This is a genomic window from Micromonospora sp. NPDC049529, assembly GCF_055586685.1.
Genome location: NZ_JBVJHT010000003.1, coordinates 326,654 through 382,327, shown reverse-complemented (window position 1 = coordinate 382,327; position 55,674 = coordinate 326,654). Strand labels below are relative to the sequence as shown.

At 72.5% G+C, this 55,674-nt stretch carries 50 protein-coding genes and 1 pseudogene (2 of these 51 only partly in view); 20 read left to right on the top strand and 31 right to left on the bottom strand.

Translation table 11 applies throughout. The features are described from left to right. Window positions 1-577 carry the 3' portion of an anti-sigma factor family protein gene (locus tag ACZ6QQ_RS07040; RefSeq protein ID WP_465874915.1) on the top strand. It extends 200 nt beyond the left edge of the window, so only the last 577 of its 777 coding nucleotides appear in the window; its start codon lies off the left edge, out of view; its stop codon occupies window positions 575-577. A 469-nt stretch (window positions 578-1,046) separates the two neighbouring features. Here the strand turns inward: ACZ6QQ_RS07040 and ACZ6QQ_RS07035 are convergent, their stop codons facing one another. Further along, window positions 1,047-1,907, bottom strand: coding sequence for a helix-turn-helix transcriptional regulator (locus tag ACZ6QQ_RS07035; RefSeq protein ID WP_465874914.1), 861 nt, complete (start codon window positions 1,905-1,907; stop codon window positions 1,047-1,049). Between the two features lie 102 nt (window positions 1,908-2,009). On the opposite strand from ACZ6QQ_RS07035, the gene ACZ6QQ_RS07030 reads away from it, so the two are divergent. Continuing rightward, window positions 2,010-2,765, top strand: coding sequence for an SDR family oxidoreductase (locus ACZ6QQ_RS07030; protein ID WP_465874913.1), 756 nt, complete (start codon window positions 2,010-2,012; stop codon window positions 2,763-2,765). Window positions 2,766-2,771: 6 nt separating this feature from the next. On the opposite strand, the gene ACZ6QQ_RS07025 is transcribed toward ACZ6QQ_RS07030, so the two are convergent. Continuing rightward, window positions 2,772-3,179: a GIY-YIG nuclease family protein gene (locus ACZ6QQ_RS07025; RefSeq protein ID WP_465874912.1), complete on the bottom strand. Its 408-nt coding sequence runs from the start codon at window positions 3,177-3,179 to the stop codon at window positions 2,772-2,774. 187 nt (window positions 3,180-3,366) lie between these two features. Here ACZ6QQ_RS07025 and ACZ6QQ_RS07020 point away from each other — a divergent pair, with 187 nt between their 5' ends. Then, entirely contained in the window at window positions 3,367-4,029 is a 663-nt protein-coding gene (locus tag ACZ6QQ_RS07020; protein WP_465874911.1) for a hypothetical protein, read from the top strand. 92 nt (window positions 4,030-4,121) lie between these two features. Here ACZ6QQ_RS07020 and ACZ6QQ_RS07015 read toward each other — a convergent pair whose 3' ends face one another. Then, entirely contained in the window at window positions 4,122-5,447 is a 1,326-nt protein-coding gene (locus tag ACZ6QQ_RS07015; RefSeq protein WP_465874910.1) for an NAD(P)/FAD-dependent oxidoreductase, read from the bottom strand. Continuing rightward, entirely contained in the window at window positions 5,444-6,421 is a 978-nt protein-coding gene (locus ACZ6QQ_RS07010) for a ferric reductase-like transmembrane domain-containing protein (RefSeq protein ID WP_465874909.1), read from the bottom strand. The genes ACZ6QQ_RS07015 and ACZ6QQ_RS07010 overlap by 4 nt, the downstream gene beginning before the upstream one ends. Before the next feature lie 311 nt (window positions 6,422-6,732). Between ACZ6QQ_RS07010 and ACZ6QQ_RS07005 the strand changes: the two genes are divergently transcribed. The 3 genes from ACZ6QQ_RS07005 to ACZ6QQ_RS06995 all read left to right on the top strand — a co-directional run bounded on the left by ACZ6QQ_RS07005 (window position 6,733) and on the right by ACZ6QQ_RS06995 (window position 9,896). Further along, a complete protein-coding gene (locus ACZ6QQ_RS07005) occupies window positions 6,733-7,629 on the top strand; it encodes a DUF4142 domain-containing protein (protein ID WP_465874908.1) in 897 nt (298 codons plus the stop codon). 29 nt (window positions 7,630-7,658) lie between these two features. After that, on the top strand, window positions 7,659-8,672 hold the full coding sequence (locus tag ACZ6QQ_RS07000; RefSeq protein ID WP_465874907.1) for a Pecanex-like protein 1: 1,014 nt from the start codon (window positions 7,659-7,661) through the stop codon (window positions 8,670-8,672). Window positions 8,673-8,975: 303 nt separating this feature from the next. Further along, a complete protein-coding gene (locus tag ACZ6QQ_RS06995; protein ID WP_465874906.1) occupies window positions 8,976-9,896 on the top strand; it encodes a DNA-3-methyladenine glycosylase family protein in 921 nt (306 codons plus the stop codon). A 7-nt stretch (window positions 9,897-9,903) separates the two neighbouring features. Here ACZ6QQ_RS06995 and ACZ6QQ_RS06990 read toward each other — a convergent pair whose 3' ends face one another. The 3 genes from ACZ6QQ_RS06990 to ACZ6QQ_RS06980 form a co-directional block, all read right to left on the bottom strand. Continuing rightward, a complete protein-coding gene (locus ACZ6QQ_RS06990) occupies window positions 9,904-10,410 on the bottom strand; it encodes a DUF1990 family protein (RefSeq protein WP_465874905.1) in 507 nt (168 codons plus the stop codon). A gap of 73 nt (window positions 10,411-10,483) precedes the next feature. Beyond that, window positions 10,484-10,696 carry a hypothetical protein gene (locus ACZ6QQ_RS06985; protein ID WP_465874904.1) on the bottom strand — a complete coding sequence of 71 codons (213 nt, stop codon included), beginning with the start codon at window positions 10,694-10,696 and terminating at the stop codon, window positions 10,484-10,486. A gap of 94 nt (window positions 10,697-10,790) precedes the next feature. Further along, the gene (locus ACZ6QQ_RS06980) at window positions 10,791-11,858 is read right to left on the bottom strand and encodes an ATP-dependent DNA ligase (RefSeq protein ID WP_465874903.1); all 1,068 of its coding nucleotides are present in this window, start codon (window positions 11,856-11,858) and stop codon (window positions 10,791-10,793) included. Between the two features lie 339 nt (window positions 11,859-12,197). Here ACZ6QQ_RS06980 and ACZ6QQ_RS06975 point away from each other — a divergent pair, with 339 nt between their 5' ends. Continuing rightward, window positions 12,198-13,775 (top strand): alpha/beta hydrolase, encoded by a 1,578-nt coding sequence (locus ACZ6QQ_RS06975; protein WP_465875040.1) that lies wholly within the window; start codon window positions 12,198-12,200, stop codon window positions 13,773-13,775. A 57-nt stretch (window positions 13,776-13,832) separates the two neighbouring features. On the opposite strand, the gene ACZ6QQ_RS06970 is transcribed toward ACZ6QQ_RS06975, so the two are convergent. The 3 genes from ACZ6QQ_RS06970 to ligD form a co-directional block, all read right to left on the bottom strand. After that, complete coding sequence (locus ACZ6QQ_RS06970; RefSeq protein ID WP_465874902.1) at window positions 13,833-14,243, bottom strand: hypothetical protein; 411 nt, start codon at window positions 14,241-14,243, stop codon at window positions 13,833-13,835. Continuing rightward, window positions 14,240-14,701: a hypothetical protein gene (locus ACZ6QQ_RS06965; RefSeq protein WP_465874901.1), complete on the bottom strand. Its 462-nt coding sequence runs from the start codon at window positions 14,699-14,701 to the stop codon at window positions 14,240-14,242. The genes ACZ6QQ_RS06970 and ACZ6QQ_RS06965 overlap by 4 nt, the downstream gene beginning before the upstream one ends. 677 nt (window positions 14,702-15,378) lie before the next feature. Beyond that, window positions 15,379-16,416, bottom strand: a complete 1,038-nt coding sequence (gene ligD / locus ACZ6QQ_RS06960) for a non-homologous end-joining DNA ligase (protein WP_465874900.1) — start codon at window positions 16,414-16,416, stop codon at window positions 15,379-15,381. A 339-nt stretch (window positions 16,417-16,755) separates the two neighbouring features. On the opposite strand from ligD, the gene msrB reads away from it, so the two are divergent. After that, window positions 16,756-17,169, top strand: coding sequence for a peptide-methionine (R)-S-oxide reductase MsrB (gene msrB, locus ACZ6QQ_RS06955; protein ID WP_465874899.1), 414 nt, complete (start codon window positions 16,756-16,758; stop codon window positions 17,167-17,169). 88 nt (window positions 17,170-17,257) lie between these two features. Here the strand turns inward: msrB and ACZ6QQ_RS06950 are convergent, their stop codons facing one another. Beyond that, window positions 17,258-17,533, bottom strand: a complete 276-nt coding sequence (locus tag ACZ6QQ_RS06950; protein ID WP_465874898.1) for an isoamylase early set domain-containing protein — start codon at window positions 17,531-17,533, stop codon at window positions 17,258-17,260. Window positions 17,534-17,736: 203 nt separating this feature from the next. On the opposite strand from ACZ6QQ_RS06950, the gene ACZ6QQ_RS06945 reads away from it, so the two are divergent. Both ACZ6QQ_RS06945 and ACZ6QQ_RS06940 read left to right on the top strand, forming a co-directional pair. After that, window positions 17,737-17,997: a Prokaryotic metallothionein gene (locus ACZ6QQ_RS06945; protein WP_465874897.1), complete on the top strand. Its 261-nt coding sequence runs from the start codon at window positions 17,737-17,739 to the stop codon at window positions 17,995-17,997. Window positions 17,998-18,085: 88 nt separating this feature from the next. Beyond that, the gene (locus tag ACZ6QQ_RS06940; RefSeq protein ID WP_465874896.1) at window positions 18,086-18,568 is read left to right on the top strand and encodes a GNAT family N-acetyltransferase; all 483 of its coding nucleotides are present in this window, start codon (window positions 18,086-18,088) and stop codon (window positions 18,566-18,568) included. A 70-nt stretch (window positions 18,569-18,638) separates the two neighbouring features. Here the strand turns inward: ACZ6QQ_RS06940 and ACZ6QQ_RS06935 are convergent, their stop codons facing one another. Continuing rightward, the gene (locus ACZ6QQ_RS06935; protein WP_465874895.1) at window positions 18,639-19,829 is read right to left on the bottom strand and encodes a GNAT family N-acetyltransferase; all 1,191 of its coding nucleotides are present in this window, start codon (window positions 19,827-19,829) and stop codon (window positions 18,639-18,641) included. A 111-nt stretch (window positions 19,830-19,940) separates the two neighbouring features. Then, a complete protein-coding gene (locus tag ACZ6QQ_RS06930) occupies window positions 19,941-20,684 on the bottom strand; it encodes an acetate uptake transporter family protein (RefSeq protein WP_465874894.1) in 744 nt (247 codons plus the stop codon). 266 nt (window positions 20,685-20,950) lie between these two features. Here ACZ6QQ_RS06930 and ACZ6QQ_RS06925 point away from each other — a divergent pair, with 266 nt between their 5' ends. Continuing rightward, window positions 20,951-22,582: a coagulation factor 5/8 type domain-containing protein gene (locus tag ACZ6QQ_RS06925; RefSeq protein ID WP_465874893.1), complete on the top strand. Its 1,632-nt coding sequence runs from the start codon at window positions 20,951-20,953 to the stop codon at window positions 22,580-22,582. Between the two features lie 49 nt (window positions 22,583-22,631). On the opposite strand, the gene hemQ is transcribed toward ACZ6QQ_RS06925, so the two are convergent. Genes hemQ through hemE form a run of 3 tightly spaced genes read right to left on the bottom strand, consistent with a single transcriptional unit; the run spans window position 22,632 to window position 25,946 of the window. Beyond that, entirely contained in the window at window positions 22,632-23,369 is a 738-nt protein-coding gene (gene hemQ / locus ACZ6QQ_RS06920) for a hydrogen peroxide-dependent heme synthase (protein WP_465874892.1), read from the bottom strand. Further along, complete coding sequence (gene hemG, locus ACZ6QQ_RS06915) at window positions 23,366-24,844, bottom strand: protoporphyrinogen oxidase (protein WP_465875038.1); 1,479 nt, start codon at window positions 24,842-24,844, stop codon at window positions 23,366-23,368. Before hemG ends, hemQ begins: the two co-directional genes overlap by 4 nt. Before the next feature lie 19 nt (window positions 24,845-24,863). Further along, window positions 24,864-25,946 carry a uroporphyrinogen decarboxylase gene (gene hemE / locus ACZ6QQ_RS06910; RefSeq protein WP_465874891.1) on the bottom strand — a complete coding sequence of 361 codons (1,083 nt, stop codon included), beginning with the start codon at window positions 25,944-25,946 and terminating at the stop codon, window positions 24,864-24,866. A 117-nt stretch (window positions 25,947-26,063) separates the two neighbouring features. Between hemE and ACZ6QQ_RS06905 the strand changes: the two genes are divergently transcribed. Then, window positions 26,064-26,636 (top strand): DUF3000 domain-containing protein, encoded by a 573-nt coding sequence (locus ACZ6QQ_RS06905; RefSeq protein ID WP_465874890.1) that lies wholly within the window; start codon window positions 26,064-26,066, stop codon window positions 26,634-26,636. A gap of 127 nt (window positions 26,637-26,763) precedes the next feature. Here ACZ6QQ_RS06905 and ACZ6QQ_RS06900 read toward each other — a convergent pair whose 3' ends face one another. Together ACZ6QQ_RS06900 and ACZ6QQ_RS06895 are read right to left on the bottom strand one after the other, a co-directional pair. Continuing rightward, a complete protein-coding gene (locus ACZ6QQ_RS06900) occupies window positions 26,764-27,567 on the bottom strand; it encodes a hypothetical protein (RefSeq protein WP_465874889.1) in 804 nt (267 codons plus the stop codon). Between the two features lie 49 nt (window positions 27,568-27,616). Further along, window positions 27,617-28,903 carry a S1C family serine protease gene (locus ACZ6QQ_RS06895; protein ID WP_465874888.1) on the bottom strand — a complete coding sequence of 429 codons (1,287 nt, stop codon included), beginning with the start codon at window positions 28,901-28,903 and terminating at the stop codon, window positions 27,617-27,619. A gap of 220 nt (window positions 28,904-29,123) precedes the next feature. Between ACZ6QQ_RS06895 and ACZ6QQ_RS06890 the strand changes: the two genes are divergently transcribed. Beyond that, window positions 29,124-30,443, top strand: coding sequence for a ribonuclease D (locus ACZ6QQ_RS06890; RefSeq protein WP_465874887.1), 1,320 nt, complete (start codon window positions 29,124-29,126; stop codon window positions 30,441-30,443). Window positions 30,444-30,501: 58 nt separating this feature from the next. On the opposite strand, the gene galE is transcribed toward ACZ6QQ_RS06890, so the two are convergent. Continuing rightward, window positions 30,502-31,503, bottom strand: a complete 1,002-nt coding sequence (galE, locus tag ACZ6QQ_RS06885) for a UDP-glucose 4-epimerase GalE (RefSeq protein ID WP_465874886.1) — start codon at window positions 31,501-31,503, stop codon at window positions 30,502-30,504. Window positions 31,504-31,664: 161 nt separating this feature from the next. Between galE and ACZ6QQ_RS06880 the strand changes: the two genes are divergently transcribed. Further along, a complete protein-coding gene (locus ACZ6QQ_RS06880) occupies window positions 31,665-32,861 on the top strand; it encodes a thiolase family protein (protein WP_465874885.1) in 1,197 nt (398 codons plus the stop codon). After that, a complete protein-coding gene (locus tag ACZ6QQ_RS06875; protein ID WP_465874884.1) occupies window positions 32,858-34,927 on the top strand; it encodes a 3-hydroxyacyl-CoA dehydrogenase NAD-binding domain-containing protein in 2,070 nt (689 codons plus the stop codon). The genes ACZ6QQ_RS06880 and ACZ6QQ_RS06875 overlap by 4 nt, the downstream gene beginning before the upstream one ends. A 241-nt stretch (window positions 34,928-35,168) precedes the next feature. Here ACZ6QQ_RS06875 and ACZ6QQ_RS06870 read toward each other — a convergent pair whose 3' ends face one another. From ACZ6QQ_RS06870 to ACZ6QQ_RS06855, 4 genes are all read right to left on the bottom strand, one after another. Then, complete coding sequence (locus ACZ6QQ_RS06870; protein ID WP_465874883.1) at window positions 35,169-35,555, bottom strand: VOC family protein; 387 nt, start codon at window positions 35,553-35,555, stop codon at window positions 35,169-35,171. A gap of 171 nt (window positions 35,556-35,726) precedes the next feature. Further along, window positions 35,727-37,031 (bottom strand): sensor histidine kinase, encoded by a 1,305-nt coding sequence (locus tag ACZ6QQ_RS06865; RefSeq protein WP_465874882.1) that lies wholly within the window; start codon window positions 37,029-37,031, stop codon window positions 35,727-35,729. Then, window positions 37,028-37,714, bottom strand: coding sequence for a response regulator transcription factor (locus ACZ6QQ_RS06860; RefSeq protein WP_465874881.1), 687 nt, complete (start codon window positions 37,712-37,714; stop codon window positions 37,028-37,030). Before ACZ6QQ_RS06860 ends, ACZ6QQ_RS06865 begins: the two co-directional genes overlap by 4 nt. Window positions 37,715-37,854: 140 nt before the next feature. Then, window positions 37,855-39,258: an outer membrane protein assembly factor BamB family protein gene (locus ACZ6QQ_RS06855; RefSeq protein WP_465874880.1), complete on the bottom strand. Its 1,404-nt coding sequence runs from the start codon at window positions 39,256-39,258 to the stop codon at window positions 37,855-37,857. Window positions 39,259-39,390: 132 nt separating this feature from the next. Here ACZ6QQ_RS06855 and ACZ6QQ_RS06850 point away from each other — a divergent pair, with 132 nt between their 5' ends. Continuing rightward, complete coding sequence (locus ACZ6QQ_RS06850) at window positions 39,391-41,244, top strand: hypothetical protein (protein ID WP_465874879.1); 1,854 nt, start codon at window positions 39,391-39,393, stop codon at window positions 41,242-41,244. A gap of 70 nt (window positions 41,245-41,314) precedes the next feature. On the opposite strand, the gene ACZ6QQ_RS06845 is transcribed toward ACZ6QQ_RS06850, so the two are convergent. Together ACZ6QQ_RS06845 and ACZ6QQ_RS06840 are read right to left on the bottom strand one after the other, a co-directional pair. Beyond that, on the bottom strand, window positions 41,315-43,198 hold the full coding sequence (locus tag ACZ6QQ_RS06845) for a DUF6311 domain-containing protein (RefSeq protein WP_465874878.1): 1,884 nt from the start codon (window positions 43,196-43,198) through the stop codon (window positions 41,315-41,317). Window positions 43,199-43,250: 52 nt separating this feature from the next. Continuing rightward, a complete protein-coding gene (locus ACZ6QQ_RS06840) occupies window positions 43,251-45,146 on the bottom strand; it encodes a DUF6311 domain-containing protein (protein WP_465875037.1) in 1,896 nt (631 codons plus the stop codon). Window positions 45,147-45,406: 260 nt separating this feature from the next. On the opposite strand from ACZ6QQ_RS06840, the gene ACZ6QQ_RS06835 reads away from it, so the two are divergent. After that, window positions 45,407-46,597: a hypothetical protein gene (locus ACZ6QQ_RS06835; RefSeq protein ID WP_465874877.1), complete on the top strand. Its 1,191-nt coding sequence runs from the start codon at window positions 45,407-45,409 to the stop codon at window positions 46,595-46,597. Window positions 46,598-46,693: 96 nt separating this feature from the next. Here the strand turns inward: ACZ6QQ_RS06835 and dxs are convergent, their stop codons facing one another. Next, the gene (dxs, locus tag ACZ6QQ_RS06830) at window positions 46,694-48,682 is read right to left on the bottom strand and encodes a 1-deoxy-D-xylulose-5-phosphate synthase (RefSeq protein ID WP_465874876.1); all 1,989 of its coding nucleotides are present in this window, start codon (window positions 48,680-48,682) and stop codon (window positions 46,694-46,696) included. 224 nt (window positions 48,683-48,906) lie between these two features. On the opposite strand from dxs, the gene ACZ6QQ_RS06825 reads away from it, so the two are divergent. Next, window positions 48,907-49,161, top strand: coding sequence for a hypothetical protein (locus ACZ6QQ_RS06825; RefSeq protein WP_465874875.1), 255 nt, complete (start codon window positions 48,907-48,909; stop codon window positions 49,159-49,161). 39 nt (window positions 49,162-49,200) lie between these two features. Here the strand turns inward: ACZ6QQ_RS06825 and ACZ6QQ_RS06820 are convergent, their stop codons facing one another. Together ACZ6QQ_RS06820 and ACZ6QQ_RS06815 are read right to left on the bottom strand one after the other, a co-directional pair. Beyond that, on the bottom strand, window positions 49,201-50,535 hold the full coding sequence (locus ACZ6QQ_RS06820; RefSeq protein ID WP_465874874.1) for a class I SAM-dependent RNA methyltransferase: 1,335 nt from the start codon (window positions 50,533-50,535) through the stop codon (window positions 49,201-49,203). Further along, entirely contained in the window at window positions 50,532-52,613 is a 2,082-nt protein-coding gene (locus ACZ6QQ_RS06815) for an APC family permease (protein WP_465874873.1), read from the bottom strand. Before ACZ6QQ_RS06815 ends, ACZ6QQ_RS06820 begins: the two co-directional genes overlap by 4 nt. A gap of 170 nt (window positions 52,614-52,783) precedes the next feature. Here ACZ6QQ_RS06815 and ACZ6QQ_RS06810 point away from each other — a divergent pair, with 170 nt between their 5' ends. After that, window positions 52,784-53,449, top strand: coding sequence for a potassium channel family protein (locus ACZ6QQ_RS06810; RefSeq protein WP_465874872.1), 666 nt, complete (start codon window positions 52,784-52,786; stop codon window positions 53,447-53,449). Window position 53,450: 1 nt separating this feature from the next. Next, window positions 53,451-54,140 carry a potassium channel family protein gene (locus tag ACZ6QQ_RS06805; protein WP_465874871.1) on the top strand — a complete coding sequence of 230 codons (690 nt, stop codon included), beginning with the start codon at window positions 53,451-53,453 and terminating at the stop codon, window positions 54,138-54,140. 33 nt (window positions 54,141-54,173) lie between these two features. On the opposite strand, the gene ACZ6QQ_RS06800 is transcribed toward ACZ6QQ_RS06805, so the two are convergent. From ACZ6QQ_RS06800 to ACZ6QQ_RS06790, 3 genes and pseudogenes are all read right to left on the bottom strand, one after another. Further along, the gene (locus tag ACZ6QQ_RS06800; RefSeq protein ID WP_465874870.1) at window positions 54,174-54,869 is read right to left on the bottom strand and encodes a DUF3159 domain-containing protein; all 696 of its coding nucleotides are present in this window, start codon (window positions 54,867-54,869) and stop codon (window positions 54,174-54,176) included. 43 nt (window positions 54,870-54,912) lie between these two features. Next, window positions 54,913-55,293, bottom strand: a complete 381-nt coding sequence (locus ACZ6QQ_RS06795; RefSeq protein ID WP_465874869.1) for an OB-fold nucleic acid binding domain-containing protein — start codon at window positions 55,291-55,293, stop codon at window positions 54,913-54,915. A gap of 260 nt (window positions 55,294-55,553) precedes the next feature. After that, window positions 55,554-55,674, bottom strand: a pseudogene (locus tag ACZ6QQ_RS06790) (DUF3710 domain-containing protein); its annotated part runs 548 nt beyond the window's last position; the annotation flags it as partial.

The following is a 55,674-nucleotide window of genomic DNA, read 5'->3' as shown; positions in this document are numbered from 1 at the left end:
CACCATGGTCACCCGCGCGTTGAACGTGGTCAGCCTGGACCGGCGCCGGGCCCGCAGCCGGCGGATCCTCAGCCTGGCGGCGGGTGTGGTCGTGGTGGCGCTGCTGAGCGGGCTGGCCCTGGTGGCCGGGGCGAGCTGGGTCGGCGGCGGGTCGAACCCGACCGCCCTGCCCACCCCACGGCCGCCGGCCTCGACGGGCAACCCGCCGAATCCGGGCGGCGGCTTCGGCGGCCCCGAACTGGGTGCGGGCGAGAAGCTGACCGTCACCGACCAGAGCACCGGGGTCAAGGCCGACCTGCTCCTGGACGACCGGCCGTTCGGCACCCAGATCTCGTTCGCGCTGAGCAACCTCACCGGTCCTCGGGTCTGCCGACTGGTGGTGTTGCGCAAGAACGGTGAGCCGGAGGTGCTGTCGAGCTGGAAGGTGCCGCCGGAGGGTTACGGCACGCCGGCCCGCCCGGAACCGCTGCTGCTGCAGAGCACCACCTCGGCGCAGCGGGCCGACATCGACCGGATGCAGATCCAGGCGATCGACGCCAAGGGAGCCGCGACGGCACTGGTCACCATTCCCCTCTGAGCGTGGCGCCTGGGCGGAGAACCATCACCCTCGACGTCGCCGGTGTACGAGAGTTCGGCGACACGTACTCGTAGTGCCCGGGCCGACCGCCCCTGCGGGCGGGCCGGCCCGGGCGAGGGCCGGTGGCGGTTGCCGATCCGGGTTACGGGCGGACGGACAGGGCGTGGTGGAAGACGTCGCGGGTGCCGCCGTCAGTCCCTGATGGACGGCCACGCCGGCCGCTGCGGCGATGGCTGTGCTGCGTAACAGGCTCCGCCTGGTGTGTTCCCCCATGGACGTGTCTCCTCTGTGCTCGGTGGCGACCTTGCCGGACCGACGCTACGCAGCGTGGTGTGCCCGGAAAATCCCGCTGACCGGAGGCTTGCACCGGGGGCTGGCCCCACCACTCACGGGGGACGTGGTGGTGCCGCGACCACTCTGCCGCCGGTCGGCGGCCACGACGGGGATTCCCGATTCGCGGACGGGAACCCTAGGCGGTGGGCAGGTCGGCCCGGCCGCCGAGGCGACGGAAGACGTCGTGGGTGACGGAACCGGGCTCGGCCACGTAGACGATCATCCGCTGGTCGGAGTCGGCCAGGTGCAGCACCTGGCACTCGAACTCCAGCGGACCGACCTCGGGGTGCGTCACCCGCTTCATGATCCGCCGCCGGACCTCGACCTCGTGGTCCGCCCACAGGTCCGCGAACCGGGTCGAGGTGGCCAGCAGTTCGGCGACCAGTTCCTCGATCCCCGGATCTCCCGGATAACGCCCGTACGCGGCCCGCAGGTCGGCGACCGAACTGCGGGCGAACCGGAGGGTGTCGGCTTCGTTCCAGTGCGGGTCGGTGGCGGGCCGACGGAACATCCAGCGGATCATGTTCCGGTCCGACTCCGGCACCGCCGCCAGGTCCCCGACGAAGTACGTCGCCAACCGGTTCCAGGCCAGCACGCCGTACGTGGCGTCGACGACGTACGCGGGGGTCTCGACCATCGCGTCGATCAGGTGCCGTACGCCGGCCGTCACCTCCCGGCTCGGTCCGACGGTGGCGGGCGGGTTCTCCCCGGCGACCCGGAACAGGTACTCCCGCTCGTCCCGGGTGAGCATCAGCGCCCGGGAGAGCGCCAGCAGCACCTGCCGGGACGGGTGCGGGCCCCGCCGCTGCTCCAGCCGGATGTAGTAGTCGATCGACATCCCGGCGAGCTGGGCCACCTCCTGCCGGCGCAACCCCGGCGTACGGCGCCCGATGCCCTCGGGCAGGCCGGCGTCGGCCGGACGCAGCCTCGCCCGCCGGCTGCGCAGGAACGCGGCCAGCTCGTCGCGCCGCAGCCCGGAGGGGTTCGCCGTCGTCATGGGTTCCATGGTGCTCCGCCCCGACCGGTTGTGGGTGGTACCGGTGGTACCAGCCTCGACCGGTCTCTCCCGACCGGTCCCGTCCGGCGGCACGCTCGGCCCATGACAACCAACCTGACCGCTTTGATCACCGGGGCGAACAAGGGAATCGGGTTCGCCACCGCCCGGCAGCTCGCCGAACGCGGTTACACCGTGCTGCTCGGCTCCCGCGACCCGCAGCGCGGCCGGGAGGCCGAACGGGCACTGCGCGCCGACGGCGCCGACGCGCACGCCGTCGCACTCGACGTCACCGACGAGGCGTCGGTCGCGGCGGCCGCGAAGTGGGTCTCCGACCGGTACGCCCACCTGGACGTACTGGTCAACAACGCCGGCATCGCCCGGGGCGACGGAACCGGGCGGCCGAGCGAGACCCGACTGGCGACCCTGCGCGAGGTGTACGAGACGAACGTCTTCGGCGTCGTCGCGGTCACCAACGCGCTGCTGCCGCTGCTGCTGGCCGCCCCGGCGGCGCGGATCGTCAACGTCGGCAGCGAGGTCGGCTCGATCGGCCTGCTGAGCGATCCGGCGCACCCGCTGTTCCCGATCGCCTCGGTGCCGTACCCGTCGTCGAAGTCGGCACTGAACATGGTCACCGCCATGTACGCCAAGGAACTGCGGGACGGCCCGATCAAGGTGAACGCGGCGAATCCCGGCTACTGCGCCACCGACCTGAACAACCACGGCGGATTCCGTACGCCGGACCAGGGCGCGCAGGTGAGCGTGCACCTGGCGACCCTGGGCGCGGACGGGCCGAGCGGCATGCTCTGGGGCTTCCTGATGGACGGCGGCAACGACGTGTACGGGGTGCTGCCCTGGTGACCGCCGCTACCCGACACCGGCGGCGGGGCGGCGCTGCTTCGGCACCTGCCGGTTGAAGCACGGGTGCAGCGCCACGACCAGTGCTTCCTTCGTACCCTGCGGGTTGTCCATCTGCTGCCAGCGGACCGTGCGGCGGCCCAGCCAGTCGGCGATGTCGGCGGCCGACGCCGCGCTGTCCGGGGTGTCGAGGAGCTGGCCGACCTGGTCGTGCAGCACCGACGACCCCCGGCTGCCGGTCAGGTGCTGCCGGAGCCGCCGCCGCAGGTTCCCCGTCCACCCGACGTAGACCACCGCACCCTGGTCGAGGACCACGTGCACGCCGGGTGAGCTGGGAGCGCCGGCGGCGGCTTCGACGGTGTACGGCTGGGCGACCGAAAAACCCGCCAGCAGATCGGCGTACGTGATGTTGACCATGCCCGGACGTTACTGATCCGGGCCACCGCTGTCACCTCACCCGGACCTCCGCCGCCGATCAGATGGGTACGGGAATCCGTCCGCGACAGTTCAACGGTTTGCTGTGAAATTGTCCACCGTCTATCACCTCATCCGCTCGGCGGGGATCCGCGTACTTCCCCGTGACCTGCCAAGCTGAGGAGGACACGTGGCACTGATCAAGCGAACCGCGACCATTGCGAGCACGCTGGCCGCAATGACCGTGGTGGCCGCACTGACGGCCTGCGCCCCGGCCGGGTACGACGCGACCCAGGCCGCCGCCGACACCGAACCGGTGGCGAACGCGGCGGCCGAGGCGGCGGCAGCGCCGAGCGCCACTCCGGAACCGTCGGAGTCCGCCGCTCCGAAGCCGAACGCCCCTCTCACCACCGAACTGAACGGCAAGAAGGTCGCCAAGATGGGTGAGGTGGTCACCGACCAGAAGGGGTGGATCCTCTACCGCTTCGACAAGGACTCGGCCAACCCGCCGACCAGCAACTGCAACGGTGACTGCGCCATCCTCTGGCCGCCGGCCCTCACCGACGGCAACACCGAACTGACCGGTGTCGCCGAGGACAAGGTCGGCGAGGTGACCCGCGACGACGGCACCCGTCAGCTCACCATCGGCGGTTGGCCGGTCTACCGCTACATCGGTGACCTGAAGCCGGGCCAGTGGAAGGGCCAGAAGGTCGGCGGCACCTGGTTCGTGGTCGCGCCGGACGGCAAGAAGAACCTGAGCTGCCTGCCCGAGGGCACCCCGAAGCCGGTTCCGCTGCCAGCCGACGGCGAGGGCGGTGCCGCCGAGACCGGCGGCGACTCGTACTCGTACTGATCGGTGGCCACCGACGCGGCGGCCGGCCGTTGCCGTCAGGGCGCGGCCGGCCGTCGCCGGTGGTGGTTGGTACCGGTTGGATCGGTACGGGTTCAGCTCGCGGCGGCGAGCCGCCGCCGTGGGGCGGCCGGTTCGGCGACGGGTCCGACGGCCGGTTCCGGCATCGGGACCGGCGCGGGAGCCGGGACGGAGACCGGCGCGGGCACGGTGACCGTGCTGGCGAGCATGGAGCGGCTGACGGAGGTGAAGGCGTGCGGAGCGTTGACCGCGACCAGTCCGACGAGGCGACCCTCGTCGTGGTAGCCGACCAGCACCCCCGCGCGGGCCACGTCACGGCGACCGGGACGCAGCTCGGTGACGGTCACCTCGGCGTGCTGCGGCAACTGGCCGCAGACCTGGATGCGCAGCCCGTACTGGTCGGACCAGAAGCGGGGCACCAGGGTGACCGGGGGCACCTCCCGGTCCCCGGCGAGCAGGGTGTGCGCGGCGGCCCGTCCCTGGTGCAGCGCGGCGATCCACTGTCCACAGCGGACCGGCCGGGCGGAGTAACGCAGGTTCGGCCAGCGGGCCACGGTGCCGGCGGCGACGATTCCCTCGGCGCCGAGCACCCGCAGGCTCTCGTCGCACAACACCCCGTCGGTGAGGTCGAGTCCGCTGCCGTCGAGCCAGTCGACGTCGGGTCGCTCGCCGGTGGTCGTCACGACCAGGTCGGCGTGGATCTCGTCGCCGTCGTCCAGTTCGACCAGCCAGCCCCGCCGACGCCGGTTCAGTCCGGTGACCCGGCGGCCGAGCCGCAACTGCACCCCGTCGCGGGCCACCTCCTTCGTCACCAGCCGACCGGCGGTCTCGCCGACCGCGCGGCCCAGGACGTACGGCGACGAGTCGACCAGTACGGCGTCGCGGGCCAGGGTGCGTACCGCGGACGCGACCTCGCAGCCGGTCAGACCGGCCCCGATCACCACCACCCGGTCGGCGTCGCGCAGGGCACCGCGCAGCGCCCAGGCGTCGGCGAGCGTACGCAGGGTGTGCAGGCCAGGTTCGCCGACCGGCCAGTCCCGGGGCAGCGCGGCACGGGCACCGGTGGCGATCACCAGGCCGTCGTAGCGGAACCGCTCGTCGGTGTCGGTGGTGACGATCCGGCGGTCCGGGTCCAGGTGCACCGCGCGCCGGCCGAGATGCCAGGTGATGTCGGCACCGTCGAGCACCGGCATGCGTACGTCGCTCGGTCGCCGGTGTCCGGTGAGCAGCCCCTTCGAGCAGGCCGGTCGGTCGTACGGGGCGTCCGGTTCGCCGCCGAGCACGCGTACGTCACCCCGGAAACCGGCCCGGCGCAGTTCCTCGGCGGCGGCCACCCCGGCCCGTCCGGCACCGACCACCACTATCCGGTCGTACGCCGAGTGCGGTCCACGCCGCCTCACGGCGCACCGTCCCGGCGGTGCACCCCCGTGCCGCCGCCCGAGGTTCCCGTGCCGCTGCGTGAGGGTACGGAACGCGGGCCCGGACGGGGTCGGAGGCGTCGGGCGGCGCGGGTGGGCCGGTCGGGATCGGTGTTCGGTTCGGGTTCCGCCGCCGGTCCGAGGTCCGGGTCGGTGACCGGGAGCGGGGTGAGCACAGTGGTCGGCACCCGGTTGAGGGTAATGGCCCGGGCCGGGCAGACCTCGACGGCTCGGATCACCGCGTTGGTCTGGTCGGCCGCAACCATGGACCGGTACGCCAGCCGCCCGTCCCCGCGCAGGGTGAACACGTCCGGTGCCTCGTGTTCGCAGAAGCCGAACCGGGCGCACCGGTTGGCGTCCACGTCGATGGTGATCTCCTGCCCGCGTCGTCGGGCGGCGAACCGGTCGCCGAGGTCGCGCCGCAGGTCGCCGGCCCAGGGTGTGGTGGTGAACCAGAGCGCGACAGTGGACAGCCAGGCCACCAGTACGCTGCCCCAGACGGCGGGCGGGCCGACATCCGAGCCGGAGATCAGCACGTGCGCGACGAGCAGCATGAACGCCACGTACGTCAGCGCGTGCAGCGCCCGCCACCGGGAGTACCCGAGCCGACGCTGGATCAGTACGGACAGCGTGGTGGCGAGGAGCAGTTCGAGCGCGATCACCCCGACCCCGATCCCGATCGGGTCGTCCGGGTTGAGGAAGGGAATGAACTGGTCGACCAGCCGGACCGGGCCACCGGGTGAGGCGAGCTGGGTGAGGGCGTGCACCAGGCCGAGGCAGAGCCCGAGCAGGGCGATCGTGGAATGGGTGGCGTGGGCGGTCGAATGGCGGATCCGGGTCAACGCCCAGCCGTTGCGCAGGACCAGGCCGGACAGCACCGCGAGCCAGAGCAGGAAGAATGAAATAAATCCCACGGTCGCGGCGATGAGATGCACACTTTCCTGCGCACTGCGCACGCCAGCGGTCCTCCTATTCCAGATGGCACCGACCTAACGCCGGGTGTCTATATCATTCAGGGCTACCAGCCAGTATGGTGCCCTGGGCGCAAAAGTCAAGGCGACCCTGACCAACCTTGTGGCCTGGGCATTGAACCGTACCCATCGGCCGAACGGACGATGTCCGGGGTTGATCGCCGCCGACATAAGTTCCACTTAAGTAAGACCTAAGAATTCCGTATCTTCGTGGCCCCGGATTGACGTACGGACAATATGATCCGTACGGTTTCCGGGCAGTCGAAGATTTGTTGATTGTCAGGGGAGGTGAGCCGATGTTGACCGCACTGCCTCGTTCGCGGCACCGGTCGGTGACGATGATCACCGCAATTGCCGGCGCCCTGCTCGGTGGCGTGCTCGGCGCGCCGGTGGCGGCGGTCGCCGCCCCACTGTCCGGCCAACCTGCACCGGCCCTGGCCGCACCGGCGCAACCGGCACGGCAGGCGGTGGCACCGGCCGCGCACCCGTCGGGCGGCCCGGTCAGTGGGGAGGTGCCGAACCCGCTCGCCGAACTGCCGGCCAAGCCCTCCGCCGCCGGGCCGGTCGGTCCGGCCGACCGCGACCTGCTGGTCAAGGTCAAGCTGGCCGGGCTCTGGGAGATGCCGGCCAGCGACATGGCGGTTGCCAAGGGCGCCTCGGCGAAGGTCAAGGAGGTCGGCGGGAAGATCGGCCCCCAGCACATGGTGCTGGACGACCTGGTGAACAAGGCCGCGGCGAAACTGGGCGTGCCGTTGCCGACCGAGCCGACCCCCGAACAGAAGGGCTGGCTCGCCGAAATGCAGCGCGCCTCCGGCGCCCAGTTCGACCTGGTCTTCGTGGAGCGGCTGCGGGCCGCCCACGGCAAGATCTTCCCGGCCATCGGCGCCGTCCGCTCCGGCACCCGCAACGAGGTGGTCCGGGAACTCGCCGCACAGGCCAACGCGTTCGTCCTGACCCACATCACCCTGCTGGAGAGCACCGGCCTGGTCGACTACGAACGCCTTCCGCTACCCCCGGCTCCCGCCCCCGCGGCCGCCGCGGCGGCCGTCGTCGGCGGCACCGGCTCGATTCTCAGTGGTGTCGACACCCGCGCCGCCACCGGCGGCGTCAACCCGACCGTCGTCTGGCTCGTGCTGCTGGCCGCGCTGATCGCCGGCGCCTACAGCATGGTCCGCCTGATTCGCCCCCGCTGATCAACCCTCGAAGGAAGAGGTGGCTCCACGTGTACGACAGCCCCGCCCGCAGTACCCGGCAAAGCCGGTCACCCCGCCCGCAACGCCGTACCCGGCTGATCGCCGTACTGGCCACCGTGGTCGTCTTCGGCGGCATCGTCGCGGTCACCCAGGTCTCCTCGGCGGGAACCAACTGGCGCGGTAGAGGCGCACCATGCCCAGCGGCGACCACCCCGGCGAAGTCCACGGCGAGCGCGTCGCCCGGGGCGAGCGCACCGGCGGCGACGCTGAGCCCCGGTGCCCCGGCCCCGACCGGCAGCGCGCCGAACCCGGCGAACCCGGCCGCCGCGTACCACGACCACGGTTCCATCCAGCACCCCGGCGACGGGCAGGAGGCCCCGATCGCCGGTACGCAGAACCGCCAGCAGGACCGCAACAAGGGCCGCAACTGCACCCCGCGCCCCGGTACGTCGTCCAGCGCTCCCCCGGTCGGCAACCCGGCCAACCCCGGCGCCCCGCTGGAGATCCTCGGCAACAGCTGCGAGCAGAGCCAGAAGACGGCGCACGACGGCTTCCAGAACGGTGACCGCTGCGTCAGCACCGAGTTCGGTGAGGTCGGTACGGCCGAGGACAACCCGTCGCTGCTGATCACCAACGCGCCGCGCCGGGTCCGGGTGAACCAGTCGTTCACCATCCGGGTCAGCACCCGCAACCTGGTCCGGGACCGGTTCCTCGCGGCCGGGCAGGGTGGCTACTACAAGGAGAGCTCCTTCCTGACCGCCGACGGCCTGGTCCGGGGCCACTTCCACACCGCCTGCCGGATGCTGACCAGCGATCGGGCCGCGCCCGATCCGGCGCCGGTGCCGGCGTTCTTCGTGGCGACCGAGGACGGCAAGGGCGGGGTCCAGGCCGACGAGGTCACCGTGACCGTGCCCGGTCTGCCGGCCGCCGGTGAGGCCCAGTGCGCCTCGTGGGCCGGTGACGGTTCGCACCGGATCCCGATGATGCAGCGGGCCAACCAGATCCCGGCCTTCGACGTGGTGCGGATGACCGTCACCAGGTGATCCGGCTCCCCGGCGCCGATACCGGCGCCGGGGGCAGGTCTTCCCGGAGCAGGCGCGGGCACACCGACGCCGGTCCCCTCCACGGCGGTGTGTTCACCGGTCCCCAACCATCCCCCACAGCTGGTCCGGCGACCATGCGGACGGACAGGAAGGACGGCTCCACCAGGCCAGACAGCTGACCTGCTCCGGGTAGGGCGGGCACCGGGACGCGCACGGGCGTCCCGGTGCCCGCCCTTTTCGCCGTACCGGCCGGTCACGCCCCCTCGACCGGGTCCGGCGCGGGGTACGTGGCACAGTGGGGCGGTGACCGAGACCGGGCCGGCGGCGACCCGCACGATGCGTCCGCCGGACGGCTACGCGCTGGCCGCCTCGGTCGGACTGCTGGCGATGGGGGCGCACGACCCGTGCGCCCGGTTCGTCGACGGGGCGTTCTGGTGGGCCACCCGTACCCCGGTCGGGCCGGGGACGCTCTCGTTGCGGCGTACCGGTGGGGAACTGCTGGCCACCGGTTACGGACCCGGCGGCGACTGGGTGGTCGAGCGGGCCGACGCGGTCGCCGGGCTCCGCGACGATCTCAGCGGCTTCGCCGCCCTCGCCACCCGCCATCCGGTGGTGGCCGAACTCGCGCAGGTTCACCGCGGGCTGCGGCTGCCCGCCACCGGGCAGATCTTCCCCCGGCTGCTACGGACGATCATGGAGCAGAAGGTCACCGGCAAGGAGGCGTACCGGGGTTACGCGGCGACGGTCCGACACTTCGGCACCCCGGCACCGGGGCCGCTGGGGTCGCTCTGGGCACCGCCGGACCCGGCCGACGTGGCCGCGGCGCCCTACTGGGTGTTCCACCCGTTCGGGGTGGAACAGCGGCGGGCCGACACGCTGCGCCGGGCCGCGGCCGTCGCCGACCGGCTGGAGCGGTGCGCGGACTCGGCCGAGGCGACCCGGCGGCTGGTCTCGATCGCCGGCATCGGGCCGTGGACCGCCGCCGAGGTGGTTCGGACCGGGTACGGCGACGCCGACGCGGTCAGCGTCGGTGACTACCACATCCCGAACACGGTCGCCTGGGCGCTCGCCGGGCAGGCGCGGGCCGACGACGCCCGGATGCTCGAACTGCTGGAACCGTTCCGGGGCCATCGCGGTCGGGTCTGCGTGCTGCTGGCCGCTGCCGGCGTCCACGCCCCCCGATACGGCCCCCGCATGCCGATCCGCTCGTTCGCCCGCTTCTGAGCACCTGTCAGCGCGCACCGGCGGTGAGGCGGCGCAGGGTGGCGGCGAGGTGTCGGGCGTACAGGTGCTGGAAGGCCACCGCGAACGGCCCGGCGGCGGTCATCAACACCCCGGCCGGACGGCTGAACGCGGTGACGCCGAACCAGACCTCGCCCCGGTCGTCCCGCTCGACCAGGAACGCCTCCTCGCCCCGGGCCGGATGACCGGGCAGGGTGCCGTAACCGAAACCGGCCCGCGAACCGTCGGCCACCGCCCACACCACCTGGCAGGGTGCGCGCAGCCGCAGCGGGCCGACGCCGAGCCCGGAGACCACCGTGACGCCCTCGGCGGCGCGCGGCGCGGTCGCCTCGATCCGGACCCCGGCCGCCCGGTGCAGCCGCCAGTCGAGGATCGCGTCGCCGGCCGCCGCGAGGTCCAGCCGGCCGAGCGAGGTGCGGTAGCGCAGGTGCCGGTAGCCCGACGGGAGCCGGCCCGTCCGGGTCGCACCCACCTCGCCGTACGTCAGCGCGTCCACCTCGGCACACCCCCAGCCGCCGCCACATTCAAGATCATCCTCAGCGTAGCCCAGCGGGCGGGACCGGCCCGGCTCAGGCGGCCTCGCGCAGGTCCGCCAGGGTGAGCGGGGTACGGGCCCGCAGCAGCCGGTCGAGCGCGTCGACCGTCGCCACCTCACCCAGTACGTTGCGACCCCCGCCGACCTCGGCCGGGTAACACCGGACCAGCCGGTACACGTACCGGCCCCTGATCCGCTCGACACTCACCTGCCACCGCCCGCAACAGGCACAGACCCACCCTCGCATCCGGCGAACATAGCTCTGACCTGCACAAACACCGACCCGCCCAGGCCTGCGCGGTTACCCCTGGGCACTACCGGGGCGCATGCGGCAGCTGAGGTCACCGGCTGGTCAACACGTCCGCCAGCTTGAACCGCACCGCCCGTTCGAGTTGGGCGTACGTGCAGCTGCGCGGGTCCCGGTCCGGCCGCCAGCGCTCGAACTGGGTGGTGTGCCGGAACCGCACGCCCTCCATGTAGTCGTAGCGGACCTCGACCACCCGTTCCGGGCGCAACGGCACGAAGGACAGGTCCTTGCCGGCGTTCCACCGGCTCACCTCGTTCTTGCGCGGGGTGCGTTCGCCCTGCTCGTGCGCGGCGGTGTCCCACGGGTGCCCCGCAAGCGAGGTGACCAGCGGCTGCAACTCGACGAACAGCTGCTCCCGTACGGCCATCGAGAACGCGCCGATGACACCCACCGAGACGAGTACGCCCCGCTCGTCGTAGAGCCCGAGCAGCAGCGAGCCGATCCGGTTGTCGGCGGACTTGTGCACCCGGTAACCGGCGAGGACGCAGTCGGCGGTGCGCTTGTGCTTGATCTTCGTCATCACCCGCTTGTCCGGCTGGTAGGTCAGCTCGGGGTCCTTGGCGATCAGTCCGTCGAGGCCGGCGCCCTCGAACTCGGCGAACCACCGCCGGGCCGTGTCCTCGTCGTCGGTGACCGGGGTGACGTGGATCGGCGGCAACGCGGCGGAGAGGCTGCGCTCCAGCAGCTCGCGCCGTTGCGCGAACGTCCGCTGGGTCAGGTCGTCGTCGCCGAGCGCGAGCAGGTCGAAGGCGACAAAGCTGGCCGGGGTCTGTTCGGAGAGCAGCTTCACCCGGCTGGCGGCGGGGTGGATGCGCTGCTGCAACGCCTCGAAGTCGAGCGTGTTCCGGTCGGTGTCGGCCACGATGATCTCGCCGTCGATCACCGCCCGCTTCGGGAAGTTCGCCCGGACCGCCTCGACGAGCTCCGGGAAGTAGCGGGTCATCGGCTTCTCGTTGCGGCTCCCGATCTCCACCTCGTCGCCGTCGCGGAAGATGACGGACCGGAAGCCGTCCCACTTCGGTTCGTAGAGCTGCCCGGCCGGAATGTCGCCGATCGGCTTGGCGAGCATCGGCGCGACGGGAGGCATGACCGGGAGATCCATGCGGCCCATCGTCCCGCTGCTTGCGTGCCCTGTCCACGAAATCATCGGCGTGCCGGTCGGCGGATGGCGACCGGGGACCGGAAACGGTCCGCACGGGTGAGGTGGTGACCGGCGACCCGCCGCGTGGGCAACCGCGTAGCCTGGCCACTGAGTCGATCGGGAGGACCTCTGTTGACCAGCACGCCCCGCCCACCGCTGGCCGGCCGCCGTACCGGTTCGTTCGGCGTCGCCCGTACCCCCGGTTCGTTCGGCGTCGGCCGTACCCCCGGTTCGTTCGGCGTCGGCCGTACCCCCGGTTCGTTCGGCGTCGGCCGTACCCCCGGTTCGCGTGTGGGCCGGCTGGCGCGCCGCCGGTGGCGGGCACTCGCCGCCGCCGTCGCCGCCGCCCTGGTCCTCAGCGGCTGCACCCTGCCGGTCTTCGCACCCCGCACGGACGGTGCCCCGCAGCGGCCACCGGCCGGGCCGGTCGGCGCGGCGGCGAACTGGCAGCCCTGCCCGGAAACGGTGCGGGAACTCGTCGGCCGGACCGCACCGGACATGCGCTACGACTGCGCGACGATCGCCGTACCGCGTGACTGGCAGGCGGCCGGCGCGACCGCCGGGGCGAGCGCGAGCCCCGGCGGCACCTTCGACATCGCCCTGATCCGGGCCCGCTCCACCAAACAGCGCGACCGGATCGGCTCACTGCTGATCAACCCGGGCGGACCGGGCGGCTCCGGCGTCGACACCGCGGTCTACCTCTCCTTCGGCTCCGCCCTCGGTGGCCTGCCCGACGACATCACGCAGCGGTTCGACCTGGTCGGCTTCGACCCGCGCGGGGTGTCCCGCTCCAGTCCGGTCAAGTGCATCTCCGACGCCGACCTGGACTCGAACTTCGGCTACGACCCCGACCCGCAGACCCAGGCCGAGTTCGACGGCGCGGTGGCCCTGTCCCAGCGGATCGGCGAGGCGTGCGGGGACAGGTACGGCGACCAGTTGCGCCTGTTCTCCACCGAGCAGGCGGCCCGGGACATGGACGCGGTACGGGCCGCCGTCGGCGACGAGAAGACCACCTACCTGGGCTACTCGTACGGGACGCTGCTCGGGGCGACGTACGCCCAGCTCTTCCCGCGCAACGTCCGGGCGCTGGTGCTCGACGGCGCGGTGGATCCGAAGCAGGACGTGGTGGCCAGCTCGGAGAGCCAGGCCAAGGGGTTCGAGCTGGCGTTCACGAACTTCACCCGGTGGTGCGCGCGGACACCGGCCCGCTGCCCGATCGCCCCGGACGCGCGCGGCGCGGTGACCGACGCGCTGGCGAAGGCCGACGTCTCCCCGGTACGTGCCCGCAACGGCCGGACCGCCACCGGCGGCTGGGTGATGTACGCGGTGATCTCCTCGCTCTACACCGAGTCCGGCTGGGAGGAGCTGGCGAAGGCGATCGACCAACTGGCCGGCGGCGACCCGACCCAGGTGTTCGAGCTGGCCGACTCGTACGCCGAACGCGGTGCCGACGGCCACTACTCCAACCTGTTCGACGCGAACCTGGCGATCAACTGCGCGGACGAGGACAGCGTCCCCGACCTGCCCCGGATCCGCGAACTCCAGTCGCAGTGGCGGACGACGTACCCGCTGTTCGGTCCGCCGCTGGCGGTGGGCCTGCTGAGCTGCCGGTACTGGCCGGGACAGCGGGACCCGTACCCGACCGGGGCGGCGACCGGTGCACCGCCGATCCTGGTGGTCGGCACCACCGGCGACCCGGCCACCCCGTACGAGCAGACGCCGAAACTGGCCGAGATGCTCGGCGTCGGCAAGGTCCTGACCTGGGAGGGCGAGGGGCACACCGCGTACCCGCAGACGTCCTGCATCACCTCGGCGGTGGACGCGTACCTGCTCGACCTCACCGTGCCGCCCGCCGACACCCGCTGCCCGGCCCGCTGATCTGAAGCTCTCGCGGTAGGCGGCTCGGGCCGGTGCCCCCGGCGCAGGTGATCCGGGTCAGGGGATCCGGGAGCCGGGACCGGGGCCGGCCTCACCGGCGAGGATGTACTCCCGGAGCCGCTCGATGGTCGCGTCGGTGGCGAAGATCGCCCGCTTCCACTGGCGGATGAGGTCGGTCATCTCCTGGACCACGGCGCGCAGTTCCCGGATCTCCCGGCTCGCCGCCGCTGCCTGGCGGCGGGCCCGCTGGGTCTCCGCCTCCAGCTCCGCGACCCGGGTCTTGAGCGGGTCGACCAGGGTCAGGGCGGTGTCGGTCAACACCTCGGCCGCATCGGCCCGGAACTTGCGCCGGCGCAGTGCGACGGTGGCTATCGCGGCCACCCCGCTGGTGCCGCCCAGCAGTCCCACCACGGAGAGCAGGATCTGGACCCAGGGCGGGCCGAGCGGTGTGGATACTGCGGTGATCACGGTGAATCCCTCTCTACGAGCAGGGGGATGTCGACGAGGGTGACGGTGCGGCTGATCCGGGCCAGTCGGCGCAGGTCTCGGATGATCTGCACGGCGCGCCACTGGGCGGCGACCGAGACCGCGGTGACGAAGGTGCCGGCGGCCAGACCGGCCCAGCCGCTGATGGCGAACAGGGCGATGGCGTACATCCCGGTGGTGGTGCCGAACAGCGCCATGGAACCGAGTTCCAGCCCCAACCCGGTGGAGAGCTGACCGCGCCAGCCGATGCCGAGCAGCCCGGTCAGGCCGCCCACGACCAGTCCCACCTCCCAGATCGCCTGGACAGCCACCGGCATGGTGACGGTGACGGCCCAGGGCCGGCTGCCGGCGAGTTGCAGGCCCAGGCCGCAGACGGCCGCCGCGAGCAGCAGGGTCACCTCGAACGGGTGCCGCCCCGAGATGATCCTCAAGGGACGCATGGCGAACTCCGGTCCGCGCCGGGGCGGAGGCCGCCCGTCGGGGTCTGGTCGGAACCGGTGCGACCGGCTGGATTCTGCCCGCATGCGCGGTGGGCGATGAGCGTCATGATGTGCCCCCTGATTCAAGTCGTAGCACGGCCGACGAGCCTTCGACGGTCTCGCTGGTGTCGTATTTCAGCAGGTCAAAGCCGTTTGGCGGCGGGAGGTGGACGGCGGGCCGGGCCGGGTGCGTCGGGATGGGGCCGACCCGCCGCCCGGTGGGCGCCGGCCGACCCACCGCCACCGAGCACGGTGCGCCGTCGGCTCGCGGGGCGGATCCGGCTGCCCCGCGAGCGGTGCACAGGTCGCGCGCGGCGTGCTCGCGACCCGGCGCGGCAACGCGTCCGCCGGCCTGTCGTAGTCGATGGGCGTCGGCTTCGCCGCCCCGGCCGCGTGGAGCTTCAGCAGGGAATCCGGCCGCCGGGCGGCGTTGCCCGGCCGGTGATCCGGCGGGTACCACGCACCGGTTTCCGGTCCCGGTGCGGGCCGGTCAGGGGACGTCGGTCACGCCCGCCGACCACCCGCCGACTACGCCGTTACCCTACGCAACGAGCACCCTGACCTGCGGTTTCGTCTCGGCGGAGAGAATGGCACATTTTGTGATCACGCTGAGCCGCAACCGGTTGGCGCAAGCTTCGTTATTCGGATTTCACGTCGGTCTTCCGGGCCCGGCTGGGCTGGACCCGCTTCGGTTCGCCCGGCATCTTCGGGTGGTCCGGCGGGTACGGCAGGTCACCCGACCCGTCCCGGTCGTCCCGGTCGGCCCACTCCAGCAGCGGGCTGATGTCCCAGGGTGCCTCGTCGATCCCGGCGTGCGGGTCACCGGTCTTCGCGATCCGCTCCGGCACCGTACGCAGGTCGAAGTCGTCCGGCTCGACGTCGGGCAGTTCGTCCCAGGTGACCGGGGTGGAGACGGTGGCGCGGGCGTTGGCCCGCAACGAGTACGCACAGGCGATGGTCCGGTCCCGGGCCATCTGGTTGTAGTCCAGGAAGACCTTCTCGCCCCGCTGTTCCTTCCACCACGCGGTGGTGGCCAGGTCGGGCCGGCGCCGTTCGATCTCGCGGGCGAACGCGATCACCGCCCGGCGTACCTCGGTGAACGTCCAGCGGGGCTCGATCCGCAGGTAGACGTGCACGCCGCGACCGCCGGAGGTCTTCGGCCAGCCGGTCGCGCCGAGTTCGTCGAGCAGCGCGCGGACCTCACCGGCGACCGTGACCGCGTCGCCGAAGTCGGTGCCCGGCTGCGGGTCGAGGTCGATCCGCAGTTCGTCCGGGCGGTCGACGTCGGCGCCCCGGACCGGCCACGGGTGGAAGACCACGGTGCCCATCTGCGCGGCCCACGCGACGTGGGCCAGGTCCGCCGGGCAGAGCTCGTCGGCGGTGCGACCGCTCGGGAACTTGATCTCCGCGGTCCGCACCCACGGCGGTACGCCCCGAGCCGGCACCCGCTTCTGGAAGAACATCTCCCCCTCGATGCCGTCCGGGAAGCGTTGCAGGGTGGTGGGGCGCGATCCCAGCGCCCGCATGATCCCGTCGCCGACGGCGAGGTAGTAGTCGAAGACGTCCTTCTTCGTGTAGCCACGGCTCGGGAAGATGACGCGGTCCGGGCTGCTCAGCCGTACCGCATGTCCCGCCACCGTGACCTCGACGGCCGCTGCCTTCGCGCTGCCAACCATGTCGCGACCATATGCCAACCGGGCGCCGAGTACGCCCCCGGCGGGCCGGTCCCGAGCGATAGTTGCCCGCGCGGTTCGAACGGCCGCGCCGTTCGGTCGCCCTCGGGGACCGCCTGGCCCGCCCTGGGCTCGGCGGCACCACCCGGCACCCGCCAGTCCCGGTGGGTCGCCCAGACGTGGCGGATCCTGCCGCCAGGTCGGCCGGAAGCTGGCCGGCACCGCGGGTTGATGCTTGCCGTCCTGGTTCTCGCCCGGCCTGGTGGCCGCCCGCTTGCCCGGTCAACGACCGCCGGGGGCGGTTGGTAATCATCCGCCGCCCGGCCGCCGTACCGTTGGGGTATGACTCTTGACAAGAAGGAGCTTCCCCGTACGGAGGACGAGTGGCGGGTCCGCCTGTCACCCGAGGAGTTCCGGGTGCTGCGCCAGGCCGGCACCGAACGGGCCTGGACCGGCGAATACGTCGAAACCAAGACTCAGGGGACATATCGCTGCCGCGCCTGCGACGCGGAACTCTTCACCAGTGACACCAAGTTCGACTCGCACTGCGGCTGGCCGAGCTTCGACCAGGCGATCCCCGGCGCGATCCGCTACATCGAGGACCGCTCGATGGGCATGGTCCGGGTCGAGGTGCGCTGCGCCAACTGCGACTCCCACCTGGGACACCGGTTCGACGGCGAGGGCTTCACCCCGACCGACGCCCGGTACTGCATCAACTCCGTGTCGATGCGCCTCGATCCGACCGACGTACACTGACCGACCCCGAACACGACGGACGGCCGTCGGCCGACGGCCGTCCACGAGCACCGGAGCCGTCCCGGCCACGACCCCGGTGTCGACCGGGTCAGAGCAGCAGCCGGCCGCCCTGCTGGTCGACCTGATCGGCCTGGTCGTCATCGAGCCACACCCCGCCGGTGGCCAGGTACCGGAAGCGGTACTCGCCGGGCCCGAGCCGCACCGACACCGTACGGCGGCCGTCCCGTCGCAGGACCAGCTCGTGCCGTCCGGGCTCCCACCCGTTGAAGCAGCCGACGACACTCACCGTGCCGGCGGGTCTCTCCCCCGGCAGCGAGAAGGTCACCCGGGTCTGGTTTCCGAACAGTCGACTCCGCTTGATCATTTCGCCCTCCAGCCCGCCCCGGCCCGCCCCCGGCGCGCCCCCGGCCTGCGCCTGCGAACAGCCCACTGCCCGGTTCAACGGGCCAGCCGGCGTCGGGTCGCGGTGCCGTTTACCGGTTTCAACCGCCTTCTTTACTGGTTTCAACCGCCTTCGCCCGTTCGGCCGGTCAAGCTGGACCCAGTGTCTGAAACGGGGGATTTGTCATGGCAACCTGCGAAGTCTGCGGCAACGATTACTGGCTCGCGTTCGAGGTGCGGACGGTGAGCGGCGACTCGCACACCTTCGACTCGTTCGAGTGCGCGATCCAGAGCCTCGCGCCGATCTGCGAACACTGCCAGGTCCGGATCGTCGGCCACGGGGTCGAGGTCTCCGGCCGGTTCTTCTGCTGCGCCCACTGCGCCCGAGCCGTCGAGGGCGACCGGGGCGCCGCACTCAAGGACACCGTCGGCGCCCGCCCGGCCTGACCCGATCCCCGCGTGTCCCGGTGTGACCCCGGCCTGAACCGGGGTCACCCGTCGGGACCGCTGATCGCGGCCGTCCTACGATCGCCGGATGCAGCCGCAGCAGATCACGCTCCATGTCGCCTCGTTCGCCGACCTCGACGCCCGTACGCTGCACGACCTGCTCCGACTGCGGATCGACGTGTTCGTGGTCGAGCAGGAGTGCGCGTACCCCGAGGTGGACGGGCGGGACGTCGAGCCCGGCACCCGGCACCTCTGGCTGGAGCAGGGCGGCACGCCGGTGGCGTACCTGCGCGTCCTGGCCGACCCGGACGGCGTGGAACGGATCGGCCGGGTCGTGGTGGCCAAGCAGGCGCGCGGCGACGGCCACGCCGGCCGGCTGATGGCCGAGGCGCTGACCATCATCGGCAACCGGACCAGCGTGCTGGAGGCACAGGCGCACCTCGCCGGCTTCTACGCCCGCTACGGCTACACCCCCACCGGCCCCGAGTACGTCGAGGACGGCATCTCCCACCTCCCCATGCGCCGCACCCCCGCCCCCGCCCCCGCAGGGGCAGAGGCAGGGGCCGACTGATGTAGAGAAAGTGTCGTTATCCGGGGCGGGACAGCGACTCTTTCTCTACATGAGCGTCGATCTTCGGGGGTTAGAAGGTGGCGAAGAGGTGGGGGGCGGTGCGGGGGAACAGGGTGCGGAGTTGGGTGGCGGCGGGGGGCGGGACGGTGCCGAGGCCGCGCAGTGGCAGTTCGTCGGGATCGAGTACGCCGTAGACCAGGGCGGAGATGCCGGCGGCGGTCAGGGTGGCGGTCGGCACCCTCGGGTGCTCGGCCCGGCTCACCACGAGCTGACCGTCGCCGCCGTCGAGCAGGTGGCCGCCGGTCATGAGCGGGTCGTCGACGATCTCGACGCGTACCCGGCCGGGGCCGACGGGCAGGCCGTGCAGGCCGTCCAGGGTGAGCAGGCGGGCCATCGGTGCCACCCGGCCGGGGAACGCGACGGTGCTCTCGGTGTGGGTGGCGAAATCGGTGGCCCAGAGTTCCGGGGTCTCGTCCGGCGCGACGATCGCGCTGATCCGGGCCACCTGGTCGACGTGACGGGCGAAGAACTGCAACAGCAGTGCCCGGCCGAGCGGACCGGCGGCGAGCAGGTCGTCGGCGCGCAGGGTGCCGCCGTGATCGTCGATCCGGTACGTGACCGCGCCGATCACCTCGCCGTCGTGCACCGCGCTGACCAGCCAGCGCTTGTCGTCGTCGCGGAGGTGGACGGCCCGGCGGTCGGGCAGCACGCAGAACCCGTGCCGGGACGCCATCAGCCGCTCGGTGAAGCCCCGGTAGGTGTCGTACCCGTCCCGGATCCGTTGCAGGCGCAGCTGTCCGGGCAGGTCGGCGCGGAGCCACTCGCCGAGGTCGGCCGGGGAGAAACCGACCGTACGCGACTGCGGCAGCGCGGCGTAGCCGAACCGGGCGTAGAAGGAGGGACGGAACGGGTAGAGCGAGCTGGTGACGTACCCCTCGTCGCGCAGCTCGCCGAGGAGCTGGGTGAGCAGCGTACGGATGTGGCCCTGGCGGCGGGCCAGCGGATGGCTGGCGACCCCGGAGATGCCGGCCATCGGGTGGACCACGCCCCGGACGTTCTGCCGCATCGGGATCGCGCTGACCGCCGCGAGCGTCTCGTCACCGTCCTGCGCGACCAGGGTGATGTTGTCCGCGAGGTAGGGCAGGAAGTCGTGGAACCTCGCCGTCTCGTCCGGTTGCATCGGTGACGGCTCGAACGCGTACGACTGCACGGGCCAGCTCGTGGTGGGACGTTCCTCGTTGGCCAATCGGCGGATCTTCATGACCCCATCCCAACCGGCTGCCGGCGCCGGCTCAACCCATTTGACGGGTACGGGCGCACCCGACCGGCGCTCGGGGCCGGTCGGGTACGACGCGTACGGCGAGAACGGGTCCTACTGGCCGACCTTGACACCCGGTTCACCGGCGACGAACTGGATGTTCTGGCGGGGTTCCCGGCCGGGCACGTTGACGCCGCCGCGCTTGCCCAGCGGCAGGATGACCCGCCCGTAGGTCCCCTCCAGCATCATCGCGGTGGCGGTGTACCAGGCGATCAGCGCCGAGACGACGAAGAACCAGGCGCCGGTGGTCCGCCAACCGGAGCTGTCGGCGATCTGGCCGACGCCGAAGGTGGTCGCACCGGCGGCCAGTGAGATCAGCACTCCGGCGAGTCCGAGGTTCACCGCCAGGGCGGCGAACGCACCGGACCAGGTGATCGCGGCGAGCGCGATGAACCAGTAGCCGAGAGCCACGAACGGTGTGGGCTGGGTCAGTACGCCGATCGCGATCAGCAGGAAGAGCAGCCCGTACGACAGCCAGAAGGCACCCCAGATGCCGTGCATGGCGGTGGCCAGCCCGTCCCGCGCCCGGTACGCCCACATGCCGGCCAGGAACTGGGCCAGCCCGCCGAGGAACGCGGCGAACGGGAAGAGGAACTGCGGGGTGGTCGAGTTGCCGTACCAGCCGGCCAGGTTCGCGCCGACGACGAAGGTGGCGGCGGCGAAGCCGAAGAGGCCGAGAATCGAGGGCGCGGCCACCGGTTGCAGCACGACGGTGGCATGGTTGCGCCAGAACTCGAACTCGCCGTCGTGGCCGTCGTGGCCGCGCATCGGTGGTCCGGGGCGTGACATGTGAGACATCTCCAGACTCCTTCTCCAGCGGATCTCACCGCCTGACGCGGCTGGGCCCGTAGCGGTTGCCGACTACCCACCCGACCAGGCATTACACCGGCTGCGGCGGCCCGTCGCCGATCGCCGCCAGGGGAGCCTTCCCCGGTCGGGCGTTGACTTCACCCCATCGCCGGAATAGCTTCGGCCGATCAGTACGGTTGACGAACTGATTGACATCAGTCACTGCCGTGCCGACGCCGCCCGCACCGACGACACCACCACCACCGGGAGGCGCCGTGGATCTGGGGCCGAATGTCTCCGTCTTCGACCCGTCGATGCCCGCCGCGACGATCCAGGGTCGCCTGGACACCGTCTTCCGGCAGCAGGAGAGCAACCAGTTCGGCACCGAGCGGTACGCGCTGCTGTTCAGACCCGGCACGTACGACGTCGACGTCAACGTCGGCTTCTACACCCAGGTCGCCGGCCTCGGCTACCTGCCGGGCAGCGTGACGATCAACGGCGGGGTGCACGTCGGGGCGGACTGGTTCCAGGGCAACGCCACGCACAACTTCTGGCGCGGCGCGGAGAACCTGTCGGTGAACCCCCGCTCGGGCACCGACCGCTGGGCGGTCTCGCAGGCTGCGGCGTACCGCCGGATGCACGTACGCGGGAACCTCCAGCTCGACGACGGCGGCTGGTCCAGCGGCGGCCTGCTGGCCGACACCCGCGTCGACGGCCAGGTCCGCTCCGGCTCACAGCAGCAGTGGCTGTCCCGCAACACCGAGTGGGGCAGCTGGACCGGCTCGAACTGGAACATGGTCTTCGTCGGCGCGGTCGACGCACCCGCCGACAGCTTCCCGAAACCGCCGTACACCACCGTCGGGCAGACCCCGGTGGTCCGGGAGAAGCCGTTCCTCCACCTCGGCCGGGCCGGTGACTACCGGGTGTTCGTACCGGCGGTCCGGTCGAACAGCAGCGGTACGAGCTGGGCCTCCGGCGCCCCGGCCGGGACCTCGCTGCCGATCGACCAGTTCTTCGTGGTGAAGCCCGGTGCCACCGCCGCCACCATCAACGCGGCCCTCGCCCGGGGCCGGCACCTGCTGTTCACCCCGGGGATCCACCACCTGGACGACACCCTGCGGGTCACCCGGCCGGACACGGTGGTGCTCGGCCTCGGCCTGGCCACGCTGATGCCGTCCAACGGTGTGGTCGCGATGAGCGTCGCCGACGTCGACGGGGTGACGGTCGCCGGGCTGCTCTTCGACGCCGGACCGGTGAACTCGCCGGTGCTGATGGAGGTCGGCCCGACCGGTTCGTCGGCGAACCACTCGGCCAACCCCACCTCGCTGCACGACGTCTACTTCCGGGTCGGCGGCGCGGCGGTCGGCAGGGCCACCGTGAGCCTGCGGGTGAACAGCTCGAACGTGATCGGCGACCACCTGTGGCTCTGGCGCGGGGACCACAGCCACGGCGTCGGCTGGGACGTCAACACCGCCGACACCGGCCTGATCGTCAACGGCGACGACGTCACCATGTACGGCCTCTTCGTCGAGCACTACCAGAAGTACCAGACCATCTGGAACGGCGAACGCGGCCGGACGTACTTCTACCAGAACGAGATCCCGTACGACGTGCCGAACCAGGCGAGCTGGCGCAACGGCTCCCAGCAGGGGTACGCGGCGTACAAGGTGGCCGACTCGGTGACCTCGCACGAGGCGTGGGGGCTGGGCAGTTACTGCTTCTTCAGCGCCGACCCGAGCGTGGTGCTGGGGCACTCGTTCGAGGTGCCGGACCGGGCGGGGGTGCGGTTGCACCACCTGACCACCGTGTCGCTCGGCGGCACCGGCACCATCCGCACCATCGTCAACGACGTCGGCGGCCCGGCGAACTCGGCCGACAACGTCGCGACCCTGGTCGACTATCCGTGACCGGGTGGGGCCACGGCGGGGGCCACGACCGGGCCCCCGCCCGCACCGCTCACGGCAGGCTGGCGACCAGTTCGCCGACCGAGCGGCGGCGCCCGGTGTAGAACGGGACCTCCTCGCGGACGTGCCGGCGGGCCCGGGAGGCGCGCAGGTCACGCATCAGGTCGACGATCCGGTGCAGTTCGTCGGCCTCGAAGGCGAGCATCCACTCGTAGTCGCCGAGGGCGAACGAGGCCACCGTGTTCGCCCGTACGTCCGGGTAGCCGCGGGCCATCCGGCCGTGCTCGGCCAGCATCTCCCGGCGCTCGGCGTCGGGCAGCAGGTACCACTCGTACGAGCGCACGAACGGGTACACGCAGACGTAGTCGCGGGCCGGCTCACCGGCCAGGAACGCGGGCACGTGGCTCTTGTTGAACTCGGCCGGGCGGTGCAGCGCCATCTGCGACCAGACCGGTGCCAGTTGCCGGCCCAGTGCCGTACGCCGGAACAGCCCGTACGCCTCCTGGAGCGCGTCCGGGGTGGTCGCGTGCCACCAGATCAGCAGATCCGCGTCGGCCCGCAGGGCGGAGACGTCGTAGCCGCCCCGGACCACCACGTCCTTGGCCGCCAGGTCGGCGAAGAGCGTCTCGACCTCGGCGGCGATCCGGTCCCGGTCGTCCGGCAGCGGCCCGGTGGCCCGGAAGACCGACCACATGGTGTAGCGGACGGTGTCGTTCAGCTCCCGCAGCCGGGCCGCGTTGCTCTGTTCCGTGGCCGCGTTGCTCTGTTCCGCGCCTGAATCCGTGCTCATACCGTGGCCCCTCCCAGCGCCTTGACGATCTCCTCCGCGGCGGTCTCGCCGGAGCGTACGCAGATCGGCAGGCCGATCCCGTCGTAGCCGGCGCCGGCCAGGGCCAGCGTCGGGTGGTTCGCCCGCAGGGTCTTGCGCGCCGCCGCCACCCGGTCGAGGTGTCCCGGCTGGTACTGCGGCAGCGCCCCGCCCCAGCGTTGCACGTGGCTGGCGACCGGTGCCGGCAGCGGTGCACCGGGCAGCAGCTGACCCAGTTCCCGGTGCACGGTCGCGACCAGCTCGGCGTCGTCGCGCTGCAACAGGTGCTCCTCGCCGTACCGTCCGGCCGAGGCGCGCAGCAGCGCCAGCCCGTCCGACCGGCGCTGGTGCGCCCACTTGGTGCTGAAGAAGGTGGCCGCCTTGGTGAGCGTGCCCTCGGACGCCGGGACCAGCAGGCCGGAGAGGTCGGGCAGGGTCGCCGCCGGCACGACCAGGGTGACCAGCGCGACGCTGGCGTAGTCGAGCCGGCCGACCAGGGCACCGACGCCGACGTCGACCCCGGCGAGCAGCCGGGCGGCCGGACGCGCCGGCAGGGCGAGCACCACCGCGTCCACCTCGACGTGTTCGGGGTCGCGGGTGGGGCCGATCACCAGTCGCCAGCCGGTCGGGGTGGGGGCGAGTTCGCGGACCGCCGCGCCGAGCCGGATCTGTACCCCGCCGACCGCCGTACCGCTGCCCGCTCGCGCGGGTGCCACCAGTTGCTCGGCGGCGGCGGCGACCAGTCGGCCCAGCCCGCCCTCGACGGTGGCGAAGATCGGCCGGCCGGGGGCCCGGGGTGCGGCGGCCTGGGCGGCTCGCACGGCACCGGCCAGGGTGCCCTCCAGCCGGGCGGCACGGGCCAGCGCGGGCATGGTGGTGGCCAGCGAGAGCTGGTCGGCCCGGCCGGCGTAGACGCCGCCGAGCATCGGGTCGACCAGCCGGTCGACCACCTCGTCGCCGAGCCGGCGCCGGACCAGTTCGCCGACGGCGACGTCCTCGTCGTGGCCGAGCAGCGGGCGGCCGGCGTCGTGGTCGCGCTCCGCCGCCGGCTGCGCCAGCGCCGCCACCTTCTCCAGATCTCCGGGTACGCCGACCAGCGTGCCGCCGGGTACGGGCACCAACCGGCCGCCGAGCGCGATCGCCGCCTGCCCGGTCGCCGGGTGCACCAGGTCCTCGCCGAGCCCGAGCCGGCGGGCCAGGGCGATCGCCGCCGACTCGCCACCGGCGGGGTCACGGGTCAGGAACGCCTCGGCGCCGAACTCGACCGGTGCCCCGGCCACGGTGCCGGTGCGCAGTTTCCCGCCGAGGGCGCCGGACTGCTCGTAGACGGTGATGGTGGTGCCGTCCGGTGCCCGGTCGCGCAGCCGGAGCGCGGCGGCGAGGCCGGCGATGCCGCCGCCGACCACCGCGATCCGCGCCGGCTGTCCCGGGGCGTCACCCCGCGCACCGATCTCCATGCTCAGCAAGCTTCCATGATCAACGGGCGGATGCCTCGTGCACCAACGCGACCACCCGGGTCAGCACCTCGGGATCGGTCTCCGGCAGCACACCGTGACCGAGGTTGAACACGTGGCCCGGAGTCGACTCCGCCTCGGCCAGGATCCGGCGCACCTCGGCCTCGACCACCGGCCACGGGGCGAAGAGCACACACGGGTCGAGGTTGCCCTGGACCGCCTTGTCCGGCCCGATCCGTACGGTCGCGGCGTCCAGCGGCGTACGCCAGTCGACCCCGACCACGTCCGCCCCGGCCTCGCCCATCGCACCGAGCAACTCGGCGGTGCCCACCCCGAAGTGGATCCGGGGCACCCCGGCGTCGGCCAGGCCGGCCAGCACCCGGGTCGAGTGCGGCAGCACGAACCGCCGGTAGTCGGCCTCGGAGAGCGCCCCGGCCCAGGAGTCGAAGAGCTGGATCGCCGACGCACCGGCGTTCACCTGCACCCGGAGGAACTCCCCGGTGATCTCGGCCAGCCGGGCGCAGAGCGCGTGCCAGACCTCGGGTGCGCCGTACATCAGGGCCTTGGTCTTCACGTGCGTCCGCGACGGTCCGCCCTCCACCAGGTAGCTGGCGAGGGTGAACGGCGCCCCGGCGAACCCGATCAACGGGGTGTCGCCGAGATCGGCGACCAGCAGCCGGACCGCCTCGTCCACAAAGGAGAGATCGGCGGCGTCGATCGGCCGGATCCGGTCCACGTCGGCGGCGTCGCGCACCGGCTCGGCGACCACCGGACCGGTCCCCGGCACGATCTCCAGGTCGATTCCGGCCGCCGCGACCGGCACCACGATGTCGCTGAACAGGATCGCGGCGTCCACCCCGTGCCGGCGTACCGGCTGCATGGTGATCTCGTGGACCAGTTCGGGCCGCCGGCACGACTCCAGCATCGGCACGCCGGCCCGCAGTTCGCGGTATTCCGGCAGCGACCGGCCGGCCTGGCGCATGAACCAGACCGGGGTGTGCGGCACCGGGAGCCGTCGGCAGGCACGGACGAACGCAGAGTCGGCGGGGCCGGCCGGGGCGGGTTCCCCGCCCTGGCTCACGTTTCCGGCAATCGTGGTGGTCATCGGCGCAATCGTGCCACGCCCGATGGTGGCGGCGACGAGGGCCGGCCCGATTGTGAGCACGAACGCGGACGGCGCGGCGATCCACCACCACGCCGCCGGTCGGCTTAGGCTGCGAACATGGCCGCCCCGATCGTGCTTCCCGAGACGTTCACCCGCGCGGTGGCCGGTCTGCGGGCTGCCCCGCCCCGGGACGAGATCCAGCTCGAAGAGGTGGGCGCCCCGCAGCGGCTCGCCCCGTACGCCTTCGCGCTGGGCGCCACCGTGCTGCGCGACGGCGACGAGGTGGCCACCGGGCGGCTCATCCTGCTGCACGACCCCGTCGGTCACGAGGCGTGGGAGGGAACACTACGTCTGGTGACGTACGTGACCGCGGAGCTGGAGGTCGACCTCGCCGCCGACCCGCTGCTGCCCTCGGTCGGCTGGACCTGGCTCACCGACGCCCTCGACGCGCAGGGCGCCGACCACCGGGCCCTGGGCGGCACGGTGACGCAGACCATGTCGACCCGGTTCGGCGACCTGGCCGGGCCACCGGCCACCGGAGACGTCGAGATCCGCGCCTCCTGGACTCCGCTCGGCGCCGACCTGCGCGCCCACCTGCTCGCCTGGTGCACACTGCTGGCCTCGACCGCCGGGCTGCCCCCGCCCGGGGTGACGGCGCTGCCGGACCGTCGCCCGGCCGGCGCCGCCTGACCCACCCCGTAGGCACGCCCCGCCCTCGTCGACGTCCGGTCCCCGGTCACGGGCTACCCCCGGCCGGATCCGGTCAGAGGTAGCCGTCCGCCGGATCCGGTCAGAGGTAGCCGTCCGCCGGATCCGGTCAGAGGTAGCCGTCGGCCTCCGCGCAGACCTTGTCCGCCTCGGCGATCGCCTTCTTGAAGGCGGCCTCGCTGGTCGCGGCCATCGCCTTGCCGAACAGGTCGAGGCAGCTGGCGATCACGGCCTTCTGCCGGGCCTGCTCGTCGCGGTCGTTCTTGGTCCCGGTCAGGTCCTGCTCCACCGCCTTGATCCGGTCGTTGGCCGCCTCCAGCCCCCGGTTGAGCCGCTCGATCTCACGCGAGTTCGCCGCCAGCCGGGTGTCCCGGTCGGCGACCTGGCCGCCGAGTTCCCGCTCGGTCCGGCTCAACTCGTTGGCCTTGGTCACGAACAGGCCGGTCATCACCGCGCCGACGCTGAACAGCAGCGCGACGACGATCGACAGCACCAGCACGGTGCGGCGCCTACCACGGGCGACCGGCGGCGGAGCCCCGTACGGCAGGCCGTAGCCGGCGGGCGCGGAGACCGGCTGCCCGAGCGGTGCACCGGACATCGGCGCCCCCGGATACGGCAGCGGACCACCGGAGACCGGCGCCCCCGGATACGGCAGCGGGCCTCCAGAGACCGGCGGCTGGTACGGCAGCGGACCCCCGGAGACCGGCGGCTGGTACGGCGGCGGTCCGCCGGGCCCGACGGGTGCGGGCTGGGCCATCGGTGGCGCGGGCGGTCCGGGAACCGCCGGCGGTGGGGCACCCGCCCCGGCCGGCCCGACCGGGGCGGGGACAGCGCCCGATCCGGTCACCGGCGGCAGCGGGGTGGTCGGATCGACCAGTGGCGCGTCGTCGGGACCGTTCAGGGGCTGGGACATGGGCTTTCCTCCCGTGGGTGTGGCCGGATGCCGGAGTGTCCGGTCGACATCAGCAGATCTTGAAACCGTCGCAGGCGGTGCGGATGGGTACGGCAAGACCGATTCCCTCGGCGTCGCGGGCCTTGGCGGTGGCGATGCCGACAACCTGCTTCGCCCCGTTGATCACCGGACCACCGGAGTTGCCCGGGTTGATCGGCGCGTCGAACTGGATCACCTTGCCGGGGCCATCCTCGTTGTCGCGGAAGGCGCTGACCACGCCGGTGGTCACGCTGTCCTCCAGCCCGAGCGGAGCGCCCACCACCACGATCTGCTGGCCGGACTTCACCACCTCGGGCGCGGCGACCAGGCCGGTGAAGGTGCCGTCCGTGGTGAGCTGCGCGACGTCGTTGGCCTTGTCGACCTTGACGATGGTGGCCGGGAAGCGCTGGTCCGTACGCTCCAGGAAGACCTGCCGGCCGCCGCCGTCCCAGAGTTGCTCGACCACGTGGAAGTTGGTGAACAGGTTCGTGCCGCCGTTGGCGGTCGGCTTGCCGACGGCGAACGCGGTGCCGGTGAACTGCCCGGCCCGGACCCGGAACACGCTGGGCAGCACCGCACTGGAGATGGCCTCGGGGTTGAAGACCTGGCCCGCCTGGTCCTCCAGGTCCCGGGCCCGGCCCTCGACGCCGTCCAGCCGGGCGCCGTCGGCCCGTTGCGCGTCGGCCAACCGCCGGTCGGTTTCGGCGAGCCGCCCGGTGAGCCGGTCGATCTGGTACGCCTGGAACCCGACCGCCCCGGCCAGCGCGAGTACCAGCAGCAGCGCGGTCACACCGGGCCAGGCCAGCCGGCGCCGGACCGGTGGCGCCGGTGGTCCGGCCGGGGGCGGGACGGAGGGGTGACCGGGCGGCCCGTAACCGGCACCCGACGCCGGTGCGTAACTCGGCGGTGAGGAGGCCGGCGGATAGCCCGAAACCGGGGCTGGCGGATAGCCGGAAACCGGGGCGGCCGGGTAGCCGGAAACCTGGGCTGGCGGATAGCCCGAAACCGGTACGGGCGGGTAGCCGGGCACCGGGGTCGGTGGGTGGCCGGGGGCCGGTGCCGGGTCGTAGCCGGGACCCGGGGCCGGGATCGGGGCGGGATCGGGGCGGGGCGGCTCCAGCCTCGGCGGCAGCGGGCCCGGCCTGGTCGCGACCGGCGGCTCCACCTGCGGCGAGCCCGGTACGCCGGACCACTGCCGTCCCGCGCCGCCCGCCGTCGGGTCGGGCAGCTCGTCGCTCGGCTGCCGCTGACCCGGCACCGGTGCGCCGGGAGTCGGCTCGTGACCGGGCGCGGAGTGCGGGTCATAGCCAGAGGTCATGAATCGACGTCCTCCCGTAGACGTTCGTGCCACAGTCGTACCGTCGGGCGTCCAGCCCGGGAATCTGCGGCAAGGAGGGACCGTACCGGCCGTGCTGAGCTTTGTCTTCCCCGATGTCCGACTCGTCCAATCCGACAAATGTACGCACCACACGGCCGGACAAAGCGCCGCGCCGGCCCGGCTGCATATGGCGGATGCGAGTGACCACTAGGGTTGTCAGGTGACCGACGAACCACCCCTGCGCCGTCGGGCCGCGCAAAGCCAAGCAGGGGACGAGCCGCACAGCCTGCCGGCGTCCGCGCCGGAACCCGAGACCGTGGGGCCCGACCCAACGCCTGGCGGGCCCGTTCCGCTCCTCGCCCCCCGCGACGGCACACCGGAGCCGGTGGCAACCCCTGCCACCCTCGCCGATGTCGTCGCCCGCTTCGCCGCCGGCACCGGCCCGGTTGCCGTCGACGCCGAGCGCGCCTCCGGCTACCGCTACAGCCAGCGCGCCTACCTGGTGCAGTTGCGCCGGGAAGGCGCTGGCACCGTGCTGATCGACCCGCTGCCCCTCGGCGACCTGCACACCCTCGACGAGGCTCTCGCCGACACCGAGTGGGTGCTGCACGCCGCCAGTCAGGACCTGCCCTGCCTGGCCGATCTGGGACTGCGGCCGCGCCGGCTGTTCGACACCGAGTTGGCCGCCCGGCTGGCCGGTTTCGAACGGGTCGGACTGGCCGCGCTGACCGAACAGTTGCTCGGCTACACCCTGGAGAAACACCATTCGGCCGCCGACTGGTCGACCCGGCCGCTGCCGGACTCCTGGTTGACCTACGCCGCGTTGGACGTGGAACTCCTCACCGACCTGCGCGACGCCCTCGCCCTCGAACTGGAGCGGCAGGGCAAGCAGGACTGGGCGGCGGAGGAGTTCGCCGCGCTGGTGCTCTGGGGTGCGCAACCGCTGCGCCAGCGGCCCGACCCGTGGCGCCGTACGTCCGGTATCCACCGGGTCCGGGGCGCGCGCGCCCAGGCCCGGGTCCGCTCGATGTGGTACGCCCGGGACGCGATCGCGTCCCGACGCGACTCGGCGCCGGGGCGGGTCCTGCCCGACGCCGCGATCATCGCCGCGGCCGAGATGGATCCGAAGGACGAGCGGACCCTGCTGATGCTGCCCGGGTTCGGCGGCCGTTCGGTCCGCCGGCTCGCCCGGACCTGGCTCGAAGCGCTGGCCGAGGCGCGGGCGCTGCCCGACGACGCGCTGCCGGTCAGCGCACCGGTGGACGGCCCGCCGCCACCGCACCGGTGGGCCGAGCGGGATCCGACGGCGGCGGCCCGGCTGGCCCGCTGCCGGGAGGTGGTGACCCGGATCGCGGCCGGGCACACCCTGCCGCCGGAGAACCTGATCACGCCCGACTCGGTCCGCCGGCTGGCCTGGACGCCGCCCGACGAGATCAGCGAGGCGACGGTGGTCGAGACGCTGCGCGGCTACGGCGCCCGGAACTGGCAGGTCAACCTGATCGGCGGAGAACTGACCCGGGCCCTGCCCGAGCCGGCCTGACGCACCGCCACCGCCCCACGTACGACGGGGCGGTGGCGGCACCCAGCTGCCGCGTGAATCAGTCGCCGAGTACGTCGTCGCGGCGGGCGGCCCACTGCAACGAGTGCCGGATGCCGTCCTCCAGGGTCAGCTCCGGCTTCCAGTCGAGCAGCTGCCGGGCCCGCGCCGTACGGGTGTAGGAGCCGGCCGAGTCACCCGGCCGGGGGCCGGTTTCGCGTGCCCGCAGGGGGCGGTCGCTGACCGCGTTGAAGGCGGCGACGAACTCCTTGACCGTGGTGCCGTTGCCGGTGCCGAGGTTGATCACCTCGGCCGTGCGGGCGGCGCCGACCGGCAGGATGTCGTCGAACCGGCGCAGCGCCTGCACGTGCGCCCGGGCCAGGTCCCAGACGTGGATGTAGTCCCGGATGCCGGAGCCGTCGCGGGTGGGCCAGTCGACGCCGGTGATCAGGAACTCGTTGTCGCTCTCCAGCGCGCTGATCATCATTCCGAGCGCGTGGCTGGGCCGGCGCAGTTGCAGGCCCGTACGCATCGTCGGGTCGGCGCCGATCGGGTTGAAGTAGCGCAGCGAGAGCGCCCGCAGTCCGGTGACGGCGGCGGTGTCGGCGAGGATCGTCTCCAGCATCGCCTTGGTCCGCGCGTACGGGCTGGTCGGTTCGAGCGGTGAGTCCTCGTCGACGGAGAAGTCCTCGCCGGGGCGGTAGATCGCGGCCGAGGAGCTGAACAGGATCCGCTGGCAGCCGTTGCGCAGCAGGTGGTCGAGGAAGTCGACGGACTTGCTGACGTTCTCCCGGTAGTAGCGCAGCGGCTGGGCGACCGACTCCGGCACCACGATCAGCGCGGCGGCGTGCACCACGGCGTCGATGTCCGGGTGCTCGGCGAAGATCCGGTCGATCAGCGCCCCGTCGGCGATGTCGCCCTGGTAGAAGATCCGGTCGCGGGTGAACTCCCGCCGGCCGGTGTTGAGGTTGTCCAGGATCACCGGGACGATGCCGTCGTCCAGGCAGGCCGACACCACCGTGCTGCCGATGAATCCCGCACCACCCGCTACCAGTACCTTCAACGCCGCCTCCGTGTCGCCCGTCCAGTCTGCGATCAACCTACCGGACCGGGCTCGGGGGCCGGACGGACGAGGTGTGGCCCGGACCACAAGTGGCGCACTGACAGCTTTAGTTACCGGCAAGTAGCATCCGAGGTACACGCCCCGCCGCCAAGGAGGCTCCAGTGCCCCGTGAAGTCCGGGATGTCGTTTTCGTCGACGGCGTCCGCACACCGTTCGGCAAGGCGGGTGGGATGTACGCCAACACCCGCGCCGACGACCTGGTCATCCGTTGCATCCGCGAGCTGCTGCGCCGCAACCCGCAACTGCCGCCGGAGCGGGTCGACGAGGTGGCCATCGCCGCCACCACCCAGATCGGCGACCAGGGCCTGACCATCGGCCGTACCGCCGCGCTCCTGTCCGGCCTGCCCAAGACCGTGCCCGGCTACGCCATCGACCGGATGTGCGCCGGGGCGATGACCGCCGTCACCACGGTCGCCGGCGGCATCGCCATGGGCGCCTACGACGTGGCCATCGCCGGCGGTGTCGAGCACATGGGACGGCACCCGATGGGCGAGGGCGTCGACCCCAACCCGCGCATCCTGGCCGAGAAGCTGGTCGACCCGTCCGCCCTGGTGATGGGCTCCACCGCGGAGAACCTGCACGACCGGGTCCCGCACATCACCAAGGAGCGCGCGGACGCCTTCGCGCTCGCCTCCCAGCAGAAGACCGCCAAGGCGTACGCCAACGGCAAGCTCCAGGACGACCTGGTGACCGTCGCGATCCGCGACCCCGAGACCGGCTGGGCCCTGGCGACCGTGGACGAGGCACCCCGCGACACCTCGATGGAGAAGCTCGCCGGGCTGAAGACCCCGTTCCGGCCGCACGGCAAGGTCACCGCCGGCAACGCCGCCGGCCTCAACGACGGCGCCACCGCCAGCCTGCTCGCCGCCGAGGAGGTGGCCCACGAACTCGGCCTGCCGATCGGCATGCGCCTGGTGTCGTACGGCTTCGTCGGGGTCGAGCCGGAGGTGATGGGGATCGGCCCGATCCCCTCCACCGAAAAGGCGCTGCGGATCGCCGGGCTGAGCATCGACGACATCGGCCTGTTCGAGCTGAACGAGGCGTTCGCGGTCCAGGTGCTCACCTTCCTGGACCACTTCGGCATCGGCGACGACGACCCCCGGGTCAACCAGTGGGGCGGGGCGATCGCCATCGGCCACCCGCTCGCCTCCTCCGGCGTACGGCTGATGACTCAGCTCTCCCGGCAGTTCGCCGAACAGCCCGAGGTCCGGTACGGCATCACCGCCATGTGCATCGGCATCGGCATGGGCGGCACGGTCATCTGGGAGAACCCGAACTGGAACGGGGCAGCCGCATGAGTCAGTTGCAGAACCCGAACGAGGTCGTCACCAGGGCGCTGCTGCGGCTGGTCGCCGTACCGGGGCTGGACCGGCCCGCCGCCCTGATCACCCTGGACAACGGGCTCGACCACAAGAAGCCGAACACCCTCGGGCCGGCCGGACTGGCCAGCCTGGACGAGGCGATCACCGCCGCGCTGGCCGCCGAGCCGGCACTGGTCGCGGTGACCGGCAAGCCGTACATCTTCTGTGTCGGCGCCGACGTGACCGGCATCCCGCTGGTCACCGACCGGGACCAGGCGCTCGCCATCGGCCGGCTCGGTCACCGGGTCTTCGCCCGGCTGCGCGACAGCACCGTGCCGACGTTCGCCTTCGTCAACGGCGCGGCGATGGGCGGCGGCCTGGAGTTGGCCCTGCACTGTCACTACCGGACGCTCTCCGGCGGCGCGGCGGCACTGGCCCTGCCCGAGGTGTCGCTGGGCCTGGTCCCCGGCTGGGGCGGCACCCAGTTGCTGCCGAACCTGATCGGCATCCCGATGGCCACCCAGGTGGTCATCCAGAACCCGCTGACGCAGAACCGGATGCTCAAGCCGAAGCAGGCGGCCGAGATGGGCATCGCCGACGTACTGCTCGAACCGGCCGACTTCCTGGAACGGTCGCTGGAGTGGGCGGCCGGGGTGGTCTCCGGCACGGTCACGGTGACCCGGCCCGAGGTCGACCGGGAGATGTGGGACGGGGTGATGTTCTTCGCCAGGCAGACGCTCGACGAGCGGCTGCACGGGGCGGTGCCGGCCGCGTACCGGGCGTTGGAACTGCTCGGCCTGGCCCGGGACGCACCGTTCGAGGCCGGTACGGCCGCCGAGGACGAGGCCTTGGCCGACCTGGTCCTCAGCGAGGAACTGCGCAGCGGCCTGTACGCCTTCGACCTGGTCCAGCGCCGGGCCCGCAAACCGGTCGGCGCTCCCCCGGCGACGCTGGCCCGCCCGGTGACCAAGGTCGGCATCGTCGGCGCCGGCCTGATGGCCTCGCAGCTCGCGCTGCTGTTCGCCCGCCGGTTGCAGGTGCCGGTGGTGCTCACCGACCTCGACCAGAACCGGGTCGACAAGGGCGTGGCCTACGTCCACGGCGAGGTCGAGAAGCTGCTCGGCAAGGGCCGGCTGGACGCCGGTACGGCCGCCAAGCTGCGCGGCCTGGTGACCGGCTCGGTCGACAAGTCCGTCTTCGCCGACGCCGACTTCGTGATCGAGGCGGTGTTCGAGGATCTCGGGGTGAAGAAGCAGGTCTGGGCCGAGTTGGAGAAGATCGTCTCGCCGGAGGCGGTGCTCGCCACGAACACCTCGTCGCTGTCGATCGGGGCGATGGCCGCCGACCTGGAGCACCCGGAGCGGGTGGTCGGCTTCCACTTCTTCAACCCGGTCGCGGTCCTCCCCCTGCTGGAGATCATCCGGGGCGAGCGGACCGACGACGCCACCCTGGCCACCGCGTTCGCGGTCGGCAAGGAGCTGCGCAAGTCCTGCGTACTGGTCTCGGACGCACCGGCGTTCGTGGTCAACCGGCTGCTCACCCGCTTCCTCGGGGAGATCTTCGCGGCGGTCGACGCGGGCACCCCGCTCGACGTGGCGAACACCGCGCTGGACCCGCTCGGGCTGCCGATGCGTCCGCTGGCGCTGCTGCAACTGGTCGGGCCGGCGGTGGCGTACCACACCGGGGCGACGCTGCACGCCGCGTTCCCGGACCGGTTCGGGTTGAGCGAGAACCTGAAGCGGCTCGCCGACGCCGGCCGGCCGCTGCTGGTCGACGACGAGATCGACCCCGAGGTCGCGGCCCTGCTCCAGGTCGGCGACCAGCCGCTCGACGCCGAACAGGTACGCCAGCGCGCACTGGACGCACTCGCCGGGGAGATCCGGCTGATGCTGGACGAGGGTGTGGTCGCCGCCGCGCCGGACATCGACCTGTGCCTGATCCTGGGCGCGGGCTGGCCGTTCCACCTGGGCGGCATCACGCCGTACCTGGACCGGACCGGCACCTCCGAGCGGGTCACCGGCCAGCGCTTCCTCCCGTACGGCGCAGCCGGTCTACCGGCCTGAGCCCGACCCGCACACCCCCCGCCCCCCGCCCCCCCCGCCCCCCGCCCCGCACCGCACGCGATCTAGGGCAAATGGTGGTGATTGGAGATCCACTAGCACGTATTTGGCCTAGATCGCGGGCGAGACGAGAGGGGGCGGGGGGGCGGGGGGGGCGGCTCGGCGATGGTGTTTCCGTGACGGTGGGGCCAGCGGGCCCGCTTCGGGCGTCGGTCACGTCCGGAGCGGGCCCGGCAGGCAGGTGCTAGCCGGCGTTGCGTTCGGCGGCGCTGCGTTCGACGCAGAACTCGTTGCCCTCCGGGTCGGCGAGCGTCACCCAGCCGGTGCCGTCCGGCCGGCGGTGGTCGGCGACCTGGGTGGCGCCGAGCGCGATCAGCCGGAGGACCTCCTCGTCCCGGCTGCGCTCGCTCGGTTGGATGTCGAGGTGGAGCCGGTTCTTGACCGTCTTGCCCTCGGGCACCCGGATGAAGAGCAGACTCGGGCCGGCCCCGTCCGGTGCCTGGGCGATCGCCTCCGCGTCGCCGGGGTGGTCGTCGGCGCCGCGCGGGTAGCCGAGCACCTCGGCCCAGAAGCCGGCCAGGGTGTAGGTGTCGGCGCAGTCGACGGTGATGTGCCTGATGCGGGAACTCACTGTGTGTCCTCCGGGACAGCTGGGGGCGCCCCGCGTGCGGAAGGGGTCAGCGGGAACCGGGACGGGGCGCGGGAAGATTCGGGTTGCTCATCGACCGCACCTCCTCCCACCACTGGCTGACCGGGCACGAGCCTTCCACACGGTGACGCGCCGGGGCAAGGGGGTTGCGGGCTACCGGACCGGCGGGGTGGAGACGTCCGCCGGTCCGCCGTCCGTCACGCCCGGTGCCGGTGCCGACGGGGTGACCGCCGGGGTCTCGGCCGGGACCGTCACCGGGGCGGGCACCACCACGGCCGAGGCCGCCACCACCGGGGTCGCCTCGGCGGCCGGCAGCGTCACGGTCACCTCCAGCCCGCCGCCGGGCTGGGCGACCGCGCTCACCACGCCGCCGTGCGCGTCGCAGACCGCGGAGACGATCGAGAGTCCGAGACCGGAGCCGCGCGCCCCGGTCCGTTCCCGGCCGCCGCGCCGGAACGCCTCGAACAGCCCCGGTACGTCGGCCTGGTCGACCTCGAAGCCGGTGTTGCCGACCACCAACCGGACCTGGGCCGCATCCGAGCTGGTACGCACCCAGAGCCGGCCGTGCAGGTGGTTGTACCGCACCGCGTTCTCGATCAGGTTCCCGGCCAGCCGCTCCAGCAGGCTCGGGTCGCCGACCACCGGTGCCGGGGCGAGCGACGCGCTCACCTCCAGCCCGAGCCGCTTCGTCTCGGCGCTCATCGCCGACAGTGCGGCGGCGGCCCCGTCGGCCAGGTCGGTGGGGGCCTTGCGACTGAGCCGGCGCCCCGACTGGGCCTCGCTGCGGGCCAGCACCAGCAGCGAGTCGACCAGCCCGTTCGCCCGTTCGGAGGCGTCCCGGACCACGGTCGCCATCCGGCGGTACTCGGCCACGTCCGCGTCCGGGTCGGCCATCGTCACGTCGATCTCGGTACGCATCACCGCCAGCGGCGTACGCAGCTCGTGCGAGGCGTTCGCCACGAAGCGTTTCTGTGCCTCGAACGCGCCCCCGATCCGGTCCAGCATCGCGTCGAAGGTCCCGGCCAGCTCGGCCACCTCGTCGTCCGCCCCGGAGTAACGGATCCGCTGGTCGAGGGTGGCCTCGCCGAGCCGGCGGGCGGTGGAGGTGACCTGGTGCAGCGGGCGCAGCGCCCGACCGGCGACCGCGTACGCGCCGGCCACCCCGACCACGCTGATCGCCAGCAGCGCGACCAGCCCCTTGGCCAGCAGTTGCCGGGTGGCGTCGGAGGCCACCTCCTGCTGCCATCGTTGGGCGTCCATCTGGGTGTTGTCGGCGAGCACGACGGTGGTGCCGGGGCGCAGGTCGTCGGCGGGGCGGAGCGCGGCGCTGACCAGCAGCCAGGCGAGCAGCAGCAGGATCGCCCCGGCGCCGATCAGCAGCACCCCGTTGAGCAGGGTCAGCCGCAGTCGCAGCGTGGGTCGCAGCCGGGCCCGTCGGCGGGTCAGGTAGACGGTCATGCGCCGACCTGCTCGGGCAGGTATCGCTCCGGCACCCGGTAACCGGCGCCGACCACGGTTTCGATCAACGGCGGATCACCGAGCTTCTTTCGCAGGGTCATCACGGTGACCCGGACGGTGGTGGTGAACGGGTCGGTGTTGGCGTCCCAGACCCGTTCCAGCAGCTCCTCGCTCGACACCACCGCGCCCCGGGCCTTGAGCAACTCCTCCAGCACGCCGAACTCCTTGCGGGTCAGGTCGACCGGGGCACCCGCGCGGGTGGCCACCCGGCGGGCCGGGTCGACCACCAGGTCCGCGACGGTGAGCACCGGGGGCGCCGCCGGGGTGGCCCGCCGGCCGAGCGCCTGCACCCGGGCGACGAGTTCGTCGAAGGCGAACGGCTTGGGCAGGTAGTCGTCGGCGCCGAGTTGCAGCCCCTCCACCCGGTCGGCGACCGTGCCGCTGGCGGTGAGCATGAGCACCCTGGTCAGTGCGCCCGAGTCGACCAGGTCGGCGCAGATCTGGTCACCGTGCACGCCGGGCAGGTCCCGGTCGAGGACGACGACGTCGTACCGGGTCACCATGGCCATCTCGTGCCCGACGGTGCCGTCGTAGGCCACGTCGACCGCCATGCCCTGCCGGCGCAGTCCACGCACGATCGCGTCGGCCAGATTCCGCTCGTCCTCCACCACCAGTACCCGCACCGTGACCTCCCGACCGTCGAGGCGTTCCCGCCGTCTGGAAACAACCTAGCCGCGCCGACCAAACCCCAGCTCAGCCCGGCCCGGGCCGGGCGGGTGGGGGTGACGGGTGGCCCGGTCGCGGGCCGGTGGCGGGTGACGGGTCAGGCCGGCAGGCGCCAGACGCCGATCGCGCCGGTGAGCCGGCGGCAGACCAGCAGGCCGTCGGTGGCCTGGCAGTCGCCCGACACGTCGCGGAGCACCGCCAGCGGCCGGGCCGTGCCCGACGCCGGGTCGAGGTCGGCGACCCAGGCCCGGCCGTCGGAACTGATCCGTACGCCGGTCAGCCGGGTGCCGCCGGCCGGCTGACCGTCAGCGGGCCGGGTGGCGTCGTCCGGGGAGCGGCCGAGCACCTGCCAGGAACCGAGTTCGCCGAGCACCCGCCCGGTGCTCGGGTCGAGCACGCTCAGCCCGGCGGCCAGCATCGGCCGGGGCTCGTTGCTGCCGAGCAGGTACGGCCCGACCGGCAGCAGGGTGCCCCACCGGGGATCGCTCCAGCGGATCGCCCCGGTGTCCCGGTCCAGCACGCGTACCCCGCCCTGCGGGCGGAACGTGCAGAGCAGCCGGCCGCACGGCTGCGGCCAGGGTTCCCGGTCGACGTCCCAGTCGACCGTCCAGCGCCGGTCGAAGGTGTCCAACCCGTACGCGGTGAGGCTCTGTGCCCCGTCGGGGACCAGCAGCAGGTCACCGACGACCTGGGGCGGCCACTGCCCGCTGCCGAGCGTCGGTGGGCGGGGCAGGTCGGCGGACCGGACCACCGCACCGGAGCCGAGGTCGCGTACCTCGATCCGGCCGGTCGGTCCACGGGTCACCACCGCCTCCGGCAGCGGCCCCTCGGGTCCGGGGTCGGCGGATTCGGCGGCGGCGTAGCCGCGTACGGCACCGGCCGGCAGGGCGAGCGACCAGCGCACCGCGCCGGTGTCCGGGGCGAGCGCCTCCAGGGTGCCGGCGGAGTGCACCCCCCAGCCGTTCGGGGAGTCGTCCCAGCCGGGCCGGGTGTCGTCGTCCTGCACCCAGAGCAGGACGTCGCCGCCGGCGGTCGCGGTCTCGTAGCTGGCCGTACGGTGCCAGGAGACGGTTCCGGTGATGGTGTCGACCCCGACCGTGGTCCGGGGCGCCAGTGAGCCCCAGTCGGAGGTCAGCACGAGCGTGTGCCCGATCAGGGTGTGCCCGCCGAGCGGTCCGGGCACCGGCATCCGGACCTGCCACAGCGGCGCGCCGTCGGGCAGCCGGTAGGCGCTGACCTGCTGTCGGGGCTCGCTGGTCGGGTCGACCGGGTCGATCACGAAGATCCGGTCGGTGCCGGTCACCACCGACGCGCCGAGCCGGGCCGGGATGGTCGCCGCCGACAGTCGGGCCGGACCGGTCCCGGCCGCGGTCATGGTGGCGAGCAGCACCGCCAGTACGGCGGCGATCCGCACCCAGCGGGCGGCGAGCCAGGTACGGGCGAGCGGCCGCTCCTGCACCGGCGGTGGGGTGAGCCGGTCACCCAGCTCGATCTCGATCACCCGCCACCCTCTCGTCCGCACCTCGTGCTGCCGTCCGCGCGGTTGTACCGGTCACCGGCACCGAGCGCCGCGAGTCCATTCTCAACCGGCTGGTCCGGATCGCTCCGGTCCCCGCCTGTACGATGTCGCGTCGTGGCAATCCCGGTAGTAAATAACAATTCGGACACGGATTCCGCGTCGAAGGTACGCACCGGCACGGACACCGCCCCTGCACCGGCGGCATCCGACCCACCGCGCGTACGCCGACCGTACCGGAAGCCGGCCCGCGCCGACCTGCTCGCCATCGGCGCGTACGTGCTGCTCGGCATCATCGTCTGCGCCAACTACTGGGTGGACATCCAGCACCGGGTGTCGTCGCACCTGCCGACCGACCACAGCTGGTTCGAGTGGCTGCTCTCACACGGCGCCTACTCGGTCCGACACTGGGAGAACCCGCTCTTCTCGGCCCGGCAGAACGCCCCGGCCGGGGTCAACATGATGGCGAACACCTCCGTGCTCGGCATCAGCCTGCCACTGGCGCCGTTGACCATGCTCCTCGGGCCCCAGGTCACGTACGCGATCTACCTCGGCGGGGCGCTCGCGGCGACCGCCGCCACCTCGTACTGGATGCTCTCCCGGTACCTGGTCAGCTCGCGCGGGGCGGCGTTCGCCGGTGGCGCGTTCCTCGGCTTCGCACCGGGCATCGTGCACCACGCCAACGGCCAACCGAACTTCGTCTCGAACTTCCTGCTCCCGCTGATCGTGGTCCGGGTGCTGCGTCTCGGCGAACCCGGCCGCTGGCTGCGCAACGGGCTCGTACTGGGCCTGCTGGTGGCGTACCAGATCTTCATCAACGAGGAGATGCTGCTGCTCACCGCGCTCGCCATGATCGTGGTCGTGGCCGCGTACGCGGTCCAGCGGTGGTCGGCGACCCGCGCCCAGGCGGTGCCGTTCCTGCTCTCGATCGGCGTCGGCGGCGGGCTCGCCCTGCTGCTCGCCGGCTACCCGATCTGGTACCAGTTCAACGGCCCCCAGTCCTACCGGGGCTTGCAGGGCGGGGTGTTCCACAGCTGGGGCGAGGACCTGTCGGCGTTCGTCACCTACTCCCGGGACACCATCGCCGGCTCCGAGGCGGTGGAGAAGACCATCGGCATGACCGAGCAGAACACCTGGTTCGGCTGGCCCCTGGTCGGCCTCGCCCTGCTGGTGATCGTGCTGCTCTGGCGTACCTCGCTGGTGGCCCGGACGGCCGCCGTACTCGCCCTGGTCTTCGGCGTCGCCTCGATCGGGCCGTTCGTCCGCCTCGGCGGGGTCGAGACCGAGGTCAGGGGCCCGTGGAGCTACATACCGGACGACCTGCCGCTGGTCGAGATGATGATGCCGACCCGGCTGAGCCTGGTCGTCGCCGCCGTTGTCGGCGTGCTGATCGCGTTGGCCTGGGAGACGGTCGCGACGACCGCCGCCGGCGACGGGCCGCACCGACGCAGGGTCAGGATCCTGGCGTACGCGGCGATCGCGCTCGCCCTGTTGCCGCTGGTGCCCAAGCCGCTGCCGGCGATGCACGTCGACCCGCCGCCGAGGTTCATCACCGGCGACGAGTGGCGCCCCTACGTGCCGGCCGGGCGCACCCTCGTCCCGGTGCCGGTGCCGAGCAACGTGCACGGCCTGTCGACGCTGCGCTGGAGCGCGCTGACCGAGCACGAGTTCCCGGTGCCCGGCGGCTACTTCATCGGCCCGGACGCCGAGGGCAACGGCGTGTTCGGCGCCTCGACCCGCCCGACCGCCATGCTGATGTACGTCACGATCGACACCGGCGAGGTTCCCGCCATCACCCCGGAGCAGCGCGCCCAGGCCCTCGACGACCTGCGGTTCTGGCGGGCCTCGGTGGTGGTGCTCGGCAACCACCCACGGGCCGGGCAACTGCGCGCCCTGATGACCGCGCTGATCGGGGAACCGCAGCGGGTCGACGACGTCTGGCTCTGGGACGTACGCGACCGGGTCGGCTGAGCCTGAAGCAGGGCCCGTTCCCGTCACCTCTCGTACGGGAACGGGCCCTTCCCTGTCCACGGGGGGACGGCTACGGGACCCGGTCGCGGACGTCCCAGACCCAGGCCCCGGAAATCATCCGTCCCGGCCCGAGCAGCAGGTCGACGGTCTCCTTGACCGGGCCGCCCCGGTGCAGGCCGCCCTGCACCACCACCGCGGCCCGCCAGTGCCGCAGGTCCTCGATCGCCTGCCGCCGCTGCTCGTCGCCGATCGGCGGCACCTGCCCGGTGAACGCCACCGCGTCCAGCAGGACGGCGGTCGGCCGGTCCGGTGCCCCCCACCGGGCCTGCCGGTCGTCCGGGGAGGTCGGGCCGATGAAGTAGCCGCCCGGCGCGGTGAAGGCCAACCCGGTCCGGGCCGACCAGTACATGCCGGCGGTCGCCTCGGCACCCCGGGTCGGCGGCACCGGCACCAGGGTCCGCCCCGGCGGCACGTAGGAGCGCCACTCGCCGGTGGCCACGAACTCCGGCACCGGCCAGGCCGGCACGGTACGCAGCGGCAGCGGCGCCACCGGCAGCCCGACCGCGACCAGCGCCCCGACCCAGATCAGCCGGACCGGCAACCCGCCGGTCCGGGCCGCCGGGCCCCGCCGGAACACCTCGTCGGTGGCGAGCGCCAGCAGGACCGCCAGCATCGGCAGGCTGACCAGCGGGAACCGGGCCGGCACCGCCAGGTCGAGCAACGGCAGGTCGGCGACGAGCCGGTACGGTCCGGCCAGCCCGGTCAGCCGACCGTCCAGCCGGATCTCTTCGCCGAGCGACAGCGCGGCGAAGACGACCATCCCGACGGCCAGCGCCTTCACCAGCGGCCGGCGCCAGAGCCAGACCACCACCACGGCGGTGAGCACGAGCAGCGGCAGCCCGAAGAAGGAGTTCTCCTCGGTCGGGTTCGGTGACAGCAGCCCCGGCACCGAGTCGTGCCCGGTCAGCGACTGGCGGGCGGACGAGGTGAACGACAGGACGTCGAGGGCGTACGCGCCGGGGTCGAAGGGCAGGCCGTGGTAGTGCCCCGGACCGAAGAACTGGAACCAGAGCGGGTACGCCAGCAGCACCACCGCGACCAGCGCGCCGATCCCGAGCCGGCCGAGGAAGGCCCGGCCGAGCCGGCGTACGGCGGCCGGGCTCGCCACGGCGTAGCCGACCGTGAACAGGCCGCAGGCCAGTACCAGGAAGACGAGCACCTCCTCGCCGAGGAACACCTGGTAGGTGACGAGCAGCCCGAGCAGCAGGCCGCGCCGGAGCACCCGGTCGGTCGTCGGGGCGAACACCAGCGCGAGGATCGCCGGCAGCAGGAACTGCGAGATCATGTGCAGGTGGCCGGTGGCCTGGGAGATCATGCCCGGCGCGAAGCCGCAGAGCAGCCCGCCGACGCAGGCGGCGAACCGGGACCGGACCAGCCGGCGGGAGAGGAAGAAGTACCAGGCGGCGGCGGTGCCGGCGAGCGAACCGAGGACGGCCAGCAGGAACGCGGTGTGCGAACCGAGCAGCAGGGTGACCGGGGTGAGCGGCACACCGAGGCCGAGCACCGAGGTGTTGGCCATCAGGTTGACCCCGGACGGTGCGTTGAGCGCGGTGCTGTAGAGCGGGTTCTCCAGGTGGGTCACCGCGTGTGCGGCGCGGGCGAGCATCCACTCGAAGAGCATCTGGTCGTTGCCGGCCCGGGTGCTGTGGTCCGGGTGCAGCCACAGCCGGCTGGTGACGTAACCGGCGGCCAGCAGGTAGCCGACCACCACCGCCAGGTCGACCGGCCACCGGCGGCCCCGCCACGCGGCGGTGATCCGGGCACCCGTACGCCGGCCACCGGCCGGGATCCCACCGGCCGGTGGGGGGTCGCCGATCGGCGTACCGGGAGAGGTGTCGGCGCCCGCGGTGACCACCGCGGTCCGGGCCGGTTCCGCTCCCCCGGTCGGACTCATCCGACCGGGACCGGTGTTCCGCCGCCGGCCCCGCCGGCTCCGGTCCGCCGCATCAGCTGGCCGGGGCGGTCAGGGTACGGATGTCCCACAACCAGACGTCGTCCACCCGCCGGCCGGGGCCGACGATCTGCTCCACGGTCCGGCGCAGCGGCTCCGCGTTGTGCTCCCGGACCGGCAGCACCAGGATCGCCGCCTGCCAGTGCCGCAGCTCGTCCATGGAGCGGCGACGCTCCCGGTCGGTCAGGGTGAGCACCCGGCCGGTGCTGGAGACCTGGTCCAGCAGTTCGCTGATCCCGCTCGGTCGCCCGCCGAACCGGCCCGGATCACCGGTGTTGCCGTTACGCGGGGCCAGGAAGTAGCCGCCGGGGATCTTGAAGTCGAGCGAGGTCGAGGCGGACCACCGCATGCCGTTGGTGTGCCCCATCGCCGGCACCGGGACCGGGACCAGCGACTGGTCCGGGCCGACGAACTGCCGCCAGTGTCCGGACGAGATGAACTGCGGTACGGGCGGCCGGGAGCTCATCTTCAGCGGCAGCGGGATCAGCGGCAGCAGCACCACGGTCAGCGCGGTGATCACCCCGACCCGGCGGATCCGGCGGTCGACGCTCTCCAGGGACCAGGCCCGGTCGACGGCCAGGGCGAGCAGCACACCGATCGCCACGGTGGTGATCAGACCGAACCGGGTCGGCACCACCGCGTCCAGCAGCGGCAGTTTGACCAACCACTCCCACGGCCCCCAGAACAGGTCCCGGTTCCAGTAGGAGACCCGCTCGCCGAGCGACAGGATGGCGAAGACCAGGCCGGTCGCGGCCAACGCCCGGACGATCACGTTGCGCCGCAGCCAGACCACGATGCCGACGGTGAGCAGGGCCAGGCCCCAGCCGAAGAACGCGTTCTCCTCGGAGTAGTTCGGGGCCAGGTTGGCGTTGGCCCGTTCGTTGCCGCCGAGGGTCGGCGAGCCCGGACTGACGAACGCGGCCAGGTCGTTGCCGTAGTCGCGGACCGCGTCGCTGAGCCCGTGGTACGCCTGCCGCCCGGCGAACTGGACGTAGAGCGGGTAGGCGAGCAGGGCCACCGCGAGGACGGCGCAGACCGCCAAGCCGCCGGCCAGCGGCCGCCACGCCGCCCGGAACCGACCCGGCTGCTGGACCAGTACGGCGGCCAGGAAGACCCCGCAGGCCAGGGCGGTGAAGAGCAGGATCTCCTCGTTGATGAACGCCTGGTAGCTGACCAGCAGCGCGAGGATGATCCCGTCCCGGACGACCCGGGTGGACCGGGTCAGCAGGATGACCCGCCAGACGATGAACGGCAGCAGGAACTGCGAGATGATGTTCGGGTGCCAGCTGGCGTGTGAGAGCAGCGCCGGGGAGAACCCGCAGAACCAGCCGCCGACGATCGCCGCGACCGGGTTGTTGACCACGTGCCGCGAGAGCACCCAGTACCAGGCCGAGGCGGTGCCGGCGAGGCCGAGCGTCACCAGGACCACGAAGGACACCGCCGGCCCGAACAGCAGTGTCACCGGGATCATCGGGATGCCCAGCCCGAGGATGGCGGTGTTCGCCATCAGGTTGACCCCGTCAGGATAGTTCAACCGGTCGGTGAAGAACGGGTATTCGCCGTGCAACACCACCCGTACGGAGTGGGCCAGGAAGAACTGCACCTGGGCCGGGTCGCTGCTGTAGAGCGACGCCACCCGGCCGGCCGGGTCGAGCCAGATCTGGCTGGTCACCCAGAACGCGGCGAGCAGGAACGCGCCGAAGACCAGCAGGTCGCGGCGGCGGGTCGGCCAGCGACGCACGGGCGTGCCCGGATCGCCGGACCGGTCCGCGGTGCCCCGGTCCGAACCGGAGGGCGGGGGTGTCCTCGGCGTACCGGTGCCATCGTCCGCGTCGGCGGGCCCGCCGCCGGCATCGACGGAAACCGGGCCCTGCTCACCGGTCGGATCAATGGCAGCGGGCCCGCCGGACCCGGGAGTTTCCGGATCCGGTGTGGTTTCGAGACGTGGCTCGGCAAGCGTCACAGTCGGCGGAGTCTACCGGAGCGTCACGGACGTATCGGACGGCACGTACGGGATTGCGCGACGAGATCCGTGCGCCACGCGTCCGCCGCCAAAAGCTGGGACGGCTTTGCCAGGTGACGCCCGGGTCCCGTCCGAGATCTCGTAAGATGTGGCTTCCGCAGCACGCCGACGGGATCGGGGGCTTACAGGTGGTTTCGGTCCGTCGTGGCGGTGTGCTGGCTGCGGTGCTGGCATTGGCGCTGGTCACCACCGGTTGTGGCCCGAGCACGGTGGAGCCGTCCGACCCGCTGCGGGTCGGCGCCGACTCCCGTGACGGGTCGCTGGAGACCTGGCCGGCCCGGGGCGCGCTGGTCTCCGATCCACAAGCGACGGCCGCCGTCACCCGGGCGGTGGCGCGCTGGCGCTCCCCGGTCGACGACCGGGTGCACATCTCCTCGTCCGGGATCCTCTGGCTCGGGCAGCTCGACGGCGGCGGTCCGCTGGCCCTGGTCGCCGCGGACGTGCCCGGTGACGCGGCCTCCTGGTTGCTCCAGCTCAGCGGGCAGGGCGCGGAGTTCGAGGTCACCAACGCGGTCGACTACTCCGATCCGGGCTACCTGATCTACTCCGACGTGCTGCCGGTGGTGGTGCCGCAGGGCCGCCGCTACCTGACCTCCACCCGGGTCGAGCGGCTGCTCGGCCCGAACGGCAAGCCGCTGCCGGTGACCGACGGGATCAGCGCACCGGTCGCCGTGCCGCGCTGCGGTGCGGTGCCGATCACCGCCCGGCTGCGCAGCACCGAGTCGCTGCCGCAGGGCAGGGCGAACGACCGCCTGCTCGACCTGGGCACCGGGATCGCCGGGCCGCGTTATCCGCTGGTGGTCGACGAGTCCGGGTCCGGGGTGAGCGCCCTGGAGGGGCTGGACACCTGTGTGCTGGCCGACACCACGGGCCCGTTCGGCAGCGTCCCGCGCCGGATCCACGACCGGGACCACCTCGGCTCCGTACCGACCTCCTGGCCGGCGGACCGGGTCGCCACCAAGCCGCTGGGCCAGGTCCGGTTCGGTACGGAGAAGCCCGGTCGCCTCGACCAGCTCTCCTGGCACACCGACGCGGGCATGATGAACGCCGTCGTACTGCGCCCGGCGCAGGGCGCCCCGGTGGTCTCCGAGGCGGACCGGGTGAACCCGTTGCAGGCGTACGAGCTGCCCACCCCGGACGGAGACCTGGTGGTGCTGGTCTGGCGGGCCAACTCGGAGACCAGCCTGGCCCTGCCGGCCGGGGTGACCCGGCTGGTGGACCGGCCGGGCCTGGCCGTGGTCGAGAAGCCGGCCGACCGGGTGACGTTCACCCTGAACACCACCGACAAGTCCTACCAGCGCCAGATGGGCGGCCGGTAGCCGCACCGGCGCCACCGGGCGGGCAGGGCACGAAAAACCGCCGGCGGGGACGGACCGTCACCGGTCATCCCCCGCCGGCGGCGGAGTTTTCGCTGGTCAGGCCCGGCCGTTGCGGCCCTTGGCCCGCTCCCCGGTGGTCGGGCGGTCCCCGGTCGCGGCGGGGATCCGTACCGGCTCGATCGGGGCGTCCAGGCGGGACACCCAGCCGGTGACGTCACGGGCCACGTCCTGGGCGGTCAGCCCGAGGTCGGCGAGGATCTGCGCGCGGGTGCCGTGCGGCTGGAAGACCGACGGCACACCGAGGTCGCGCAGCGGCACCAGCAGGTCGGCGTCGCGCATCGCCTTGGCCAGCGCGTCACCCACCCCACCGGCGCGTACGCCGTCCTCGACGGTGACCACCAGCCGGTGCGAGCCGGCGAGCGTGACCAGGTCCTCGGGGATCGGGCGGATCCAGCGCGGGTCGACCACGGTGACGCCGTAGCCCTGCTCGGCCACCCGGGCCGCGACCTCGACCCCGAGCGGCGCGAACGCGCCCACGGCGACCAGCAGCACGTCCTTGCGGGCCGACTCGGCCAGCACGTCGACCGTGCCGACCCGGCGGACCGCCGGCAGGTCCTTGGCGATCGAACCGGTCGGGAAGCGCAGGATGGTCGGGCCGTCGTCGACGGCGACCGCCTCGCGCAGTTCCGCCCGGAGGGTGGCCGCGTCGCGGGGGGCGGCGATCCGCAGGCCGGGGACCACCCCGAAGACGGACATGTCCCAGATGCCGTAGTGGCTCGGCCCGTCCGGGCCGGTGATGCCGGCCCGGTCCAGTACGAAGGTGACCGGCAGCTTGTGCATCGCCACGTCGAGCAGGACCTGGTCGAAGGCGCGGTTGAGGAAGGTCGCGTAGACTGCCACCACCGGGTGCAGGCCGCCGAGGGCGAGCCCGGCCGCCGAGGTGGCCGCGTGCTGCTCGGCGATGCCCACGTCGTAGACCCGCTCCGGGTACTTGCGGGCCAGCGAGGCGATGCCGGTCGGCTCGGCCATGGCGGCGGTGATGCCGACCACGTCGGGCCGCTCGTCGGCGATCGCGACCAGCTCGTCGGCGAAGACGTGGGTCCACTTCACCGACGGCGCGGCGAGCAGCTTGCCGGTCGCCACGTCGAAGGCGCTGCTCGGGCCGTGCAGGCAGTCCGCCTCGTCCTCTTCGGCCGGCCGGTAGCCGTAGCCCTTGCGGGTGACCGCGTGCACGATCACCGGGCCACCGAAGCCCCGGGCCCGGCGCAGCGCCGACTCGACCGCGGCCACGTCGTGCCCGTCGACCGGGCCGACGTACTTGATGCCGAGGTCCTCGAACATCGCCTGCGGAGTGACCGCGTCCTTGATGCCCTTCTTGACCGCGTGCAGCACCTCGTACATCGGACGGCCGACCAGCGGGGTCGAGCCGAGGGCGTCCTTGACCACGTCGAGGACCCGCTCGTAGCCGGGGTTGAGGCGCAGCGTGGAGAGGTGGTCGGCCAGACCACCGATGGTCGGCGCGTACGACCGGCCGTTGTCGTTGACCACGATCACCAGTGGGTTGCGGGCGGCGGCGATGTTGTTCAGCGCCTCCCAGCACATGCCCCCGGTGAGGGCGCCGTCGCCGACCACGGCGACCACGTCGCGGCGCTCACCGCGCAGGGCGTACGCCTTGGCCAGCCCGTCCGCGTAGGAGAGTGCGGTCGAGGCGTGCGAGTTCTCGATCAGGTCGTGCTCGCTCTCGGCCTGGCTCGGGTAGCCGGAGAGCCCGCCGCGCTGGCGGAGCTTGTCGAAGCCGTCCTGCCGCCCGGTCACCATCTTGTGCACGTACGCCTGGTGTCCGGTGTCGAACAGGAACCGGTCCCGGGGTGAGTCGAAGACCCGGTGCATGGCCAGCGTCAGCTCGACCACGCCGAGGTTGGGACCGAGGTGGCCGCCGGTGCGGGAAACCTTCGTGACGAGAAAGTCCCTGATCTCGGCGGCGAGCAGGTCGAGTTCCTCGGCCGACATCCGCTTGACGTCCTGGGGGCCGCGGACGGTAGCCAGCAGCCGGCCAGGGGTGGCCGCACCCTCTTCAACTCTCATGACCGCAGAGTCTATCGGCCCCGGCGGCGACCGCAGCCCGGGCCGAGATCGTGCGCCGTTATTCGTACGGGGTCGGGCGCGGCTGCCGTCCGGCCCGGCCCGTACGCCGATCAGGTGACACCTTCCACCGGATCGACGGCAACTGCGGACAGTAACAGCCGGGTACTTCGGCAGGAAGAGCGTTAACCTGGCGGTAACACCCACCACTTTCTGAGGTGTCACACATGTCGCCTCCCGATCGTCACTCCCACTGGTCCGGCCCGAATGACCGGCTCGGCCGATCGTCCGGCCGGTACGCCACCGGCCAACTCCTCGCGCTGATCATCGTCGTCCTGGTCGGCCTGCCGCTGCTTCCGCTGCTCCTGCTGATCATCGCCTGGATCCGGCTCAGGGACCGGGCCCAGGCCCGGTCCGACAAGCGAGCCGCCCCACGGACCGGCGGCCCGGCCGCCCTGGTCCACAACCTGCTGTTCCGCTGACCCACCGGCCCGCCGAGCAGCGCTGCCACACCCGCCGGCTCAGGCCGGGGTGAACAGCCCGACGCACTCCACGTGCTGGGTCATCGGGAACATGTCGTACCCACGCAGCGTGACCAGCTGCCAGCCCGCCTCGGCGAAGACCCGGACGTCCCGGGCGAACGCCGCCGGGTCGCAGGCCACGTACGCGATCGCCCGCGCGCCGGTGCCGGTCAACGCCTTGACCACCTCGGCGCCGGCGCCGGTGCGCGGCGGGTCGAGCACCACCAGGTGCACCGGTCCGGTGATCCGGCGGCGGGCCAGCGCGGTCTCCACCTTCGCCGACACCACCTCGACCTGGGCGAGGTCGGCCAGGTTCTGCCGGGCCGCCGCGACGCCGGAGGGTGCCGCCTCGACCATGGTGACCCGCCCGGTCGGCCCGACCCGGCCGGCGAGCGCGGCGGCGAACAGTCCCGCCCCGCCGTAGAGATCCCAGGCCCGTTCGCCGGTGCGTGGTTCGAGCAGTTCGAGGACCGTGTTGACGAGGGTGTCGGCGGCGGCCGGGTGGACCTGCCAGAACGCGTCCGGCGGCAGCTGCCACTCCCGTCCGGCGGCCAGTTCCCGAACGGTCGCCGGGCCCTGCTCGGTGACCGGGGTGCCGTCCACGACCGTCTGCACGGTGACGTCGCCGCCGGTGGAGGCGACCGTCTCGACCGCCTCGGCGGCGGGCCACCGCTGCCCGTCGGTGGACAGCACCGGCAGCAGTTGGATCGCCGGGTGGGCGATCAGGCACCGGTCGACCGGCACCACCTCGTGCGAGCGGTGCTTGAGCAGACCGGCCCGGCCGGCGGCGTCGACCGCGTACCGGACCCGTGAGCGCCAGCCGAGCGGTCCGCCGGGCAGCGTCTCGATCCGTACGCCCAGGGCGTCGACCTGTTCCGGGGTGAGCCGGCCGAGTCGGCGCAACTGCTCGCGTACGACGTCGGCCTTCCAGTCGAGCTGGGCGCTCGGCTCGACGTGTTGCAGGTCGCAGCCACCGCAGAGGTTCGGACCGGCGTACGGGCACGGCGGGGTGACCCGGGACGCCGACGGCTCCAGCACGGTCACCGCGTCGGCCCGCAGGTATCCCCGGTTGACCTCGGTGATCTCGGCGATCACCCGCTCGCCGGGGAGCGCGTGCCGGACGAAGACGATCTGCCCGTCGATCCGGGCCACGCAGTGCCCGCCCGGTGCCACCGCGTCGATGGTCAGCTCGACCAGTTCCGCCTCACCCGGACCCGAGTCCGCCGCACGGGTAGCGGCCGGGTTCGCCTCCACCGGCTCCACCCGCTGCTCCACCGCTTCCACCGGCTGCTCCTGCTCCGACGCGACGTCGGTCGGCGCCTCGGCCCGGCTCATCGGGGCCGCGCCGTCGGGTCGGGGTCGGTCAGCGTCGGCGCGACCGCCGGCGGCTGGGGCGGGGCCGGGGTGAGCGGGCCGTGGCCGACGCTGGCACCGCGCGGGCCACGGGCCGGGCCACGGCTGAGCGTGGCGTCGTACCGGTCCAGGTCCTTGGTTGCCGACGAGGCCAACTGCCACGGCACGCTGGTCACCATCACGCCGGGCTCGTAGAGCAGGCGGCCCTTGAGCCGCAGCGCGCTCTGGTTGTGCAACAGGTTCTCCCACCATCGGCCGACGACGTACTCGGGAATGAAAACGGTGACCACGTCGCGGGGTGCGTCGCGGCGCACCGAGGCGACGAAGTCGAGGATCGGCCGGGTGATCTCCCGGTACGGCGAGTCGATCACGGTCAACGGGACCGGCACCTCGCGCCGTTCCCACTCGGCCTGGATCGCCCGGGTGTCCTTCTCGTCGACGTTCACCGTGACCGCGGTCAACGTGTCCGGCCGGGTCGCCTGAGCGTACGCGACCGCCCGCAGGGTCGGCTGGTGCACCTTGCTGACCAGCACGATGGCGTGGTTGCGGGCGGGCAGCATGGGCCGGCCCTCGGCCGGGGTCAGCTCGGCCGCGACGGTGTCGTAGTGCTTGCGGATGCCGAGCATCAGCAGGTAGATCACGGCCATCGCGGCGATCGCGATCCAGGCGCCGAGCAGGAACTTGGTGAGCAGCACGATCACCAGTACGACGCCGGTCAGCCCCATGCCGAAACTGTTGATCGCCCGGGACCGGATCATCTTCCGGCGTCGTTCCGGATCGCGTTCCACCCGCAGCAGCCGGTTCCAGTGCCTGATCATGCCGGCCTGGGAAAGGGTGAAGGAGACGAAGACGCCGACGATGTAGAGCTGGATCAGTCGGGTGATCTCGGCCTGGAAGCCGATGATCAGCACGATCGCGGCGATGGAGAGGAAGACGATGCCGTTGGAGAAGGCCAGCCGGTCGCCCCGGGTGTGCAGTTGCCGGGGCAGGTAGCGGTCCTGGGCCAGGATCGAGCCGAGCACCGGGAACCCGTTGAAGGCGGTGTTGGCGGCCAGGAAGAGGATCAGCGCGGTCATCCCGGCGACGACGTAGAGCAGGAACGACCCGCTGCCGAAGACCGTCTCGCCGAGCTGGGTGGTGACCGTCTTCTGCACGTACCCCTCGGGACCGCCGATGATCTGCCGGGCCGGGTCCTCGACGAACTGTAGATGGGTCAGGTGGGCCAGGGTGATGATGCCGACCAGCATGGTGATCGCGACGACCCCGAGCAGCAGCAGCGTGGACGCCGCGTTCTTGCTCTTCGGCGGCTTGAACGCCGGTACGCCGTTGGAGATCGCCTCCACCCCGGTCAGCGCGGCGGCGCCGGAGGAGAACGTCCGCAGCAGCAGGAAGACCAGGGCGAACCCGGTCACGCTGTGCTCCGCCTGGATCTCCAGCCCGGCGCTGGGCGCCCGCAGGTCGTCGCCGAGCACGAAGATCCGTACCAGGCCGGTGAGCACCATCCCGATGATCACGATCATGAAGCCGTAGGTCGGGATCGCGAAGGCCGTCCCCGACTCGCGCAGGCCGCGCAGGTTGATCGCGGTCAGGATCACCACCGCCGCCACCGCGACGCCGACCTTGTGGGTGGCGACGAAGGGCACCACCGAACCCAGGTTCGCCACCCCGGAGGAGACCGACACCGCGACCGTCAGCACGTAGTCGACCAGCAGCGCGCTGGCCACCCCCACCCCGAATTTCGGACCCAGGTTGACCGTGGCCACCTCGTAGTCGCCACCGCCCGACGGATAGGCGTGCACGTTCTGCCGGTAGCTCGCCACCACGGTGAGCATGACCACAACCACGGCCAGCGCCACCCAGGGCGAGAAGACGAACGCCGAGGCGCCGGCGATCGACAGGGTCAGCAGGATCTCGTCCGGCGCGTACGCCACGCTGGAGAGCGCGTCGGAGGCGAAAACGGGCAGCGCGATGCGTTTGGGTAGGAGGGTGTGCTGCAGCTTGTCGGACCGGAACGGTCGACCGAGCAGCAGCCGCTTCATCAGAGAGGTGGGACTGGCCACAACCGGTAAGGGTACGACCGGGACCACCCCATCGACATCGGGTGGCGATCAACCTCTCCCCGCCGGCAACCGGTACCGTCGGGCGGCGTGAGCTGCCCCCGGCATGACACGCTCTCTTCAGTCCCCCGGCCGCCGGGTGGAGCACACGGTTCACGCCAGGAGGAAGCACCGTGCACATCGTGATCATGGGGTGTGGGCGGGTCGGCTCGACCCTCGCGCACAGTCTGGAGTCCCGCGGTCATTCGATTGCCGTGATCGACCAGAACTCGGACAGCTTCCGCCGGCTCGGCCCCGACTTCGGCGGGATCACGGTCACCGGGATCGGCTTCGACGGTGAGATCCTGCGCCAGGCCGGCATCGAACGGGCCGACGCCTTCGCCGCGGTCTCCAGCGGCGACAACTCCAACATCATCTCGGCCCGGTTGGCCCGGGAGACGTTCGGGGTGTCCCGGGTGGCGGCCCGGATCTACGACCAGAAGCGGGCCCAGGTCTACGAGCGGCTCGGCATCCCGACCGTCGCCACCGTCCGGTGGACCGCCGACCGGATGATCCGCCACCTGGTGCCCGAGGGGAACGTGGAGATCTTCCGCGATCCCACCAGCACCGTGTCGATCATCGAGGTGCCGGTGCACAAGGACTGGGTGGGCCGCCCGGTACGGGCGATCGAGGAGGCGACCGGCGCCCGCGCCGCGTACGTCATGCGCTTCGGTATCGGAACGCTGCCCACCGCGTCCAGCGTTCTGCAGGAGGGTGACCAGCTCTTCATGCTGGTCACCGACGACATGGCCGGCGGGGTCACGGTGGCGGCCGGCGCGCCGCCCGAAGGGGGACAGTGACATGCGGGTCGCCATCGCGGGCGCCGGCAACGTGGGCCGGTCCATCGCCCAGGAGCTGATCGACAACGGCCACCAGGTGATGCTGATCGAACGGCAGCCGAGGATGCTGCGCCCGGAGCGGGTCCCCGCCGCCGAGTGGGTGCTCGCCGACGCGTGCGAGCTGGCCAGCCTGGAGGAGGCCGACCTGGCCAGCTGCGACGTGGTGGTCGCGGCCACCGGCGACGACCAGGTCAACCTGGTGGTCTCGCTGCTGGCGAAGACCGAGTTCGCCGTTCCCCGGGTGGTCGCCCGGGTGAACCGGGCCGAGAACGAGTGGCTCTTCACCGACCAGTGGGGCGTCGACGTGGCGGTGAGCAAGCCCCGGGTGATGGCCGCGCTGGTCGAGGAGGCGGTCACGGTCGGCGACCTGGTCCGGCTGATGACCTTCCGGCAGGGCGAGGCGAACCTGGTCGAGATCACCCTGCCGAACGCCGCGCCCTACGTCGGGCACCCGATCCACGCCGTACCGCTGCCCCGCGACGCCGCACTGGTGGCCATCCTGCGTGGCCGGCGGGTGCTGGTGCCGACCCCGGACGACCCGCTGGAGGCGGGCGACGAGCTGATCTTCGTCTGCACGACCGAGGTGGAGGACGCGGTCCGCGCGGTCATCCTCGGCGCGGACAGCGTCGAGCGGACCCGGGCGGAAAGCTAGGAACGGGTACGTGATCCAGCGGCGGAGCCGCGGTCAGCTCGGGCTGGCCGCGGTGTCCAGGCCGGCCGACGGGTTGTCCCGGGTCACCCGGCGCACCGTCCAGACCGTGATCGCCAGCAGCAGCAGGTAGGGCGGGTAGCCCAGGGCCAGCCGGGCCACCCCGAGCGCGGTGTCCTGGTCGGCCAGGTAGAGCGCCGCCTGTACGCCGACCTTCGCCAGCCAGACCACGCCCCAGAGCACGGTGAGCCAGGTGAACGTACGCACCAGCCGGGCGTCGTGCCGCCACTCGGACTTCCCCTTGGCCACCAGCACCGACCAGATCCAGCCGACCAGCGGCTGCCGGATCGCGGCCGACGCCAGCAGCGCCAGCCCGTACGCGATGCCGTAGAGGATGCCGGGCAGGTAGAAGTCCTTGGAGTCACCGCTGCGGAAGGCGATGAAGGCGCCGACGCCGATACCGAACAGACCGTTGACCGCGTGCCGGATCGGTCGCTTCTGCACCAGCCGCAGCACCGCGATGGCGACCGCGACGGCCAGCGAGGCGATCAGCGCGGGGCGCAGGTCGGCGAGCACGTTGACCAGGACGAAAACGAGCACCGGAACGCTCGACTCGACCATCCCCCGCCAGCCGCCGAGCTGTTCGGCCACCTGCTCGGCCATGCTCGGCAGCGGCGCGTCGGCCGCCTGGTCGGCGTCGACCTTGGCGGCCGGCTGTGGTCCAGTCGTCATCTGCGCGTCTTCCGTTCGGGGCGGCGGCTGCCCGGCCTCGCACTCAACGGGGCAGTTCCAACTCGTAGTACGGGTTGTAGATGACTTTACGGTCATCCCGGATGGCGACGCGACCACGAACGGTCAATTGCCGTCCCGGCTCGATGCCGATGATGTGCCGTCGCCCCAACCAGACCAGCGTCACCACGTCGGTGCCGTCGTAGAGATCGGCCTCCAGGGTGGGCAGGTTCGTCCGGGGCGTGTAGACCACCGTACGGAGCCGCCCGGAGACCGACACCAGCTCGCCCCGGCGGCAGAGCCCGGCCGGTGTGGCACCACACTGCGCACTTTCCCGACGCAGCTCCTGCGCCTCGATCTCGGCCTCGCTCGCGGTCAGCCGCTGCAGGAGGTTGCGCAGCGACCCCCGACCCTCGTCGGTCGCCATGACCTCGTGCCACCCTCCTCAAGCCGCCCGGACCACCCGGTCACGGCCAGTTCCAGCCGGTCCCGACGGGGACCGCACTGCCAGCGTACGCCGGTGGGCCGGATCGGCGCGGACCGGCGGAGCACCGATCAGGCCGACCCGCGCGGCCTCGGTGAGGGCTTGCCCCGGCCGCCCTGCGGCTGGTCGGGGGCGCTGCCGTTGACCCGTGGACCGGACCCGTCCGGGCTGCCGCCATCGGCCCGGATCACGGCCTGTCCACCCGGTGCGGTGCCCGCCTCGGCGGCCTGGGCCGCCTGCCGCTCGGCGATCTCCTTCGGCAGCCGCAGCGGCAGCGGCTCCCGGACCGGCTTGGCCTCCTGGCCCCGGTCGACGACGAGTTCG

What these genes read in the sequence shown, in the direction of transcription:
- ACZ6QQ_RS07035 (WP_465874914.1), bottom strand. Translation starts at nt 1,907, where the DNA reads ATGACGACGGCGAACCCCTCCGGGCTGCGGCGCGACGAGCTGGCCGCG.
- ACZ6QQ_RS07030 (WP_465874913.1), top strand. Translation starts at nt 2,010, where the DNA reads ATGACAACCAACCTGACCGCTTTGATCACCGGGGCGAACAAGGGAATC.
- ACZ6QQ_RS07025 (WP_465874912.1), bottom strand. Translation starts at nt 3,179, where the DNA reads ATGGTCAACATCACGTACGCCGATCTGCTGGCGGGTTTTTCGGTCGCC.
- ACZ6QQ_RS07005 (WP_465874908.1), top strand. Translation starts at nt 6,733, where the DNA reads ATGTTGACCGCACTGCCTCGTTCGCGGCACCGGTCGGTGACGATGATC.
- ACZ6QQ_RS06985 (WP_465874904.1), bottom strand. Translation starts at nt 10,696, where the DNA reads ATGCGAGGGTGGGTCTGTGCCTGTTGCGGGCGGTGGCAGGTGAGTGTC.
- ACZ6QQ_RS06980 (WP_465874903.1), bottom strand. Translation starts at nt 11,858, where the DNA reads ATGGATCTCCCGGTCATGCCTCCCGTCGCGCCGATGCTCGCCAAGCCG.
- ACZ6QQ_RS06965 (WP_465874901.1), bottom strand. Translation starts at nt 14,701, where the DNA reads ATGCGTCCCTTGAGGATCATCTCGGGGCGGCACCCGTTCGAGGTGACC.
- ligD (WP_465874900.1), bottom strand. Translation starts at nt 16,416, where the DNA reads ATGGTTGGCAGCGCGAAGGCAGCGGCCGTCGAGGTCACGGTGGCGGGA.
- msrB (WP_465874899.1), top strand. Translation starts at nt 16,756, where the DNA reads ATGACTCTTGACAAGAAGGAGCTTCCCCGTACGGAGGACGAGTGGCGG.
- ACZ6QQ_RS06950 (WP_465874898.1), bottom strand. Translation starts at nt 17,533, where the DNA reads ATGATCAAGCGGAGTCGACTGTTCGGAAACCAGACCCGGGTGACCTTC.
- ACZ6QQ_RS06945 (WP_465874897.1), top strand. Translation starts at nt 17,737, where the DNA reads ATGGCAACCTGCGAAGTCTGCGGCAACGATTACTGGCTCGCGTTCGAG.
- ACZ6QQ_RS06940 (WP_465874896.1), top strand. Translation starts at nt 18,086, where the DNA reads ATGCAGCCGCAGCAGATCACGCTCCATGTCGCCTCGTTCGCCGACCTC.
- ACZ6QQ_RS06935 (WP_465874895.1), bottom strand. Translation starts at nt 19,829, where the DNA reads ATGAAGATCCGCCGATTGGCCAACGAGGAACGTCCCACCACGAGCTGG.
- ACZ6QQ_RS06930 (WP_465874894.1), bottom strand. Translation starts at nt 20,684, where the DNA reads ATGTCTCACATGTCACGCCCCGGACCACCGATGCGCGGCCACGACGGC.
- hemQ (WP_465874892.1), bottom strand. Translation starts at nt 23,369, where the DNA reads ATGAGCACGGATTCAGGCGCGGAACAGAGCAACGCGGCCACGGAACAG.
- hemG (WP_465875038.1), bottom strand. Translation starts at nt 24,844, where the DNA reads ATGGAGATCGGTGCGCGGGGTGACGCCCCGGGACAGCCGGCGCGGATC.
- hemE (WP_465874891.1), bottom strand. Translation starts at nt 25,946, where the DNA reads ATGACCACCACGATTGCCGGAAACGTGAGCCAGGGCGGGGAACCCGCC.
- ACZ6QQ_RS06905 (WP_465874890.1), top strand. Translation starts at nt 26,064, where the DNA reads ATGGCCGCCCCGATCGTGCTTCCCGAGACGTTCACCCGCGCGGTGGCC.
- ACZ6QQ_RS06900 (WP_465874889.1), bottom strand. Translation starts at nt 27,567, where the DNA reads ATGTCCCAGCCCCTGAACGGTCCCGACGACGCGCCACTGGTCGATCCG.
- ACZ6QQ_RS06895 (WP_465874888.1), bottom strand. Translation starts at nt 28,903, where the DNA reads ATGACCTCTGGCTATGACCCGCACTCCGCGCCCGGTCACGAGCCGACT.
- ACZ6QQ_RS06875 (WP_465874884.1), top strand. Translation starts at nt 32,858, where the DNA reads ATGAGTCAGTTGCAGAACCCGAACGAGGTCGTCACCAGGGCGCTGCTG.
- ACZ6QQ_RS06865 (WP_465874882.1), bottom strand. Translation starts at nt 37,031, where the DNA reads ATGACCGTCTACCTGACCCGCCGACGGGCCCGGCTGCGACCCACGCTG.
- ACZ6QQ_RS06845 (WP_465874878.1), bottom strand. Translation starts at nt 43,198, where the DNA reads ATGAGTCCGACCGGGGGAGCGGAACCGGCCCGGACCGCGGTGGTCACC.
- dxs (WP_465874876.1), bottom strand. Translation starts at nt 48,682, where the DNA reads ATGAGAGTTGAAGAGGGTGCGGCCACCCCTGGCCGGCTGCTGGCTACC.
- ACZ6QQ_RS06825 (WP_465874875.1), top strand. Translation starts at nt 48,907, where the DNA reads ATGTCGCCTCCCGATCGTCACTCCCACTGGTCCGGCCCGAATGACCGG.
- ACZ6QQ_RS06820 (WP_465874874.1), bottom strand. Translation starts at nt 50,535, where the DNA reads ATGAGCCGGGCCGAGGCGCCGACCGACGTCGCGTCGGAGCAGGAGCAG.
- ACZ6QQ_RS06805 (WP_465874871.1), top strand. Translation starts at nt 53,451, where the DNA reads ATGCGGGTCGCCATCGCGGGCGCCGGCAACGTGGGCCGGTCCATCGCC.
- ACZ6QQ_RS06800 (WP_465874870.1), bottom strand. Translation starts at nt 54,869, where the DNA reads ATGACGACTGGACCACAGCCGGCCGCCAAGGTCGACGCCGACCAGGCG.
- ACZ6QQ_RS06795 (WP_465874869.1), bottom strand. Translation starts at nt 55,293, where the DNA reads ATGGCGACCGACGAGGGTCGGGGGTCGCTGCGCAACCTCCTGCAGCGG.